The organism is Marinobacter iranensis, from assembly GCF_029207565.1.
GTDB classification, from domain to species: Bacteria; Pseudomonadota; Gammaproteobacteria; order Pseudomonadales; family Oleiphilaceae; genus Marinobacter; species Marinobacter iranensis.
Map to the genome: position 1 here is coordinate 1 of NZ_JANCMW010000007.1, position 54,657 is coordinate 54,657.

Genomic DNA, 54,657 nt, shown 5'->3' on the forward strand with positions numbered 1-54,657 from the left:
GTGTCCACTAAAAAATAAGTGGACACTATCCTGACGGCGACAGCGCCAGGCTCAAGATGGGATTACCGGACGGTTACAATGGTCCTGACAATTGCTTCATCATTGGACAATCGGAGTCGCCAATTACCTGCGCCCGCGGTTTGTCTATCAATCCTCAGGTTTCTTTCGACGCCTGCCCGAAGCTGGACTATTTATTGGTTCCAGGAGGTCAAGGTACGCGAAAGGAAGTCGAAAACCACACTCTTGTGGAGTTTGTTGAGAGCCAGGCACGTGGCTGCCAAGCAGTTTTGTCTGTATGCACAGGTTCTTTCGTTCTCCACGCTGCTGGGCTTTTAGCGAATAAGAGAGCAACAACACACTGGGCGTCACTTGACCGACTCAAGGCTCTAGAACAAGTTGAAGTAGTAGAAGAGCGTTTCGTTAGGGACGGCAACATATGGACGTCTGCTGGCATATCAGCTGGAATTGACCTTATGTTTGCTTTCATAGCGAGCATTGCGGGAGACGAAGTCGCGGGGCAGGTGCAATTCAGCGCTGAGTATTATCCAGCCGCAACGAACTATGGTGGTTTTGAGAAGCACCCAAGTGCACCGATGTACCTAAAACGCAGTTAACCCGTATGAGCCTTCTCGGAATCAACAAGCGATAGTCATTTTTTTGGCCGCGTCAGCGGCCAATCCAAACCCTTCTTGCCGAAAACCTTGAAAAGATCCGTCAGTGACGTAGATTTATCGTCATGTTTACCTTCATCGAACCCCCTACATTTGAAGCGGATGCCAGAAAAAACTGGACGAAGGAGCGTAATGCTTTCTTCACCAGGCTTGCAAATGGTGAGATCTGGTTGTTGGTGATCTACAAAAAAGCCGTCAAGGACAACATGCCCGCGCATATCCTGAAGTCGATTCGTGAGGTATTGGAAAATGAGTAAAGAGACTCTGAGTACCGAGGAGCTTGGCAACAAGCTGCTCCAATCCGTGAAAGAAATGAAAGCGGCAAGGCCGCACGCGTCAGCCGTGTGGAACCTAATGAGGTGGCGGAGGCACGCGGTAAAACCGGCTTGACCCAGAGTGAAATTCGAAGGATAGAGGCCGGTTAGCCAGTTAGTCACGGCCACGCCCCCATTCCACAGCCGAGCTTGCTGGAATGACTGATGTGGTGGGGAAATCTGACACATGGAGTGTGTAATAACTGATTGAAATTACTGTAGCCTCTGCGCTGATCCTCCTGTACTTGGTCTTTAATCGTGAGGATGTCTACGAGGTACAGGTTGCCTTTGCGTCAGCCGTCATGGCGGTTTATCTGACGATCTATTTGTACGTTCCCCCTAAACTGGGGATAACAGCTACGCATTTGGGCCAGATTTTCGGGTTTGTCCCGACGGTGTCCTTTGGAGCCATCCTGTTCCCGGAATTGAATGTTCGGTTTCCGGTCGGCGTTACCCGGTTTTTGGGCTGGCTTGGGTTGGTGGTGGTTTTCTCAATCCTCTGCGTTTTGAAGATCTTCATTTGGTGAGGTGAGGGTGAGGACCTTTTGCGCCGGATGCTAGAATCCCTGCATGTATCGGCCATCACTGGAGAAAAAGTAGTATGAGCACGGATTCCGCACCTTATCCAATCGGTACGCCCGGTGCTCCCTGGGGCGAGTTCGAACGTGCCGAGTGGTTGTCACAACAGACCCGTCAACGCAGTTACGAATCCGAGGTGTTGAGTGTGATCGAGCGCCTGCGCTCGCGCTTCGACGTGGAACAGTATGGCCACCTGGACTATGGCACCGACAGTTATCCGTTGATGGCTATTCGGAGCCGCGACTGGCGTGACGATCTGCCGGTCGTGCTGGTAACGGGCGGGGTACACGGCTACGAAACCAGCGGCGTACATGGCGCACTGCAGTTCGTCGATCAGCATGCGGCGGATTACGCGGGCCGCGTTAACCTGCTGGTCGCACCGTGCGTCAGCCCTTGGGCGTACGAGCGCATCCATCGCTGGAACGCCAATGCGGTCGATCCGAATCGCTCATTCCGCGATGACGGTGCGGCAGAGGAGTCGACGGCACTGATGCGGCTGGTGGCGCCCGTCCGCGATCAGGCATTGATGCATATCGACCTGCACGAGACCACCGATACCGACGAAACGGAGTTTCGTCCCGCCCTGGCTGCCCGGGATGGCAAGCCGTTCGAACCGGGTGGTATTCCCGACGGTTTCTATCTGGTCGATGACAGCGAGAGCCCTCAGCCTGAATTCCAGCAGGCGTTGATCGAGGCGGTGGAGCAGGTCACTCATATCGCTCCGGCTGATGACAATGGAGAGATCTTCGGCTCACCGGTGGCCGCTCGGGGCGTCATTCAGTATCCGCTCAAGCAACTGGGCCTGTGCGCCAGTATCACTAGCGCCCCCTACAAGACCACCACCGAGGTCTATCCCGACAGCCCCCGTGCAACCCCCGAGCAATGCAATGCTGCGCAGGCTGCCGCGGTTTGTGCGGCGATCGATTACGTGCTGGCGCGCCAGTAGGGACGGGCAATTCGTGAGCCTATGGCCCACCCACGCTGGGCCGTTTGTTCCGGGGCAGAAAGCCATCCTCCGCGAGTTTCGAATGTAGTTCCTGAGGCTTAAGGTTTGCGAGATCCTTGTCGACCTGTGTCAGCGTCACCTGGTCGGTCGGAAGGTTGTTGAGCTCCGGTCTCAGGATTCCGAGCAACTGGCTTTCGGCACAGAGTACCAGGCGGCTGACGTTTTTTTCGCGAATGACCTGCTTCAGGTCGGCCACGATATCTTTGGCAAACTGGCGGTTGGCCCGATGTTCGCGTTTGTCGCGGTGTTCGTCGTAATTGTGATGCGGTATAGCTGTGCCCTGGCCTCCCTGGTGCTCACGCTGCGCCCCGCGACGGGTATCGCTCCAGATGTCCTTCTCACTCGCCGTGTGGTCCGGGTTGGATAGGGCCTTACATTCCGTCAGGTAGGGGGACCTTTCCACTTCCGGTGTTTCGGAGCGTTCCAGCGTGAAAATCCGGGCTTTTGCGAGCTCTGCTGTAATGACACAATAATCAGCCATGGTGTGCCTCCAGGTTTGTTCCGTCATAACTGTCCAGCCACTGTTGAACTGCTTTCCGGAAGCTGGCCTATATATCAGGTGTTTGGGTGTGGGGAAGGTATTTCAAGGGGGAGATCAGTACCCGCAAATCGCCAGATCCTGGTATAACCATTGGGGCAATCTGACAACGCTGTTCGACTACTGATCTCGCGCATGGAGCTCTCTGGAAGTGCCCGCGAATACGACTACGGCAATGATGTTCGCACAAACGCTGGCCAAGATCGGCAACGTGTAGCTCTGGCTCAGGTCATAAGCGAACCCTGCCGCGCTGGGCCCGATCAGGGTCCCGAATGCCACGCTGGTGTAAAGAATCCCAATCAGGCTCCCGACGTTCCGTCCGCCGAAGTAGTCCATGACAACGGCTGGAAGTAGCGCCACCCACCCGCCATAAAAAACACCGTAGATGAGCGCGAAGACCATTAAAAGCCAAGGGTCACTTGCGATCAACCAAATCGTCATAGCGAACGCCATACCGACGTACATCGCGAGGAGGGTGAGACGCCGCCCGAACCGGTCGGCGACCCCGCCGAGCAGGAAGCGACCGGCCGTGCTTCCGAAACCGATCACAGCTAGAAGATAAACGGCGACGTTGGGCACGACACCGTGATCCATCGCGTAGGGAACGAGGTGGACGAATGGCACGAATACGCCGAATGAGCAAAACAAGCACGCCACGTAGAGACCGATGAAGCGAGATGATTTAATGGCTGCGGCGACTGCGAAGCCCTTAAGTGGCTGGAATTGGCCGCCGACCTGCACAGGGTCGCCATCGGGCTCGAGGCCTCGATCCCGCGGGTTGTTAACGATCAGGAGAGCCATTCCCGCACCGACGGCCACGGCGAGTCCCCCTAGGCCGAAGTAAGCGCCGCGCCAGCCGAAGGATTCGATGAGCAGAGCAGCGAGCAGCGGCATGGCAAGTGTCCCCACACCGATTCCGCTGACCGCGATGCCAGAGGCGAAGCCCCGGCGGCGGATGAACCAGCGCTGTATAGTGCCAAGCACTGGTACATAGGAAAGGCCGACACCAAGCCCTATGCCGAACCCGTAGGCGATATAGACTTCCGTAAGGCTGCGGGCCATGCCCGCTAATGCCAGCCCAAGCCCCACCAATACCATACCGACCACCGCCAGCGACCGAGAGCCCCAGCGGTCGGCAAGTGGCCCGCTCAAGACTCCAAGGCCGAAGTATAAAAAGCCTGCAAGCGAGAAGACCAGAGAAACCGATCCACGCGAGGCGCCAAACTCGGCCTGTAGGGGAACGAGAAAGGCACTGAACGTATAGGCGCTGCCGAATCCGATGAATGTGATGGCGAACGCGGCTGCAACCACGAACCAACCATAGAAAAGGCCGACAGGCCGCGAGGTGATATTCATGAGGGCTTCCTTTAGATCACAGGATGACGGCGATGCCAGGGTGTGGTGCTCTGGAAGGCGGCACCGGCTCGAATGAGCATCGACTCGTCAAGATGGCCGGCGACAAGTTGGAAGCCGATCGGCAAGCCCTGCTCGGAGAAGCCGCCAGGCAGCGTGATGGTGGGATTGCCAGTCAGATTAAAGGGGCAGGTGTATCGCTGGAGGTTAAGTATCAGGTGAGGCTGTTCGCCCAACGTTTGTATGGCGTCGAGGCTCAGTGGCGCGAAGGGGTGTACTGGAGTGAGCAGCAAATCGACAGTGCTGAAAAAAGTGGCAACACGGCCGCTAAAATTCAGGCGCCGCAGTATCAGCTTCTGATAATCGATGCCCGAAAGAGTGCCACCTGTTTCGATAACGGACGCGAGCACTGCACCGTATTCGTTTTTGCGTGCGGGGTAGGTGGCTTGGTGTGCACAGGCCGCCTCTACGGCGCACGCGGGCGCCCAGTCCGCAACCGCCTGTGTCGCATCGGGGAAAGCGACATCAACGATATGAGCGCCGAGCGAGCGAAAAATTTCAATTGCTTCCGACAGCACCTCTTGGTTACCAGGGTCGACATCGGCGCTGTTCCACTCGGCATCCACGCCAATACGTACTCCCTGGATACCTTGTTTAATCGCCGCTGCGTAGTCGGGAGCAGGGCCGGGTATCGCAGTGGGATCCTTCGGGTCGCCACCTGCAATGATCGCTAATAGCATGGCGGCATCCGCGGCGCTACGGGCCATAGGGCCCACGTGATCCATGCTTGCGGCAAGCTCGAACACGCCGTGGCGACTGACACGACCCCACCCGGGCTTTAATCCCGTCACGCCATTGGCGGCTGCTGGCCAACGGATCGAGCCACCAGTATCGGAGGCAAGCGACCCATAACACAGTCCCGCCGCAGTCGCCGCGCCTGGCCCGCTAGAGGATATACCAGGCCAATAATCGGCGTTCCAGGCGTTTTTGGGCGGCGTGATCAGTGGGTGGTGATCGGAGTAGGCTCCTTCCGTGAGCTGTAGTTTGCCCAGCAAGACCGCGCCAGCTTCCTTGAGGCGTTGCACTACCGTGGCATCTTCTGTCGGGCAGTGCCCCTGGTGGATCGGCATTCCAGCCGCAGTTGGAATACCTTTAGTCCAGCAAAGATCCTTCACAGCGATTGGAACACCATGTAATACGCCGCGGTATCGGCCTGCGGCGATCTCCGCCTCAGCGGCCTCAGCTTGGGCGAGAGCAAGATCCGCAGTCACCAGCGCGTAGCTGTCTAGAGCGCCATCCACAGCGGCAATGCGATCGAGCTGCGCTCGCGTTACCGCAACCGGCGATATCTGGCGTGTTCTGATGAGCGTCGCCAATTCGGTGATGTCAAGGTAATGCAAGTCCGTAGATAGGGGCGTCATGAGGTTATCTCCACAATAAATTAAAGGATATGCGTGAGCACGTGTCTTTCGTAATCGAATCAGTGAGACTAAGCTGAATAAAGACTGCGCCCCTGCAGGGTTTGGCGCAAACGAGAAATTTTGCTTATTTCGCATTAGGTAAACTAAATCATTATGCACAAGCTCCCCCCTCTAAACGCCCTTCGCGCATTTGAGGCCACGGCGCGGCATCTCTCGGTCAAGAATGCCGCTGAAGAGCTTTGCGTCACGCCGGGTGCTGTAAGCCAAATGCTCAAGACGCTCGAACTCAATCTCGGGGTAAAGTTATTTCACCGGGTGAATCGCGGCATCTTCCTGACAGATATCGGGCAAACTTACCTCCCACCCGTAAGCAACGCCTTCAGGCAGTTAACCGAAGCGTCCAATCGCATTGTAAATACCGTGGACACGGGAATACTCACTATCAGTGTTACTTCGTTTTTCGCATCCGCGTGGCTCGTGCCACGCCTCACTCAATTCCAGGATGACAATCCGGAAATCGATCTCCGCGTGGTGACCAGTAATCGGTTAGTGGATTTTTCCCGTGATAGTGTCGACGTAGCTATTCGACATGGGCTCGGTGTTTACCCTGGCCTGTGTAGTGAGCGCGTGCTGGCGGTAGAGGTGGTTCCTGTGGCGGCGCCAGAGTTGGTTGCCAAGCTTGGCGAGCCGGAATTCCCCATCGATCTGACGCGCTGGCCGCACGTGCACGATGCTGAGCGCAAAGCCTGGCACTGTTGGTTTCAAGCGCAAGGTATAGAGGAAGTTGGCCCGCCGCGCGGCCCATCCTTTGACGACTCCGGCCTACTATTGCAGGCTGTGCTCACAGGCCAGGGCGTGGGTTTACTGCCCGCCGCCATGGTAGCGCCCGAGCTTGCAAAAGGGCGACTCGTTAAAGTCGCGGAGGTTACGCTGCTAGAGGATTTCGCCTATTACTTGGTCTACCCGGAGGACAGGAAGGCACGGCCGAAGGTCTCTGCTTTCCGTAACTGGATACTCGAGTCGGCCGCAGAAACCAATTAGAGATTCATCATTTGCCTCAGTCTTTACAGCATCACCTAGCTCATGATTAGAACGAAAAGATTAGTACTTCGGCAATGGAATGATGAAGATCTCCAGCCGTTTGCACAGATGTGTGCGGATAAGGGCGTCATGGAGTTCTTCCCGAAGCTTCTGACGGAGGGGGAAAGCTTCAGCATGGGAAGAACGATCAGGTCTCTCATTGCTGAACGCGGCTGGGGATTTTGGGCTGTAGAGATCCCTGGCAAAAGTAGATTTATCGGATTTGTCGGGTTACATATACCCAAAGACAATATGCCGTTCTCGCCGTGTGTTGAGATCGGCTGGCGCCTGGCGAAAGATTACTGGGGCATGGGTTATGCAGCAGAGGCTGCCAATGAGTCATTGCGGTATGCGTTTACGCATCTGGATTTAGACGAGGTGGTCTCTTTTACAACGGTGCGCAATATTCGCTCCCAGGCGGTCATGAAGAAAATTGGAATGTCCTACGCCAGTAATTTTATGCATCCGGATCTGGAATCTTCAGATCCGCTTTGCGAGCATGTTCTCTATAAGATAAGCAGAAGCCAGTGGGAAATGAACGCTTTGTAGCCGAGCGTCCATAGCTTGATGATAGGAGGCACCATGCCAAATCAGGAAATGGTAATGGGTGATATTGCAGTCACCAGGCTTCTTCCAAACATCTGCACCGACCGTATGGAAGAGACCAGGGACTTTTACACGGAGTTGCTCGGTTTCGTCGTTTGCTTCGAGCATCAGGGCTGGTACACACAAATGGCGTCACCGACAAACCCTCAGCTACAAGTCGGTATTGTGCGGCGCGATCACGAATTCACACCGAAGGCTTTCCAGCAACCGGCACAGGGCGTCATCATTTCCGCACAGGTTGAAGATGTCGATGTGGCGTACTCTGAAGTGCGAAGGCGCGGCATCCGCATTGAGCTCGAACTGCAAGATGAAAGCTTTGGGATGAGGCGCTTTATGGTGGCCGACCCGAATGGTGTGCTCGTTAATGTGTTTTCGTTCCCATGACGCCGTCAACTAAGCTGTGTGGCACTGTCTTCGTCTATTGCCCCCAGATAGCACGCTTTCTATAATCACCTGTTGGTTTGCGGCCTGCTCGCCGCCCAGCGACCTGTACAATCCCAATAAAAAAGGAAAACCACATGTTGAAACGTCGCTCTCTCCTGGCCGCCGCGGCCGCTACTCTGCTGTTCAGTGCCGTTACCCAAGCCGACTACAAGGATGAATACACCGTCTCCACCGTTCTCCCGTCCGCCTTCCCCTGGGGGCAGGCTGCCGACAAGTGGGTGGAGCTGGTGAAAGAGCGCTCCGATGGGCGTATCAACATGAAGATCTACAGCAACTCCCAACTGGTCTCCGGCGACCAGACCAAGGAGTTTTCGGCCATGCGTTCCGGGCTGATCGATATGTCGGTGGGTTCCACCATCAACTGGTCACCGCAGGTGCCTGAACTGAACCTGTTCTCCCTGCCTTTCCTGATGCCGGACTATGCAGCCATCGATGCGATCACCCAGGGGGAGGCCGGTGAGGCTGTTTTCGCGGCCATCAAGAAGCGCGGTGTCACCCCGCTGGCCTGGGGCGAGAACGGCTTCCGTGAGCTCTCCAACTCCAAGCTGACCATTGATGAGCCATCCGATCTGGATGGTCTTAAGATCCGCGTTGTCGGCTCGCCACTGTTCCAGGATACCTTCACGGCTCTGGGCGCCAACCCCACCCAGATGAGCTGGGCCGATGCCAAGCCGGCGCTGACCACCGGTGCTGTTGATGGCCAGGAAAACCCGCTGTCGGTCTTTGATGTGGCGCGTATCGACCAGGTTGGCCAGAAGTACCTGACCCGCTGGCACTATATGGCGGACCCGCTGGTGTTTGCAGTCAGCAACAGCATCTGGGACCAGTTCAGCGAGGAAGACCAGGCGTTGCTGAAGCAGGCGGCGATTGATGCCGGCCAGTGGGAGATTGAGAAATCCCGTAGCGAAATCGATGAGACCCTCGCTGCCATCAAGGATCGAGGCGTGGAAGTCACCGAGCTGACTGATGAACAGCGCGATGCCTTCGTAGAGGCTACGCAGTCGGTCTATGACCAGTGGACTCCGCGCATTGGCGAGGATCTGGTCAAGCAGGCACAGGAAGCGGTCGCAAACCGCAACCAGTAACAGCGACCTGCCCAGGCGCCCGCCACCACTGGCGGGCGTTCTTTTCAAAACGGAGTCACCATGCCGTCCCGTCCCCCCAAGTTCCGCCCCGACGCCTGGCTGGCTACCATCGCCCTGGTTGCGATCTGCGTGATCAGCCTGGGTAATGTGATCGTTCGCTACGCTACCGATGCGTCGTTCGCTTTTACCGAAGAGTTCTCGGTGTTCTGCCTGGTTGTGCTTACCTTCGCGGGTGCAGCGGTGGCAGCGCGCCATAACCAGCACATCCGTATTGAGCTGATCGAGCACTACCTCCCGTCCCGGGCAAGAAAGGTGGTCTTTGTGCTGCAATGGCTGGGTGGCGTGACCGTTCTGGGCATCATGACCTGGTATGGCAGCACGTTTGCCCTGCAGGAATACCGGTGGGAATCACTGTCTCCGGGGCTGGGGTTACCTAACTGGATCTATGTGATTTGGCTGCCGCTGTTGTCTGTCGCCATCATCATTCGCATGACTCAGAACCTCGTCGACCGCCTGCGTGGCAGGGAAGACCCGGAGGTGATCCATGAGTCCTGACCTGCTGATGATTGGCGGCTTCCTGCTGGCCTTGCTGCTTGGAATGCCAGTGGCGATTGCCCTCGGCCTGGGCGGGCTGGTGGGGATTGTGGCGGGGCTGCCCACAACGATGCTGGGTACGTTCGGCACCAACACCTATAACAGTGTGGCCAAGTACCCGCTGATTGCGATTCCGCTGTTTATCCTGACGGGCCTGATTTTCGAGCGTGCGGGTGTTGCCGCCGCTTTGGTGCGTTTTGCCCAGTCCATTATCGGCCCCCGGCATGGCGGGTTGACCGTTGTCGCGGTGCTGGTGTGCCTGATCATGGGTGGCATGAGCGGCTCTGGCCCTGCGGATGCGGCCGCCGTCGCGATGGTGATGCTGCCGAGCATGCAGAAGGCCGGCTACCCGAAGCCGTTTTCAGCGTCACTCATTGCCGCCTCGTCGTCCACTGCGATCCTGATTCCGCCGTCCATTGCGCTGATTCTCTATTCCATCGTGGTGCCCGGCGTGGATCTGCGGGCGCTGTTTGCGGCGGGTATATTTCCGGGCATCCTGGCGGGCGTGTCCCTGCTGGCGCCGGCTCTATACTTCGCCAAAAAATACCGTTGGGAAGATCCGGAAGCGGTCGAGCGCCCACCGTTCTGGCCCAGTTTCAAGGCAGCCCTGCCTGCCTTGTTTGCGCCGGTGATCATTCTTGGCGGGCTCCGTTCAGGCCTGTTCACTCCAACTGAAGCGGCGGTGGTCGCGGTGACCTACGGGGTGCTCGTCGGTTGCGTGCTTTATCGCAATCTCAGCCTCCGGAACCTCTGGGGCCTAATGACGGAGGCCGCCGTTACCTCCGGCGTGGTCATGTTCATCATCGCACTGGCGGGCATCTTCGCCTGGGCGGGCACCACGCTTGGGACCTTCCAGCACCTGGCGGATGTCCTGCTATCCCTTTCCGAAAACGGCTGGGTGCTGTTGGGGCTGGTGATGGTGCTGGTGTTGATCGCCGGCATGCTGCTGGATGCGATTTCCATCTACCTGATCCTGATCCCGATTGTGCTGCCGCTGATGAATCATTTTGGCTGGAACCCGATCTGGTTCGGCATCCTGCTGGCGATGAATATCGCTATCGGCCAGTTCACTCCGCCGGTTGCGGTTAACCTGATGGTCACCACCCGCATTGCCAATATCCGCCTGGAACACACCATCGGCTGGGCAATGGTTTTTGTTGTCGCCATGGCTGCCAGCCTGGTGCTGGTGATGCTGATGCCGGGGATTGCATTGTGGTTACCGGAAAAGCTCGGTTATGTGGTGGGGCCGTGGTAGTCGGGGCATTCCAGGTTGGGGCAGAAGGCTCCCCGCAATACAGCAAGATTCGGGTCGGCACCCGGTAAACGACCTCTTATGATCATCTCTGTTGGTGGGGAATCCCCGCTCATTTTAAACAGAGATTGAGAGGCTTGAGAGATGGGTGCACTTGCAAATAAGGTGGCTATCGTTACGGGTGCCAGCGCAGGTATTGGCGCCGCGACTGCCAGACTTTTCGCCAAGGAAGGCGCTACGGTTGTTGTGGCGGCGAGGAGAGAGTTCGAGCTCGAAGCTTTGGTTGAGGCCATAAAGCAAGAGGGTGGGCAGGCGCTGGCGGTTGCTGGGGATATTGGCGACGAGCATTTTGCCAGGAGGCTCGTTGAAGAAACCCTGGAGCGGTTTGGCAAGCTGGACGTTGCGTTTAATAACGCCGGTATTTTGGGCGCGATGGGGCCGGTGCCCGATATGTCACTGGCTGACTGGAATCAGGTGATCACCACCAACCTGACGGGCGCTTTCCTCGCAGCCAAGTACCAACTGCCTGCCATGCTGTCGGGTGGCGGAGGCTCGTTGATTTTTACGTCTACGTTTGTTGGCCATACCGTGGGGATGCCCGGTATGGGGGCCTATGCCTCCAGCAAAGCGGGGCTGGTCGGCCTGACACAGGTTCTTGCCTCCGAATACGGCTCCCAGAACATTCGGGTGAATGCACTATTGCCGGGCGGCACGGACACGGAAGCGGCCAGGGAGTTTGCGAACACGTCCGAGGCTTTGGAATTCGTGTGTAACCTGCATGCCATGAAGCGAATTGCGAAGCCCGAGGAAATTGCTCAATCTGCACTGTACCTTGCTTCTGATGCCTCCAGCTTTACAACCGGGTCTGCGCTGTTGGTTGATGGTGGTGTGTCGATTAATCGTGTCTGAGGATTCGGGCCATGTCTGACTATAACCGAATTGAAAAGGCCATGACCTACATGTCGGAACACACCTCCAGGCAGCCAACCCTGGAGGAGGTGGCCGCTCATGTTCACCTTAGCCCGTTCCATTTCCAGCGGGTATTCTGTCGGTGGGCAGGAACCACACCCAAGCGTTTCCTGCAGGCGCTGACGCTGGAGCGTGGTAAAAGAATGCTTAAGGAAGAGCAATCGCTGATGGATGTTTCCCACGCCATAGGCCTGAGTGGTGGCGCACGGTTGCATGATCACTTTGTGACACTGGAGGCCGTGACACCCGGTGAGTACAGGAACAACGGCGAAGGCGTTGCTATTCAATACGGGTTCCATGACACGCCTCTGGGCAAGATGTTTGTGGCGGTTACCCGGCGAGGCGTTTGCCGAATGGAGTTTCTGGATTACGGGTCCGCCGATGAAGTGCTCACTGAATTACGCAAAACCTGGCCCAAGGGCGAACTGATACAGAACGAGAGCGCCACAAGCTACGTGATTGATGCACTGTTCAGCGAGCACGCGGGTTGGGGGCATGGCCCTTTGTCCCTGAACGTAGTGGGTACGAATTTCCAGGTGGCAGTGTGGCGGGCACTGCTGAGAATCCCGCCCGGGAGGCTGGCCAGCTACTCTCAGATTGCCAGGGCATTGGGTTATCCCAAGGCATCAAGGGCAGTGGGTAATGCGGTTGGCGCCAATCCCGTTGCGTTGCTGATCCCGTGCCACCGTGTTATCCAGCAAAGCGGCGCTATGGGCGGGTACCGCTGGGGAGCACCGAAGAAACAGATGGTACAGATGTGGGAGCAATTGCGCGAAGAGCCAGTTGAGCTGTATCTTTGAAAGGACAACCGATGCGTAAGATTCTGATTATGAGTGTGATTTTTTCTGTTGCTGGGTGCAGCAGTAAGGCTGTATACGACAATGTCCAGCTCAACAATCGCCAGGAATGCCTGAATGTTCCACCGCCTCAGTATGACGAGTGTATGGACCGCTCAAATAAGACATACGAAGAGTACAAAAGGGAGCGCGAGGTAATTGTCGGGACAGAGTAGGGAGCGTCGTCGGCAGAGTGCGGGGGCCAGATCACTTCGTGTGATCCGGTGTTCATCATTTGCTTTAGGAGAAGCAGTTTGAATATTACGGATTTACCTTTTGGGGTTACGGACTGGTCTGAAGTTGAGAAGACTGAACACGCCGGGGAACAGGGGTCGGCATACTGGCAGACCCGCACCTTTGGGGATATCCGTGTTCGTATGGTGGAGTACAGCCCCGGCTACTTAGCCGATCACTGGTGTGCCAAAGGGCACATTTTGCTCTGCCTGGAAGGTGAGCTCCACACTGAGCTGAAGGACGGGCGCAGCTTTGTTCTCCACCCTGGATCGAGCTACCAGGTAGCAGACAATGCTGAGCTCCATCGGTCTTCGACTGAGCAAGGGGCCAAGTTGTTTGTCGTGGACTGAAACCACGTAAACAGGCGATGTATCGGGGGCTTGCCACAGGAGGCGAAGCTATGATTAAGAGAATCTGGCACGGCTGGACAACGAATGCGAACGCTGACTCGTACGAGTCGCTTCTTAAAGAGGAAATATTTCCGGGGATAGCGGCAAAGGGCCTATCCGGATATCGCGACATTCAACTGCTGCGTCGGCCACATGAAAATGAGGTGGAATTTATTACGATTATGACGTTCGATTCGTGGGATTCCGTGAAAGGGTTTGTTGGTGAGGATCTGTCCGTGTCCTATGTTCCTGCAAAGGCTCAAGAGGTTCTGTCGCGTTGGGATGACCGATCCCAACACTACGAAGTCCGGGAGCATTTATCGTATTGATGAGTGGCTGGCCCCACCATACGGTCAAAGGGAAACTAACCCCCATTCTTTGAATTAAACCGCAAGATTCGGATTGTCGCTCCTTCCAAAGGATTTCATATTGACTGCATTCCCAAGAATATAAGGAAGAAGAGGAATGAAAGCAGTCAATAGTTCCATGGGGCTACTAGAGTGGCTCCTAATAGTAGCTTTGTCAGTTCTCTGGGGTGGCTCATTTTTTTTCGTTGAGGTTGCGGTTGGTGCCCTCGCGCCCTTCACTATAGTCGCGCTACGCGTCGGGCTGGCGGCGCTAGCGCTCAACATCATAGTTCTTGCGATGGGGTTGAGGATGCCAAGAAATCGGCAGTTGTGGTCTGCCTTTCTTGGCATGGGTTTCCTTAATAACATGGTACCGTTTAGCTTAATCGTCTGGGGGCAGGCACATATCAGCAGCGGTCTCGCCTCGATCCTAAATGCTTCAACCCCCTTTTTTACCGTGGTCGCCGCACACTACTTAACCAGTGATGAAAAAATGACCGGGAGACGCCTCGCGGGGGTGGTACTCGGCGTTGCAGGCGTTGTGTTCATGATTGGCTTGGAAGCCCTTGAGGGGCTTGTCATTAACACGCTCGCCCAGCTTGCGGTTATCGGTGCTGCGATCTCCTACGCATTAGCCGGTATTTACGGTCGCCGTTTCCGAAATCTGGATTGCTCGCCATTAATCACGGCTACCGGCCAAGTGACAACCTCTGCAATAGTACTAGTTCCGTTAGCTCTCATGATCGAACAGCCCTGGATCCAGCCTCTGCCCGCCATGGAGGTTTGGTGGGCAGTTCTAGGACTCGCCTTGTTGTCCACTGCGCTCGCCTATATCGTTTATTTTCGCATCCTTGCGACAGCGGGGGCGACGAATCTATTACTCGTAACCTTCCTTATCCCTATCAGCGCCATGCTGCTCGGCACTGCAATTCTCGGTGAACAACTCGAGCCAAAACACTTTGGAGGCATCGGTCTTATTGGGCTAGGACTTGCTGCGATCGACGGACGGCTATTTGGTATCTTGCGGCGCTCGCTTTTTCCCAACCGACGTAAGGCATCGCCCACTCTCAAAGAGCCCCCGGAGAGGGTCGATTGAAAGTTCAGGCGTCCCGAGCTTTTCGGGCCCGATACTCAGGCACCGGCAGGCCGCCCATCCCCCAATCCTCCAATGCAACTTCATCGATCACAACCATGGTCGCGGACGGTTTTTTGTCCAGCACCCTGACAAGCAGATCGGTGGCCCCGGCGATGAGCTCCGCTTTTTGCTCAGCGGACGGGCCTTTGCCCTCCGGCCTACCTTCGCGGGTGACTTTGATATTGACATACGGCATGGTCAGTCTCCTTGGTTTGTCATTTCGTAGTAAAAGATTTTGGCCATGATGGCCCACCGGCCATGGTCGAACACCAGTGTCAGGAAGTCGGTGTATTCGCGGCCCATCATGGTCATTTCCACTTTCGCGAAAGCGAGGGTATTGCCTCCTGTCTCGATGGAGATGATGCGCTCCTTGCGCGTCTCTCCGGTGTTTGCGGGCGGCACCCGTTGATCCAGGACTTGCCGGTATTCGGGAAACGACAGTGCCCGGTAATCCTCTGGCATCGCGCTCACATACTGGGCGTGAGGATGGAACACAGTGGCGAGCATGGCGCTATCGGCCCGGTACAGCCCTTCGAAATAGGTTTCGAGCAGGGCCAGGATGGCTTCATAAGGCTGGGGCGGGTTCATTGTGCGATCAGCCCTTCCGCCTGCATGGCGGCCTTGACGCTCGGCCGCGCCCTCACTCGATCCCACAAGGCTTTCAGGGACGGCTAACCCTTGAGATCGATACCGGCCACGTCGGCCCAACTGCAAACCACAAAGAGATAGGCGTCGGCAACAGTGAAGACGTCACCCAACAGGTAGGCTCGTCCATCGGCATGCAAGCGCCGGGTTTGAAATACAGTTTCATGGGTAGGTCTCCTCTGTGTGACAAGCACCAGGCTTGGACAACGAAGAGATTACGTCTTGAAATGAGAATAATATAATATTGAGTTATTATTAATACGATAATTTAAATGGATCATTAAGGGGCGCTGATGAAGCTGGAGCAATTGCGGGTGCTGGATGCCATCGTCACGCAGGGAAGCTTCCGCAAGGCTTCGGAGGCGCTCTACAAGTCCCAGCCCGCTTTAAGCCAGGCCATCAAGAGCCTGGAAGAGGAAACCGGGCTGAGTCTGTTATCCCGGGAAGGTTACCGCCCTGTACTTACTCCGGCCGGTAAGGCGTTTTACCGTCAGGCGCGGGTTGTGCTGGATCAGGTGCAATCCCTGAAGGAGCTGGCTGGTAAGTTGTCTGCCAGTCAGGAAGCGGAGGTGCGGCTTTCAGTGACCGCCACCTGCCCACTGGGCGAGCTCCTGTCGGTGATTGGCGAGGTCAAAAAGACGTTCCCCGCCACGGATATCCGGTTGATGTCCGATGCCATGGGCGGGAGTGCTGAACGTCTCATGGCGGGAGAAACCGAGCTTATCATTGCCACTCTGGATGGGCTGGCCGCTGAGGCTGTTCTTGCCACTCCCTACACCATGGTGAATATTATACCGGTGGCTCATCCCGACTATGGTCCGGCATGCAGTCGCAAGCGGCTGAGCAATGCCGAAATGCGCCCCTATGTGCAGGTTGTGGTGGCTGGCACCGGCAGGGGAAGGTATGACCAGAGCAGGGACGTAGTGCCGGATGGTTTGCGGTGGACGGTGTCGGATTTTGCCGCTAAAAAGGAGATTGTTGTCGCCGGCATGGGGTGGGGCGGTATACCGGAACATTTGATAACCGAGGAGTTGGAGTCCGGTGTATTGGTCCCGCTGAATTTGGAGAGCTACCCGATTCGCTGTTCCCAACTACACGTGATACGCCGGCGGGAAGGCGCGCTCGGCGTTGTTGCCAATGCACTTTGGGAGGGACTGGCCCAGTAGATGAAATCTTGCCAGAGTGTGTGAACTTAGCGCTGCTACTGTCACGAATACTTAACCATGGGATATAAAGATGACCATTCAGGAAATGCTCGGTATTGATTTCCCCATCATCCAGGCGCCGATGGCCGGCGTGCAGGAACATGAACTTGCCGTGGCGGTGTCCAACGCGGGAGGCCTTGGGTCACTGCCCTGTGCCATGCTCAGCCCTGAAGGTCTGCGCAACGAACTGACGGCACTGACAAGCCAGACCAGCAAGCCGTACAACGTCAATTTCTTCTGTCATGTGCCGCCTGAACCTGATGCTGAGGCAGAGCGCCATTGGCGGCGCGCCCTTGCGCCTTATTTCGACGAGTTTGGTATCGATCCCGACACTATCTCCTCGCAAGCGGGTAGGTCGCCGTTCAGCGCCGAGATGGCTGAGGTGCTGGCGGAGTTCAGGCCGCCGGTAGTGAGCTTTCACTTCGGCCTGCCTGCGCCTGAGTTGATGGATCGCATACGAGGGTGGGGCGGGAAGATACTGTCGACCGCCACAACGGTGGACGAAGCGCTCTGGTTGGAAGCCCGGGGCGTCGACGCCATCATCGCGCAGGGGCTTGAGGCCGGTGGGCATCGTGGGTTTTTCCTGTCCAGGGACATCAGTACCCAGATGGGCACTTTCGCCCTGCTTCCGCAGGTAGTAGAGGCGGTGAAGGTACCCGTTATCGCCGCTGGCGGTATTGCGGACGCTAAAGGCGTGCAGGCTGCGATGACGCTTGGGGCGACTGGAGTGCAGATTGGCACTGCGTATTTATTGTGCCCTGAAGCCCAGACCAAGCCAGTGCACCGCAGTGCCCTGAAATCAGAGGCCAGCCGTGTTACCGCATTGACGAATCTGTTCAGCGGTGGGGCGGCCCGGGGTATCGTGAACCGCATAATGCGTGAACTGGGGCCGATGAGCTCCGATGCCCCGGCTTTCCCCCTGGCGTCAGCCGCTATTGCTCCTTTGCGCGCAAAGGCCGAAGCCAAGGGCAGCGGTGACTTCTCGCCTTTGTGGGCGGGGCAGAATACCAGTGGCTGCCGGGAGGTTTCTGCGGCAATACTTACGCGGGAGCTGGCGGGTGTGGGGAAGTGAGCACGCTCACTTGTCTTCGTAGCTGCATCCAATAGACTGATAATGGCTGTCGGCAAAGCAACTTATCGTTTAGCGGCAGCATAAAGACAGCAAAATTCCCCCATAAACGAGAGGAATGGCCGTGTCCCCTATTTCCCGCTTTCGCCGCGCCGCGGCTTTGACCCTGATGCTGATCGCCGGGCCGGCCATGGCCGCGGACCCGGTGGTGGTTTCGTCCAAGATCGATACGGAAGGTGCCGTGCTGGGTCAGATGATCCTGCAGTCCCTGGAGGAGGCCGGCATTCCGGTGGAGAATCGCCTCCAGTTGGGGGCAACCAGCATCGTGCGCAATGCCATCAAGGCGGGCGAGATCGACATCTATCCGGAATACACCGGCAACGCCGCCTTCTTCCATGACCAGGCCGACCGGGATATCTGGAAGGATGCGGGCAAGGCCTACCAGCAGGCAGCCAGCCTGGATAAGGAGGCACACAATATCATCTGGCTGGAACCGGCCGAGGCCAACAACACCTGGGCCATGAGCGTGCGGGGGGACCTGGCTCGGGACAACAACCTGCAAACACTCGAAGACCTGGCGGCCTATATCAACGAAGGCGGCGCCTTCAAGTTTGCGGCCAGTGCCGAGTTTGTCGAGTCCGACAGTGCCTTGCCCGCGTTCCAGGACGCCTACGGCTTCACGCTGGGGTCCGACCAGTTGCTGGTTCTCTCCGGCGGCAACACCGCCGCGACGCTCCGGGCCGCTGCACTGAATGACAACGATGTGAATGGCGCCATGACCTACGGCACCGATGGCGGCCTCGATGCCCTGGACCTGAAAGTTATGGAAGACACCCTGGGCGTGCAACCGGTCTACCAGCCTGCGCCTATCGTGAGGGCCGAGGTGCTGGAGACCTATCCGAAGATCCGTGAGGTCCTGGCCCCTATCTTCGAATCCCTGAGCCTGGAAACCCTCCAGCGCCTGAACGGCGAGGTCGCGGTGAACGGCGTGCCGGCCGAGAAGGTAGCCCGGGACTACCTGGATTCCCTGGCCCGGGACTGAGGTTTGTCCATCACCGAGCCATTAAGCCAGACGTTGCCGAATCGGGTCATTCCAGTGCTGGGGATACTCGCCCTGGCGCTGGTCTGGCTGCTGGACCTGGGCACCATCCAGCCAAACCGTATTGTCCCGGGCGCCGGCCATGGCCTGCTTGCGGCGGTGGGCTGGACAGGGGCAGGGCTGGTTGCCGGGGTTCTGGCGGCGGCCATTCTGGTGTCGATCCTGCCGCTGCGTCAGCGTTATGGGCTCCTGCTCGGCCTGATTGGGCTGTCACTGGCAATGATGCCGCTGTTGCTGGACGTGTTTGCCACACGTCATCTGCCAGAAGATTCGCCCTATGCCCGCTCGTCCATCGGGGCAGGGTTCTGGTGCCTGTTGTTCCTGCTTTCCCTGATGTTGATCGAGATCCTTGGCCGGCTCCGCGCCAGTCGGTGGTTGCAGCTCCTGCTGCTGGTGATGATGGGTGGCAGTTGGGTGGTGCTGTTGCAAAGCGACGGCCTGGAGAGCCTGTCACTGGTGCGGGAGTTCAATGCACGTTCCGACAAGTTTCAGCAGGCGCTCTGGACTCATTTGGCCCTGGCCTTGGGCGCTGTAACGATCAGTGCCGGCCTGGCGTTCGCCCTGGCGCTCAAAATGATCCGCAGCCCTACCTGGCAACGGCCCCTGCTGGGTGCTGTGAGTTTTCTGCAAACCATTCCCAGCCTTGCGGTGTTTGGTTTGCTGATCGCGCCGCTCAGTGCCCTGTCTTCGGCGTTTCCGATGCTGCAGTCGTTGGGCATCCGAGGTATCGGCTGGGCGCCGGCGCTGCTGGCGTTGATTGCCTACAGTTTGCTGCCCATGGTGCGCAACACCTTTGTGGCTATCACGGACGTTCCCGAAAACCTGGCCGATGCCGCCCGGGGTATGGGCATGAATGAACGGCAGGTGTTTTTTCAGCTCAAGTTACCACTGGCGCTGCCGGTGATTATTGAGGGGGTGCGCATCACCACCATTCAGGCCATCGGCCTGACAGCGGTTGCTGCCCTGATTGGCGCTGGCGGCTTCGGGAGTTTTATCTTCCAGGGGCTGGGGCAGGCGGCGATGGATCTGGTATTGCTCGGCGCCTTACCCACCATCGCGCTCGCCCTGCTGGCTGATGCGTTACTCACAATGCTGGCGGCCAGTCTCAGGCCGACGCCGGCGACGGCTTGATCGGGAAAAGGAAACGTCCGGATGATCGAACTTAAGAATGTAACCCGGCGCTTCGGCGATACCGTCGCGGTGGACAGCATCAACCTGACCATCGAAACCGGCGAGGTTTGCGTGCTGGTGGGCAGTTCCGGCTGCGGCAAGTCCACCACCTTGCGTATGATCAACCGCCTGTTGCCCCTTAGCGCTGGGGAGATTCTGGTGGATGGTGAGGACATTGCCACCATGAACCCGGAACAATTGCGGCTGAACATGGGGTATGTGATCCAGGGTACGGGGCTTTTCCCCCACTGGACAGTGGCGCGCAATATCGCCATGGTGCCCCGGCTATTGAACTGGCCCAAGAAGCGGATCGACGAACGAGTCGACGAGCTGATGACATTGCTGGACCTTGATCCGGTCACCCACGCCCACAAATACCCCCAGCAGTTGTCCGGTGGCCAGGCACAACGGGTGGGAGTTGCCCGAGCACTGGCGGCGGACCCAAATATTCTGCTGATGGATGAACCTTTCGGCGCACTGGATGCGATCACGCGGGATAACCTCCAACTGGAAATGCTGCGGATCCAGAAGCAAGTCCGCAAAACCACCGTTTTCGTGACCCACGATATCGATGAAGCCCTGAAACTGGCCACCCGTATTGCCGTGATGGACCAGGGGCGCATCGTTCAGCATGACACGCCGGAGAATATCCTTCGCCATCCCGCGTCAGACTTTGTTGAAAACCTCGTTGGTAAACAGGATCGCGGCCTGAAACTGATGAGCCTGCGCCCGGTACGGGACCTGATGACGCTCCATGTAGCCCCAAAGCAGATGGCCCCCGGGATGGAGGGGATCAAGGAAGAGGACAGCGTGCGCCTGGCTTTGTCTGTCATGCTCTGGCAGGACCTGCATCAGGTTGCGGTGTTCAATGCGCAGGGGCAGGAGACGGGCGTGATCACCCGTGAACGCATTATTCAGGAAGGCGTGTGATGCGCGCCTGGTTACCTGCCGTTTTGCTGGCCGCGCTCCTGTGCGGCCTGAGTGTCGGCATGCCGGTGTTGGAGCCGTTGTTCCAATGGGTGCAGCCGGACAAGCAGCGGGTGATCTATGAGCGGGAAAGCTTTGTGTTCCTGTTGCAGAACCACCTGCTGTTGGTTGTTGTGTCTGCAGCTGTTGGCACCATCGTCGCGGTGGCAGGCGGTATTTTCGCTACCCGTCCGTTTGGCCGCGATTTCCTGCCCCTGGTCAGCCAGGTGGCATCCATCGGCCAGACTTTTCCTCCCGTGGCGGTGCTTGCGCTGGTGGTGCCGGTACTCGGCTTCGGTGAAGCGCCGATCCTTCTTGCGTTGATCCTCTATGGTTTGCTGCCGATTCTGCGCAATACCCTGGCGGGCCTGGAAGGCATAAACCCGTCGGTAAGGGAGGCCGCGTTGGGCATGGGCATGTCGCCGGTTCAGGTCTTGATACGGGTGGAACTGCCCCTGGCCGGGAGGGTTATTCTCGCCGGCATCCGAACCTCTGTTACCATCAACATAGCCACCGCGGCAATCGGCTCAACCATAGGCGCACGTACACTGGGCGACCCCGTGATTGCCGGGCTGGTGAATGGCAACACAGCTTACGTGCTGCAGGGGGCGGTCCTGATCGGGTTGCTCGCGCTTATGACTGATAGCCTCTTTGAGGCAATTGAGCGAACCTGGGATTCGGCATGGTTCAAAGCAACACAACATCTCAGGACCGAAAAACCAAGATGACCACTGTTCCAACACGCTCCCTGCGACTAACCCTGCCACTGATCGCCATTCTTTTTCTGGCTGCCTGCGATGCCCCACAGCTACTACCGCCCGATGCCCGCCTTCCAGATGGCAGTACCTATTCCGGTGACATCCAGGACGGACTTTTCCACGGCGAGGGCGTTCAGGAATTTGCCAATGGCATGGTTTATTCCGGCCAGTTCCGGGAGGGCTACTGGCATGGCCAGGGCGAACTCGAATCCCCGGCCGGGTGGCGTTACGAGGGTGAGTTCCAGAACGGAACGATGTCGGGGCAGGGCGTATTCGAAGATGACGGTAGCCGTTATGAGGGTGAATTCAGGAATGGTGAGTTTGTCGATCAGGAAGAATACGTCGCAGAAGAACCTGTACCGGAAGAGCCCGCCCCCCTCACCGAGAAAATCCTCGCTGAAGACCGTCAGCGCCTGAATAATCAGATTGAAAGCCTGGCACCTGAACGGTCTGGTGAGACGGACGCCTATTTTCTCGCCGTGGGCGGCGATGGCACCGAGTCCGTTTTCAAGCGCGATATCCAGGTGGCTAAAGCCGGTCTGCAAGCGCAGTTTGATGTGGAGAAACGGTCCATCATGCTGCTCAATCACCGGGATTACGAGACCTTTCCACTGGCCAGCCGGCCCTCCATCGAAACGGCTCTGAAGGCATTGGATGCGCGGATGAATCCGGAGGAGGACCTGTTGGTTGTCCATCTGGTCAGCCACGGAATGCAAGACGGACAACTGTTGCTGCAGCAACCCGGTATCGAGTTGCCGAACCTGTCGCCTGAGGATTTTGCGGAAATGCTGGAGCCGCTGAACGCCCGCCGGAAACTGCTGGTGGTCTCCGCCTGCTACTCCGGCCAGTGGATAGAGCCGCTCAAGGACGAGAACACGCTGATCATGACCTCCGCACGGGAGGACCGTACTTCCTTCGGCTGCGGTGACGACTCGGAGATGACCTGGTTCACCAAGGCGGTCTACCAGAGTGTGGGGCTGTCACTCACTGATCCAGATGCCATGTTCGAACAGATCAACCAGCAAATCCGGACCTGGGAGGAGGAGATCGGCATGGAGGAGGAAAGATGGTCCTATCCCCAGTCGCACCTGGGTGAGAGTTTGCGGGAATGGATTCGCTGATCGCGGCTGCAGGCCGTGCCCTCGCGATGGGGGACCCGTTAGCTGCGTTAAATTACGTCGCCCTGCGTGACGATGCACCGGCGCTCGCGCTGCGTGGCATCGCCATGGCACAACTCGGCGAACTGGATCGCGCCAGGGTGTTGGTAAGCGATGCTGCGCGGGCATTTGGCTCGCAGGAACCATTGGCACGTGCAAAGTGCATTGTTGCCGAGGCGGAGATCGCGATTGCTTCCCGTGATCTTGGCTGGCCCGGCAAGAAGCTCGACGCGGCACGCGCAGTGCTTGAGGCGCATGGCGACCGGGTGAACGCAGCGCACGCGCGTTATATTGATATCCGGCGCCTGCTATTGATCGGTCGGCTCGATGAAGCCGAGCATCAACTCAATGCCATGGAGCTCGCCTCGTTATCGCCGGCATTGAGAGCCGTCCACGAACTCATGGTGGCGGGGATCGCCATGCGTCGACTTGATACCCGGCTGGCACGGGTTGCACTTGAGCATGCCGAACGCGCATCGCGAGACGCACGTATCCCGGCACTTGCAGCCGAGGTTGCAAGTAAAGTTGAACTCCTGGACTTGCCCGCTGCTCGCCTGATCACTCTGGGTACCGAGCGGTTGCTGCTTCTGGAGGAGGTAGAGGCGCTGATGAAATCGAAGGCGTTTGTTGTCGACGCCTGCCGCCATGCCGTGAAGCACGAGGAAAACGTTGTTTTCCTCGCAACGCGCCCCGTGTTGTTCACCTTACTGCGTATCATGGCTGAAGCCTGGCCGAATGAGGCACCACGTGACGAACTGATTGCGCGGGCGTTTCGCACGAAACATGCCGACGAATCGCATCGTGCACGCCTGCGGGTGGAGATCGGACGACTTCGCGGCTTACTGGAAGCGCAGGCAGATGTGAACGCCACATCACGAGGTTTTGTGCTGGTACCGCATGATGGCTGCGAGGTCGTTGTTATGGCCCGGCCGGTAGAGGAAAAGTACGCAGCCTTGCTCGCGCTGCTTTCCGATGGCGAATCCTGGTCGAGTTCCGCACTGTCATTGGCATTGAATATCGGGCAGCGCAGTGTGCAACGGGCACTTGATACGCTGGCGACAGAGGGCAAGGTATACTCCTTTGGGTGTGGGCGCATGCGCCGCTGGACAATGCCGCCTATAGCCGGGTTCGCGACAATCTTGTTACTCCCTGGTTCGCTACCCGTTCATTAGAATGGAACCGTGATTCAGTCAACCAGGAGAGGAAACATGAAACAACTGAACGCGGAAATTCTCAACGAGTATGGCCCCTTTCCCGGGGCGGAACAGGTCCATGGCGTTACCTTCGATGGACAACGCATCTGGTTCGCGTCGGGTGACAAACTGAACGCCCTCGATCCCGATAACGGAAAGCCGGTGGATTCCCTCAATGTCTCTGCACAAGCGGGGACGGCTTTTGACGGCCACCATTTGTTCCAGATTGCGGACAGCCGAATCCAGAAGATCGACCCGAACACCGGCAAGATACTGGCAACGATTCCCGCGCCGGATGGCAGCTCGGGGCTCGCATGGGCCGAAGGTTCACTCTGGGTGGGGCAGTACCAGGAACGTAAAATTCATCAACTGGATCCTCAGACGGGTGACGTATTGCGTAGCATCGAATCCAACCGACATGTAACCGGTGTTACCTGGATAAACGGGGAACTTTGGCACGCCACCTGGGAGGGTGACGACAATGAGATCAGGCACATTGACTCCCAGACCGGTGACGTCGTGAAGAGCATAGCAATGCCGCACGGTATCGGCATATCGGGGCTTGAGTCCGACGGCCGTGACCGCTTCTTCTGTGGGGGAGGCCAGAGCGGGAAGTTGAGAGTTGTACGCTACTCGAAGTAAGTACTCCTTCGTTGAGTTCTGACGGCAGGTAAGGGTGGCAGGCGCCGCTTGACCGGTGATGACTGGATGATCGACGTGTTCGTCATGGCGTATGGGATGATGAGATCAATCACCCGCTCCATATCCGCCACGGACGCAAGGTGGGCACGCGCCAGGAAGCAGTCTTCGCCAGTCACGCGGTTGCACTCAGTGATCTCAGGAATGTCCTGAAGAAGTTCCGCCACCTGCTTCAACTGTCCCGGAACCGGTCGAACCCTCAGCCACACGGAGATCGGAAGCCCTATGGCTTCCGGCGAGATGTTGGCGGAGTAACCGGTGATCACTCCCGCTTCTTCGAGACGTCGCACCCGTTCAGCCACACTGGGCGCCGAAAGATTCACGGCACGAGCAAGCTCGGCGTTCGTTGTCCGTGCATTGGCAACCAGTGCCCTCAGAATTGTCTCATCAATTAGGTCAAGCTCTCCATTTTCGTAATTTAGGCGTTTCATGATTTTGGCCTCGTTTTTAAAAGCATTTAGATAATAATTCCATATTTTAAGCATGTGATCTGTTGATTCTACCCATTATTATGATTCCGGTGAAGGAAGGCTGCTGGTGAGGGGGATATCGCATGTCATCCAAAGTTGCGGGAGCCGTCGGCTTCAATCGCGCCGCCGAGGCCGTGCCGCCTCATGTCTGGTTCGGGGTGAGCGCCACTTTCCACTATCTGGGACCGTCCTTCGCCATTCTGCTCTTTCCGGCGGTCGGTGTACTCGGGGTCGCATGGTTCCGGATTGCGTCGGCCGCTCTCGTCTTTGCATCTTTTACCAGACCTTGGCGCACGATCCGCCAGGCTGACGGGCGCACACGGCTTTTCCTGGTTGGCCTGGGTGTTTGTCTGGCTGTTATGAACACGTCCTTTTATCTCGCGCTCGACAAGCTTCCGATGAGCCTGGTGGCGGCGATGGAATTCGTCGGTACGATCGGAGTAGCACTCTTTGGGTTACGTACGAAGCGCAACGTTCTGGCGCTTGTTCTGGCAGTGGTTGGTGTGTTCATCCTTATTGACGCCAAGTGGGCGTCCGACCCGTTGGGGCTTTTCTGGGCCACGATCAATGCCGCCTTGTTTGTCGGCTACATTGTCCTGGGTCATAAGGCTTCGGAAAGGGGGGCGGGCGGTGGTGTCGAGCAACTCGGCGCGGCCATGGCGATAGCACTCATAATTCTCATGCCGATCGGTTTCGTTGAAGCCGCACGCGCCTTCGGGTCGATCACTCTCATCGCAGCGGGGATCGGGGTTGGTATATCGTCGTCGGTTATACCTTATGTTTGCGATCAGATCGCCATGTCACGGCTCCCGCGGGCTTCCTTTGCGCTGCTTCTCGCGCTTCTTCCAGCGACTGCAACCATTATTGCAGCCATAGTGCTGGCGCAGATCCCGACACTTCGGGACCTCATTGGAGTGGCGCTCGTGATGGTCGGCATTGCCGTTCACAGGCCGGCCAGGTGAGTAGCTGATCTACCTGATGTTATTCACTCACAACTGTAATAGGCCCGGTGGCATGCCTGACGACTTTTTCACTGATACTGCCCAGAGTCAGGCTGCGCACCATCGAATAGCCACGCCTCCCCAAAACAAGGTGAGTGCCGGGATTGGCTTCCAGATATTCAATGATTTCGTGGGCAGGGTCGCCCTTGAGAAGTACCACTTCTGAAGGGTCGGCTTTCCCACTCACCGCTTCTCTTGCGGCATCGAACACCTCCCGCCCATACTGCTCTTCTTTTTCTTCGAGCTCTTCGGGCCTTACCCCGCTGATAACCAGTCTCTCTGCCTTCGAAGCCGGAAACACGGATAGCAGTTTGAGCGGATGGCCAAGGGCTTTCGCCAATTCAGCTGCCATTCTTGCCGCGTGCAAGGACTGCTTTGAACCATCACAAGCGACTACAATGCTCGGAGTAACTTTAGCCATGGCGGCATCTCCGTTTTTGCTGAGTGTGTAATCAGCATAGCATTGATGCGAATGCCTGATGGTTGACCCAGGTCAAGACCATCAGTTCGGATGTGCCGTGTGAATCTTTAAATCTGTGACGGCAGTGGTTAATCGAGAGGCAATCAGTCAATGACCCCGGAGGAATTTGAAACCCTGCTGGAAACCATCCCCGACGCCCGTGATGGCCTGACTCGCACGGAGCGGATCATTCTGTATGTCCTGCAGGAAACCCAACGTGAGCTGAACGGACGTAATGTGCCGACCGTGATGCTCTACGGCCGGGTGGTGGAGTACGTCAATATCAGTGAGGCGGAACTGCACGTTTACCTGGACAGATTGGGTGTCAGGCAGTGATAGATAGTCCGCACTGCCGAACTTCTATGGTTCCAGAAGGAAGCCTGATTGGCCTGATACGTCGTCCTATAAAAAAACCGCGATCAGCGTCGCGGTTTTTTGACATCCTGTCCTGCGGAGATTTAATGCTTACTGGGCAGGCTCGTTCACATCATTGGAGATGAGCGTTACGGCGGTTTGTGCCAGTGCCCGGCCGTTAATCACCGCGCCTGACTTAACCACAATCGCCGTTTGGCCCAGCATAATGCCGTTGAAAGTGGTACCGGCCTGCAAGGTGACTTCACCCGCAACCTGCCAGAACACGTTCTCAGGCAGTGCGCCTCCGGTCAGTACAACGGCCTTGCCATCCTCCAGCTTCAGGTCCTGACCGATCTGGAAAATCCAGACGTCGCTCGCGGAACCGTTCAGCGTCACATCGGAGGTAACCAGCACGCCGGTACCCCATTTGTAAAGGCCTGGATCCAGCGTCAAGCCACCAATCTCGCCAGCACCAAGTTCGGTGAAGTCGGGGTCAAGGCGACCAGCTGCGTCGGAGTAGGCGGTTTCCATGTTACTGACGGCGGTGGTGAGCTGTGTGGGAGTCGGCGAGGTCATATCCGCTGCAAACAGCTTGCCTGTAACCAGGGATGAGGTCGCAAAGGTGCCGTCAGGAGCGAGCGTTTCGCTGAAGCCGGTAATGGCAGTGCGGGCCTCGGGACTGACGGCGATGTCGCCTGTGATCTTGGTGGTGCCGGTGGTGGAGATGCCGGTTTTGGCAAGGATCACGTAGTTTCCTGCGGTACCCAGGTCAACCGTAGCCGGGCTTGAAGACACCTCCGATCCTGTGGTGAAGCCGATACTCGACAGCACCAGGCTATTACCCGCAAGGTCGGTAAGGGTTGTCGTTAGCGTCAGGGTATAGGCTGCCGAATCGTCCAGTACACTTGCTGGGCTAAACACCACGGTAGTGGGGTTTACGTAGCGCAAATTGCCTGACACAACCGAACTGTCTGAGTTCTTGCTCAGCTTGAACGAGGTGCCCGATAGGGTGGCCGGGTCGATCGCTTCGCTGAAAGTGACATTCACTTTGGTGTTGCGAAGTACATCCGTTGCCAGGTCTGCCGGGCTACTGGTGTTGACGGTTGGCGCAGCCGTATCCGTCGTTGCCGCTGTGGTGAAGGACCACTCCACATTGTTCAACAGGTTGGCGCCGGATTCGTCCTCAGCCACCGTGGTGATTGTGGCTGTATAGACAGTGTTGGGTGTCAGTGCGCCGTTTGGCGCCAGTGTGGTGGTTCGGGTGTCGGCGTTGTAGCCGACAGCTCCGACAATCGCAGTTTCACCTGCACCCTGAAGGGTGAAACTGTTCTGGGTGAGGGTTTCCGGCTTCATTGCCTTGTTAAACACCGCGACAACCTTGCTATTGGTACCAACGGCGGTGGCGCCATCGGTTGGAGCGTAGGAGGTCACCGCGAGCGAAGCGATCACATCCGGGTTGTCATCGCCGGTATTGAGGCTGCTACCGCTGCCATTGCCATCAAAACACGCGGTGAGTGATACGAACATGAGGGATACGAAAAAGGCCATTAACGACCGAGAGTATTTTTGAAAAATACCCATAATAGAACCTGCTATTTGGAACCAGCGATACAAGGTGTGTACAACCAGTTGTTGGAAGTGAGCAACACGTACTCATTCTCGGAAGCCTTGCGCATCTACGGGAACCGTTGGAATGCACAGAGGTTTATCTGAATGCGCTTGGTTTGCGCTTTTTGGAGAGACCGTTTCAACACGGCTGGTAACTGTTATACACCCTATCTTGCCGGATAACAGTTTTATATTTGTTGCCGGAAGCCGCAGGCAACCACCATTATTTGCGCAATCGCCATTCCACTGTTAGGTTTTTAGACAAGGCTTCATACTGAAGCACCACCGGTTTTCTCAACGGCAGCCGCAACGCTGCCAGGGAGAGCGCATGGCCGATACTGTCACCGACTTGCTGGCCCGCTACTGGGCCACTGGCTTCTTTATCGTTGCCACGTTGGGTCTTTGTGCCTTTATGGTGGGCGCATCAAGCTTGCTTGGTGGGCGTAGCCAAGGTGTCAGTAAATCCCTTCCATTTGAATCCGGCATCGTCGGTACCGGCGATGCCCGCCAGCGCTTTTCCGTCAAGTTCTATCTGGTCGCGATGCTATTCGTGATCTTTGATATCGAAGCCGTCTTCCTGTTTGCCTGGGCCATTGTCATCCCCGACGTGGGGTGGACCGGGTTCTGGGGCGCGGCGGTTTTTATCCTGATCCTGCTGGCCGGCCTGCTTTATGACAGTCGTACCGGTGCCCTGGACTGGGCGCCGGAATCATCCAGCGGCAGGCACCGTAGTTCGGCAGGCTGATCTAACGCACCTGAGCAACGGCGCGGGCCGGCGGTGATTTCACCGTCGGGACCAGTGCCCATGGAGGCGCAGCATGTCCTACACATTGACCAGGGCAGAGCATTCACCGGAAGGTGACAGCCGGTATCCGGCACGAAAGCAGGAGCCGTCGGAGGACCCGGTGAAACGCCAGCTTGAGCGCAACGTGTTCACTGGCAAGCTCAGCGAGGTTCTCAATAACGCGGTCAACTGGGGCCGCAAGAACTCCCTGTGGCCCTACAACTTCGGGTTGTCCTGCTGTTATGTAGAGATGACCACCGCCTTCACCGCTCCCCACGACATCGCCCGCTTCGGTTCCGAGGTGATCCGGGCCTCGCCCCGGCAGGCGGATTTCATGGTGATTGCCGGTACCTGTTTCATCAAGATGGCGCCGGTGATCCAGCAGCTTTACGACCAGATGCTGGAGCCCAAGTGGGTGATCTCCATGGGCTCCTGTGCCAATTCCGGAGGCATGTACGATATCTATTCGGTGGTGCAGGGGGTGGACAAGTTCCTGCCGGTGGATGTGTATGTGCCCGGTTGTCCGCCCCGGCCAGAGGCTTTCCTGCAGGGTTTGCAGTTGCTGCAGGACTCGATCCAGGAGGAGCGTCGGCCGTTATCCTGGGTGGTGGGTGACCAGGGCGTCTACAGGGCGGAAATGCCTTCCCAGCGGGAAAAGTGGCGGGACCAGCGCATCCAGGCCACGGAACTGCGAACCCCGGACAAACTCTGACGACCAGGACCATGACGACAGACACCGTTGACACATTCCATACCGCCGCTGAAGGCGCTGACACCGAAGACCTGCTGGGTCGGTTCCGGGAGGATGTACTGCATGTGCAGCCCACACTGACCGGCATGCCCGTATTCTGGGTGCGTCGCGAGAGCATCGTGGACATCCTCGCTCACCTGAAGCAGCAACCGGCACCATTTACCATGCTCTACGACCTGTCTGCGGTGGACGAGCGTCTGCGTGGCCATAGGAATGGCCTGCCCGAGGCCGACTTCACGGTGTTCTATCACCTGCTGTCCGTGGAGCGTAATGAAGACCTGATCCTGAAGGTGGCATTGCCGGAGCACGATCTGCAGGTGCCCACCGTAGGCCAGGTGTTCGCCAATGCCAACTGGTACGAGCGGGAGGTTTGGGACATGTTCGGCATTACCTTTGCCGGCCATCCCCACCTGGCGCGCATTCTCATGCCACCGACCTGGTCCGGCCACCCCCTGCGCAAGGACTATCCGGCCCGGGCCACGGAGTTTGATCCCTACACCCTGACCGTTGAGGGCCAGGACGTGGAGCAGGAAGCGATGCGATTCGAGCCGGAAGCCTGGGGCATGCAGCGGGAACGTAACGGCGCTGAGTTCATGTTCCTTAACCTGGGGCCCAATCACCCATCCGCCCATGGCGCTTTCCGCATCGTGTTGCAACTTGACGGGGAGGAGGTCGTCGACTGTGTGCCGGACATCGGCTACCACCACCGTGGCGCCGAGAAAATGGCCGAACGTCAGTCCTGGCACAGTTTCATCCCTTACACCGACCGCATCGATTACACCGGTGGGGTGATGAACAACCTGCCTTATGTGCTGGCAGCGGAAAAGCTGGCGGGCATTGAGGTGCCGGACCGGGTGAAGGTGATCCGGGTAATGATGGCGGAAATGTTCCGCATCACCAGCCACCTGCTGTTCCTGGGCACCTACCTGCAGGACCTCGGGGCCATGTCGCCGGTGTTCTACACCTTCAGCGATCGGCAGCGGGGCTACGAGGTGATTGAGGGGATTACGGGTTTTCGCATGCACCCGGCCTGGTACCGTATCGGCGGTGTCATGCAGGATCTGCCCCAGGGGTGGGAAAAACTGGTTCAGGGCTTCCTAAACTGGATGCCGGCACGCCTGAAGGAGTATGAGCGGGCGATGATGGAAAACGCCATCGTGCGCGAGCGTACCCGCCACGTGGCGGCCTTCAATACCGCCGAGGCGCTGGAATGGGGTGTGACCGGGCCCAACCTGAGGGCCACCGGTTGCAACTTTGATCTGCGCAAGCAGCGGCCCTATTCCGGTTATGAGCAGTTTGATTTCGAGGTGCCCCTGGGCCACAACGGCGATGTCTTCGACCGGGGCCAGTTGCGTATCGAGGAAATGCGCCAGAGCCTGCGGATCATCCAGCAGTGTGTGAACCATATGCCGGCCGGCGACTACAAGGCGGACCATCCGCTGACCACGCCGCCGCCCAGGGAGCGCATGCTGCAGCACATCGAAACCCTGATTACCCACTTCCTGCAGGTGTCCTGGGGGCCGGTGCTGGAGCCCAATGAATCCCTGCAGATGATAGAGGCAACCAAGGGCATCAACAGTTATTACCTGACCAGTGATGGCAACACCATGAGTTACCGCACCCGCATCCGTACCCCGAGTTTTCCGCACTTGCAGCAGATACCGGCGGTGATGCGGGGCGGGTTCGTGCCGGACCTGATTGCCCACCTGGGCAGTATCGACTTCGTGATGGCAGACGTGGACCGCTGATGATGGCAACGACACCACAGACAACCAGGATTATCGGCAGCGACGGCTTCGAACTGCATCCGGCGGACGAGACCGCGATGCGGAAGGAAATGGCGCACTACGAGCAGCCCCAGGCCGCCTGCATCGAGGCCCTGAAGATTGTCCAGCGCCGATACGGCTGGGTACCGGATGGGGCTATTGGTGCCATTGCCCGGGTGTTGGGTATTGGTCCGGCGGCCGTGGAGGGTGTTGCGACCTTCTACAGCCTGATTTTCCGCCAGCCGGTGGGGCGTCACGTGGTGCTGGTCTGCGACAGCAGTTCCTGCTTTCTTACCGGCTTCGATGAACTGAAGCAGGCGTTGGTGAGTCAATTGGGGATTGATTACGGCCAGACCACCGAAGACGCGCGTTTCACACTGTTGCCGGTGTGCTGCTTGGGCGCCTGCGATGGTGCGCCGGCCCTGATGATTGACGACGACACCTATGGCCCGGTGTCACCGGACGACTTGCCGGGCCTGCTGGAGGGTTACCCATGAGCCAGTCCGTTTCCAGCCAGCGTAATTCGCTACGCTATCGCAGCCGGCTGCTGCAGCCGGAGGCGGAGCGTCGCCCGGACACCCATCCGCTGACATGGCGACTGCGTGATGACGGCGAGGTGGTCTGGCTTGAGGAATACCTGCGCAAGGACGGTTACCAGTCGGTTCGCAAGGCCCTGGATGAGGGTGATCCGCAGGCCATTATCGCCACTATGAAAGAGGCCAATGTTCGGGGACGCGGCGGTGCCGGTTTCTCCGCAGGGCTCAAGTGGAGCCTGACCCTGCAGGGGGGCGAGATGCCTCGGGGCTATATGATCTGCAATGCTGACGAGATGGAGCCGGGTACCTTCAAGGATCGCCTGCTGATGGAGCAACAGCCGCATCTGCTGATCGAAGGCATGATTCTGGGAGCATTGGCCAACAATTCTTTTTATGGCTACGTCTTTCTCCGTGGCGAGTACGTGGAGTCGGCCCGGGTGCTGAACCGGGCTCTTGAGGAAGCCCGGAAGGCAGGTTGGCTGGGTGCCGACATCAACGGCAGCGGCTTTGATTTCGACATCGCCGTACACACGGGCGCTGGGCGCTATATCTGCGGTGAGGAAACCGCATTGATCAACTCCCTGGAGGGCAGGCGTGCCAACCCCCGGGCCAAGCCGCCGTTTCCCGGCCAGTCCGGGGCCTGGGGTAAGCCCTCGGTGGTGAACAACGTGGAAACCCTGTGCAACGTGCCGGCGGTAATCCTCAACGGCGCCGACTGGTACCAGGCCCTTTCCGGCGATCGCACCGACGATGGCGGCAGCAAGCTTTACGGCATTTCCGGCCCAGTGGAAAAGCCGGGTCTGTGGGAACTGCCCATGGGCACCACTGGCGGTGAAATCCTCGATCGGGCAGGGGGAATGCGCGGCAACCGGCAGCTCAAGGCCTGGCTGCCCGGCGGCGCCAGTACCGGGTTCCTGTTGCCAGAGCATCTGGATCTGCCACTGGATTTCGACACCGTCGGCAAGGAGGGCAGTCGCCTGGGCACCGGCCTGTTGGCGATGGCACCGCAGGAGCAGAGCATGGTGGCGCTGATGCGCAACCTGGAGGAATTTTTTGCGCGCGAATCCTGCGGCTGGTGCACTCCCTGTCGCGACGGCCTGCCCTGGACCGTGAAACTGTTGCGGGCGCTGGAACTGGGGCAGGGGGAAACCGGCGATATTGAACTGCTGGACAAGCTGGCGGCGGATTGCGGCCCAGGGCTGACCTTCTGTGCCCATGCGCCTGGTGCCGCCATGCCCCTGCAGACGGCACTGAAACACTTCCGGCACGAGTTTGAGCAGGGCGTCAGCAAGCCCAGGGGTAAGGCCCACCAGGATCCGATCCCGGTGGGGGAAGTCTAAAAGAGGATAGGCGGGATCATGGCAACGATTCATGTGGATGGACAAAGCTATACGGTCAACGGAGCCCATAATCTGCTCCAGGCCTGTCTGTCCCTGGGCCTGGATATTCCCTATTTCTGCTGGCACCCAGCCATGGGCAGTGTCGGCGCCTGCCGCCAGTGCGCCGTCAAACAGTACAAGAACAAGGACGACGACAAGGGCATGCTGGTCATGTCTTGCATGACACCTGCGGCGGACCAGACCCGCATCGATATTAACGATGAGGAAGCAAAAGCCTTCCGCGCGAGTGTGGTGGAGTGGCTGATGATCAACCACCCCCACGACTGCCCGGTGTGTGAGGAGGGCGGCCACTGCCACCTGCAGGACATGACGGTAATGACCGGCCACGACCGCCGCCGTTACCGGTTCCGCAAACGCACCCGCCGCAACCAGTACCTGGGCCCGTTCATTGCCCACGAGATGAACCGCTGTATTACCTGCTATCGCTGCGTGCGCTTCTACAACGACTACGCTGGTGGAACCGACCTGGGCGCCTTTGGTGCCAAGGACAACGTCTATTTCGGCCGCTATGAGGAAGGCGTACTGGAAAGCCCCTTCGCCGGCAACCTCACCGAAGTATGCCCGACCGGTGTGTTCACGGATCAGAGCCATTCAGAGCGCTACACCCGCAAGTGGGACCTGCAGTTCGCACCCGGCATCTGCCACCAGTGCTCGATGGGCTGCAACACCAGCCCGGGGGAACGCTACGGCGAGATACGCCGGATTGAGAACCGCTACCATGGCGAGGTGAATGGCTATTTTCTCTGTGATCGTGGTCGTTTTGGGTACGGTTATGTGAACCGCTCCGACCGGCCCCGCCTGCCAGAGTGGCGGGAATCGCCAGACAGCGAACCTGTCAGTTTTGATGTGGATGATGCCCTGGCCCGGATCAGCGATGCACTGCATCACGCCCGCCGGGTTATCGGCATTGGCTCGCCCAGGGCCAGCCTTGAGAGTAATCACCAATTGGAGGCGCTGGTCGGCAAGGACAATTTCTCCAACGGCATTGAGGCCCGGGAACAGGCCTGCCTTGCGCTGATGAATAACCTCCAGCGCCATGCCGGCCTGCCAGCCCCCACCCCGCGGGAGATCGAGAGCCACGACGCCGTGCTGGTACTGGGGGAAGACCCGGTTCAGAGCGCCGGCCGTCTGGGCCTGAGTCTGCGCCAGGCGGCTCTTGCCCGGGCCGAAGCACTGGGAGAATCCATCGGTATCCCCCAGTGGAACGCTGAGGCCCTCAAAACCCTGGCGCAGGACCGTTACCATCCATTGTTTATCGCCTGGCCGGCCTCGACGGACCTGGACGATGTGGCCGAGGCCCGCTATCCCATGGGCCCCGCGCAAATAGCCCGGCTGGGCTTTGCCGTGGCCCACAGGATTGATCCCGCCGCCCCGGCGGCGGAAGGCCTTTCCGCTGAAGACGAACAGGCGGCTGGTCGCATCGCCGAAGCATTGATGAACGCGGAGCGCCCGCTGGTGGTCAGCGGTGGTTCACTGGCCTCGGAAGCGGTGCTCGAGGCCGCCGGCAATGTCGCCCGGGCTCTGTCCCGGCGCGCGAAACGAGGCGGGCTGGTGTTGATCCGGCGCGAGGCCAATAGCACCGGGCTTGCCCTGATGGGCGGCCAGCCCCTGGACTGGGCCCTGGACGAACTGGCCCAGGGCAATGCCGATGTCCTGGTGGTACTGGAAAATGACCTCTACCAGCGCATGCCCGCCCAACGGGTGGATGCCGCCCTGGCGCGGACGGACACCTGTATTGTCCTCGACCACCAGCGCACACCAACAGCCGCCCGGGCAAACTTCCTGCTGTCCGCCGCCAGTTTTGCCGAGTCCGATGGCACCCTGGTGAACCTGGAAGGCCGGGCGCAGCGTTTCTTCCAGGTGTACGACCCGGTCTACATGCGGCCGGAAACCCGTATCCACGAAAGCTGGCGCTGGTTGCACGCCCTGACCGTGAACCAGCGCGGCGAGAAAGCTGGCGATATAACCCTGGATACCGTGATAGCGGCCTGTGCCGACGCCCATCCAGTGCTGGCCGGCATGACCGGCGCGGCGCCAGGATCGCACTACCGCATTGATGGTCTGCGGCTGGCCCGGGAACCACACCGCTATAGCGGCCGCACCTCTATGCGAGCCAACCAGGATGTCAGTGAGCCACGGGTACCCCAGGATCCGGATTCGGCCTTTGCCTATTCCATGGAGGGCTACAGCGGTTACCACGAGCCCCGGCAACAGGTGCCCTTTGCCTGGGCGCCGGGCTGGAATTCGCCCCAGGCCTGGAACAAGTTCACCGATGAAGTGGGTGGGCACCTTCGCGGCGGTGACCCCGGCGTGCGCCTGATTCACCCGGTGCCCGGGCAGGGCAGCTACAGCCAACCGATTCCAGGCGCCGAAGGCACGGATGGCCTGCGGGCACTGATCCTGCCCCGATTGTTCGGGGGTGAGGAAACCTCCGCCCGGGCAACGCCCATCCAGCAGCGGACAGAAGCGCCCAGTGTCATCCTGAGCACTGACGATGCCCATCGCCTGGAAATAAAGGCCGGAGACACGGTAATGCTCGGTGAAGGGCTGACGTTGCTGGTATTGGAGCAGGCAGACTGGCCCACTGGCTGGGCAGGCCTGCCGGCCGGACTGGTTGCGGGATTGCTGCAGGGGGAATCCATAACGCTGCACAAGCCAGTGGGAGGTGAGCCATGAGCTGGTGGACTCCGCAACTGGCCGCCATCCTCTGGGGCATGTTCCAGGCCCTTGTGATCCTTCTGGGTGCTGTGTTGCTGGGCGCCGTGCTGACGATTGTTGAGCGCCGCCTGCTGGGGCTGTGGCAGGACCGTTACGGGCCCAATCGGGTAGGGCCTTTCGGTACCCTGCAACTGGTGGCCGACATGATCAAGATCTTCTTCAAGGAGGACTGGATACCGCCCTTTGCCGACCGGCCGCTGTTCGTGCTGGCGCCGGTTATTGCCTTCGCCTCTCTGCTGCTGTCGTTTGTGATTATTCCCATCACACCGGGCTGGGGCGTGGCGGACATGCACATCGGGCTGCTGTTCTTCCTGGCCATGGCGGGCATCAACGTGTATGCGGTGTTGCTGGGGGGCTGGGCCAGCGGCAATAAGTACGCGTTGCTGGGTGCCATGCGGGCCTCGGCCCAGACCCTGTCCTACGAAGTGTTCATGGGGTTGTCGCTGATGGGTGTGGTGGCCCTGACCGGGTCGTTCAACCTGCGGGACATCGTCAACGCCCAGGAAGGCTTCTGGTTTATTATTCCCCAGTTCTTTGGCTTCGCCACTTTCCTGATCGCCGGTATCGCCGTCACCCATCGCCACCCATTCGACCAGCCGGAGGCGGAACAGGAGCTGGCGGACGGCTACCACATCGAGTACTCGGGCATGAAGTTCGGCCTGTTCTTCATTGGCGAATATGTCGGCATGGTGCTGGTGTCGGCACTGATCGTGACGTTGTTCTTCGGCGGTTGGCACGGGCCGTGGCTGCCACCGATCCTGTGGTTTGCCCTCAAGACCGGCTTCTTCCTGATGCTGTTCATTCTGCTGCGGGCATCGCTGCCCCGGCCCCGCTATGACCGGGTGATGAGTTTCGGCTGGAAAGTGTGCCTGCCGCTGACGTTAATCAACTTACTGGCCACCGGGGCGGTGATGCTCCTGGTTGGCGCCTGAAGAGTGCGTATAGGAGGACTTATGGAAAGAGAAAAGGTCCCGATCATCAAATCCATGCTCTGGCTGGTACCGGCCACCTGGTCCCAACTGCGTACCCTGGGCATGGTGTTTATGCACAGCTTTCGCAAGCGGGAGACGGTGAACTACCCGGAGCAGGAAGTCTATCTGCCTCCCCGCTACCGGGGTCGCATCGTGCTGACCCGCGACCCGGACGGCGAGGAGCGCTGCGTGGCCTGCAACCTGTGCGCGGTGGCCTGCCCGGTGGATTGCATCTCCCTGCAGAAAGGCGAGCAGGAAGACGGTCGCTGGTACCCGGAGTTCTTCCGCATCAACTTTTCCCGCTGCATCTTCTGCGGCATGTGCGAGGAAGCCTGCCCGACCTCCGCCATCCAGCTGACGCCGGATTTCGAGATGGGAGAGTACGACCGGCAGCAACTGGTCTACGAAAAAGAGGACCTGCTGATCAATGGCCCCGGCAAGGACCATGACTATCACTTCTACAAGGTGGCGGGCATGGCCATTGGTGGTAAGGACAAGGGCGAGGCGAGCAACGAGGAGGCACCGGAAGATGTGCGCACCCTGCTGCCTTGACCGGACAAGGAGATCCTGATGGAACTGGCTTTCTACCTCAGTGGACTGGTGGCGGTGTTGGCCACCGTTGGCGTAATTACCGGTACCAGTCCGGTCCATGCGGTAGTGTACCTGATCGTTTCGCTGATTGCCGTGGCGCTGGTGTTCTTTGCCCTGGGTGCGCCGTTTGCCGGTGCCCTGGAGATCATCGTCTACGCCGGGGCGATCATGGTGCTGTTTGTGTTCGTGGTGATGATGCTCAATCTCAGGTCGGAGGCGGAACGGGACCAGGTCCTAAACCACCCCCGCTACTGGATAGGGCCGACCCTGCTGGCGCTGATACTGCTGGGCGCATTGGTGGCGTTGATGAGCCAGGGCGGTGTGGCCAAAGTCATTGACGGCGAACTGCTGACTGCCCGGGCCGTGGCACTGACCCTGTTCGGGCCCTGGCTGATGGTGGTGGAACTGGCAGCCATCCTGCTGTTGGCGGCACTGGTGACCGCTTCCCACGTGGGCCGGCGCGGCAACCCGCTTCGTAACCTTCACAACCGGGGAGGCAACGGATGACAGGTATACCCATGGAGCACGGACTGATCCTGGCGGCCATCCTGTTCAGCCTCGGGCTGTTGGGGCTGATGCTGCGCCGCAACATGTTGTTTGTGCTGATGAGCCTGGAAGTGATGCTCAACTCGGCAGCGTTGGCCTTCGTGGTAGGCGCCACCGCCTGGAACCAGCCAGACGGGCAGGCCATGTTCCTGCTGGTGATCACCCTGGCGGCGGCGGAAGCCAGTGTTGGGCTGGCGCTGATGATCCAGCTCTACCAGCGGTTCCGCTCCCTTAATCTCGATGCAGCCAGCAGGATGCGTGGATGATGGCATTGGCGGTGATACTCTCGTTCCTGTTTCCCCTGGCGGGCACACTGATACTGGCCTTTTCCGCCGGCCGCCTGGGTGCCCGTGCCAGCTCGCTTATCGGGGTGGGCAGTGTCGGGCTGGCGGCGCTGGCGACCGCGTGGTTGGTGATAACGCACTCCGGCGGTAGCGAAACCGTCACCCTGTGGACCTGGATTGCGGTGGGGGACTTCCAACCTACTATTGGTCTGGCGGTGGATGGTCTGGCGCTGGTGATGATGTCGGTGATCACCGGCGTGGGCTTCCTGATTCACCTGTTCGCGGCCTGGTACATGACCGGGGAGGAAGGCATTATCCGCTTCTATGCCTGGATGAACCTGTTTGTGTTCAGCATGATGCTGCTGGTACTGGGGGATAACCTGCTGTTGCTGTTCCTGGGCTGGGAGGGCGTTGGCTTGTGCAGCTACGGGCTTATCGGCTACTACTACCAGAACAGCGCCAACGGCCGGGCCGCCTTCAAGGCTTTTGTGGTGACCCGCATCGGCGACGTGTTCCTGGCCCTGGGGCTGTTCGTGATCTTCATGGAACTGGGCACCCTGGATATCGCCACGGTTTTGGCCCGGGCGCCGGAACTCTGGGAACGGGGCAGCACCACTGCCAACATGGCGGCATTGCTGGTGCTAGGCGGCGCCCTGGGTAAATCCGCACAGGTACCGCTGCATACCTGGCTACCCGACGCCATGGCCGGGCCTACCCCGGTGTCAGCGCTGATTCATGCAGCCACCATGGTTACAGCGGGTGTTTACCTGATCGCCCGGCTCAATGGCTTGTTCCTCCTGGCGCCGGATGTGCTCTTGCTGGTGGGCATCATTGGTGCCGTCTCGTTGCTGCTGGCGGCCTTTGCGGCCCTGGCCCAGACCGATATCAAGCGGGTACTGGCGTATTCCACCATGAGCCAGATTGGTTACATGTTCGTGGCCCTGGGCGTGGGCGCGTTCGATGCCGCCATCTTCCACCTGGTAACCCACGCCTTTTTCAAGGCCCTGTTGTTCCTGTCTGCCGGGGCGGTGATTATCAGCTGCCACCATGAGCAGGATATGGGCAAGCTGGGTGGCCTGTGGCGGAAATTGCCGGTGGCCTACGGTGGCTTCCTGGTTGGGGGTGCGGCGTTGGTGGCGTTGCCGCTGGTTTCCGCCGGCTTCTTCAGTAAGGACGAGATCCTGTGGCAGGCCATGGCGGCGGACCAGACCGGGCTGTTGATCGTCGGCTTGTTGGGTGCTGTGCTTACCGGTCTCTACACGGTGCGTCTGATCCTCGGTACCTTCCATGGCGAGCCGGGCAGCGACCATGCCCGCCACCCGGAGCCAGGGACCAACCCCGTGACCCACCACCTGCCGCTGATCGTGCTGGCGATCCTGTCCACCTTTATTGGCGCCTGGGTCTATCCGGGCCTTGGCGAGCTTTTCCCGGAAGCTCCCGGCGAGACCATCGAGACCGGCCATACCCTGCTGCAAGTGCTGGCCATGGGTGCGGCCATCGCTGGCCTGTTACTGGCGGCGTGGCTGTTCCTGTGGCAACGGGACTGGCTGGCGACCAAGGCCAGCTACGGAATCGGCGCGCGCCTGTGGACGATCTGGCACCACGCCTGGGGCTTCGACGCCCTGTTTGACCGGCTTCTGGTACGGCCCTGGCAGTTAATGGTGAGGTTCCTGCGGGTCGATCTGGTGAACCTGGTGATGAACCTGCCCGCCGTCATGGCACGGGCGCTGAATGCCGGCCTGGTACGAAGCCAGAATGGCCGGGTACGCAGTTACGCCCTGGTGATGGTATTCGGGGCCACGGCGATTCTTCTTGCGCTGGCGCTGCTGCCGGGAGGCCCGGCATGATCCTTGTGTGGCTGATCCTGATTCCGTTCGTTGGTGGCCTGTTGTGCTGGCAGGCGGACCTCTGGGGCGACCGGGCACCGCGCTGGATTGCGTTGGCCACCATGCTGTTCGTACTGGTGATCAGCGTCGTGCTCTGGATAACCGGCGACTTCGCTCTTCCGGGAGAGAGCAGCCGGCACTGGCTTCTGGAATGGCGAGCACCCTGGATACCCCGTTTCGGTATCGAGATTCACCTTGCGATGGATGGCCTGTCGTTGATCCTGGTGGCGCTGACCGGCTTTCTTGGTGCCCTGGCGGTACTTTGTTCCTGGCATGAGATTGACCACCGTGTGGGTTTCTTCCACCTGAACCTGCTGTTTATTCTTGGCGGCGTAGTAGGTGTGTTCCTGGCTCTGGACCTGTTCCTGTTCTTCCTGTTCTGGGAAATGATGCTGGTGCCGATGTATTTCCTGATTGCCCTGTGGGGACACAGCGGCTCGGCAGGCCAGACCCGTATTCGCGCGGCCACCCGTTTCTTCATCTACACCCAGGCCAGCGGCCTGCTGATGCTGGTGTCGATTATTGCGCTGGTGTTCGTGCACTACTCGAACACCGGGGAGTTGTCATTCAGCTACGATACCCTGCTGGGTACCGACATTCCGGACGCGCTGGCACCGTGGCTGATGCTGGGCTTTTTCATCGCGTTTGCCGTGAAGCTACCGGTGGTGCCGTTCCATGGCTGGCTGCCGGATGCCCACGCCCAGGCACCCACGGCTGGTAGCGTCGACCTGGCCGGCATCCTGTTGAAAACCGCGGCCTACGGCATCCTGCGGTTTGCGTTGCCGCTGTTTCCGGAAGAGTCCCAGGCTTTCGCGCCGGTGGCCATGACCCTGGGGCTGGTGGGTATTATCTATGGAGCCGTGCTGGCTTGCGGGCAGCAGGACATCAAACGCCTGATTGCCTACACCAGTATCTCCCACATGGGCTTTGTGCTGATTGCCTTGTACTCGGGGTCGGAGTTGGCGATACAGGGCGCCATCATTCTCATGGTGGCTCACGCCTTCTCCAGTGCCGGGCTGTTTATCCTTAGCGGCCAGCTCTATGAGCGTATCCACACCCGTGACATGCGCATCATGGGCGGCTTGTGGGGGCGTATACCGGTGATCCCCGGATTTACCCTGTGCTTCGTCGCTGCATCCCTGGGTATGCCCGCCACCGCCAACTTCGTGGGGGAATTCATGGTGCTGTTTGGCACCTTCCCCAGCGCGCCGGTGGTGGTGGTTATTGCCAGTGTCGGGCTGGTCTTGGCGGCGATCTATTCCCTGCTGCTGATGCAGCGGGTGCACCATGGCCCTGAATACCGCCACGGTGCCCTGGCCGGGCCGGATGCGAGGGAGTACGGCATGATGCTGGTGCTACTGGTACTGACCCTGGTGGTCGGGCTTTATCCGCAGCCCCTGCTGGACATCACTTTGCCCATTGCCGGCCCGGCGGCGGAACTGTTTCAGGAAGCGGCGACCGAACTGGCCCATCGGGCAGGGGAGGTGAACTGATGCTGACCCTGGTGAACCTGGTCGCTCTGCTACCGCTGGTCGTTGTTGGTACCACGGCCGTGGTGGTTATGCTGGGAGTGGCCTGGCAACGACACCACGGTATCACCGCGTGGCTATCGGCGGCGGGTCTGGTTCTGGCATTGGCCTGCCTGCCGGTGGCGTCCACTGCGCTGTCATCGCCGCCGCTGATGACTATGGACGGGCTGGCCATTATGGGCAGTGTACTGGTGTTGTTGTGCGCGCTGGTGACGGTGGCCCTGAGCCATCATTACCTGACCGGCTATATTGGCCCCCGGGAGGAGTTCTACCTGTTGCTCCTGTGTGCCGTCACCGGGGCACTGGGGCTGGTGGCCAGTAACCACCTGGCGACCCTGTTCATCAGCCTGGAACTGCTGTCGATGCCGCTCTACGGCATGCTGGCCTACAGTTTCCGGGCGGAACGGTCGCTGGAGGCGGGTATCAAGTACCTGATCCTGTCTGCTGCCGCCACCGCCTTCCTGCTGTTTGGCATGGCGCTGATCTATGCCCGCACCGGGCGCCTGGACCTGGCGGGCCTGGTTGCGGGGCTGGCGACCAGCCCGGACGTGTGGAGCCTGGCCGGGGCCGTGCTGATGCTGGTTGGTCTCGGTTTCAAACTTTCCATTGTACCCTTCCACTTGTGGACTCCGGACGTCTACCAGGGCGGCCCCGCACCGGCCACCATTTTCCTGGCCACGGTCAGCAAGTTGGCGGTGTTCGTACTCTTGCTGCGCCTGGTGATGACGGCGCCGGCCTTTGATAGTGACTGGCTGGGTACCCTGGTTACCGTGCTGGCGTTGCTTACCATGCTGGGGGGGAATCTGCTGGCCTTGTTCCAGCCCAACCTGAAGCGCCTGCTGGGGTACTCCTCCATTGCCCACTTTGGCTACCTGATGGTGGCCATCGTCGTGGGAGGGGCTCTGGCGGTGGAAACCGTTGGGGTTTACCTGATTACCTACCTGGTCACCACCCTGGCGGCCTTTGGCGTGGTTACCCAGCTTTCCAGTCCGTTCAGTGGTGAGGACGCAGCCGGGCTGCACCATTACCGTGGCCTGTTCTGGCGCCGCCCCTGGCTGGCGGCGGTAATGACGGTGAGTTTCCTGTCCCTGGCGGGTATTCCACTCACCGCTGGCTTTATTGGCAAATTCTACGTGCTGGCGCTTGGTGTTGCCGATAGCCGCTGGTGGTTGGTGGGCGGTATCGTGGCCGGTAGCGCCATTGGTTTGTTTTACTACCTGCGGGTGATGGTCACACTTTACCTGCCGGAACCCGGCATGCGCCGGATGGACGCCACCAATGACTGGGGCAGCCGGATTGGCGGGCTGACGCTACTGGTCGTAGCCGTGTTGATCCTGATTTTGGGGATCTACCCGACGCCAATGATTGACTGGGTGGCAGGGCTGTCCACAGCAGCCCTGTAGAACCCGGCCACTAACGTTGTGTCTGTGTCCCGGTTATCCCTGTTTGTTTCGAGGTTGCCGAAACCGACGAACCGGGACGGGGAAACAGCATGGGAACCCGCGCCCGGTACTGGCGATATTGTTCACCGAATGTCTTGATCAGGTCTTGTTCCTCAAAGCGTGTTCCCACCAGGATGTAAGCGCTCAGTGCCACGGAGAGAACCAGATGGCCCCAGCTCATAATCGGAACAACCCAAAGGCCGATTATCAGGCCGGTCATCATCGGGTGACGCACAAAACGATAAGCGAAGGCAGTGACAAACGCTGGCGGCTCAGGTGTGCGGCGCCGCAGGTTGTTCCAGGCCTGGCGCAGGCCAATAAAATCGAAGTGATCGACCATAAAGGTTGAACTCACAAGTATCAGCCAACCAGCCAGGTTCACGGCCAGCACGATGGCGTACAACATACCCTCTGCATGCCAGATTGCCCCCGGTAAAGGTTGCCAGCAGACAATGATCATGGCCAGCATCAGATTCGAGATCCAAACAAACGTGGCCCGCTCAGCGGCTTGCGGGACAACCCGGGTGAGCATGGACTTGAAGGATTGCCTGGCCATTATCGAGTGCTGTAACCCGAACAGCACGATTAACCCAGTGTTCACGGCAACCGCGGCAAACGGTGTGGGTGTCTGGAACCAAAGCGCCGGGCCGTCGATGGTCCAGGGCAGAATGATCCCGACCGACCAGCCAATGAAGAACATAAAGACGGCCAGGAAGGCGAGATAGGCACTGATGGAGTACAGTAAAACCAGCACTCGTGACTGAGTAGACGATTGTTGGACGGATTGGCTCATGGCTGCCTCCTTGTGATTCTGGCGATCCGTGCAGTCAGTCTCTCTATCGGCTATCTTGGTTATAAGAGGCATTTTGGAGGAAAAGCGGGACAAACTGGCCACATTATTCATGCTACGTGTCTTTCTTCTCACATTGCCGCAGTCTTTCGCTTCCGGGGTGATCGGTGCCCAGGACCTCCTCACTGTGGACGACAACTTATTGAGCCTGTTGGATGGGCGCACCGACCAGGTAGGTGGCTTATGCTTCGAAACCTTCATGGTGGGCCTGGAGGAAAGGGTGAATACCACCTATGGTCCCTCCCTCGAGATGGATTTTCGGCTGTCTGACAGTGGTCAGGCTGATATCGTCTATGTTCCACCACTTGCTGTGGTACCCACCGAGCCTTTCACCCTGGATGCGCAGGTGATTGCCTGGCTGAAGCAACAGTATGAAGGCGGTGCGCTGATCTGCGCTGCTTGTACCGGGACACTGGCCCTGGGAGCCAGCGGGCTGCTCGATGGCCAGCCCGCTACAACCCACTGGGCCTTCGCGGATTTGTTCTCGCGCCTGTATCCCGGTGTGGATCTTCGGGCGGAACGTACGCTGATTGCCGGCGGCCGTGATATGCGCCTGGTGACGGCGGGCGCCCATGCGTCCTGGCATGATCTTATGCTCTATCTGATCCACCGCTACGCTGGTGCTGCGTCGGCCCGACGGGTGGCCAAGTTGTTTCTCCTGGACTGGCATGAACTTGACCAGAACGCCTACAGTTGCTTCCGGGAGAACTTCCAGCATGAGGATGCGGTGATCCGTTCGGCCCAGCAGTGGTTTGCGGACAATCTCTCCCACCCGGAACCGGTAAAGGCGATGCTGGAGCGCGTGCAAATTCCCCAGCGCAGCTTTCAGCGCCGGTTTCGCCAGGCAACCGGTCACACGCCGGTGGGCTACATCCAACACCTGCGGGTGGAAGAGGCCAAGAACCTTCTTGAGAGCACAGAGTTGAGCGTGGAGGATTCGGCCTGGCGCATTGGCTATGAAGACCCTGCCTATTTCAGGCAGATTTTCCGGCGTATCACCGGTATGACACCTGCCCGATATCGCAAGGCTTTTCGCACGCCGCCGGATGTGTTGCAACTGCTGCCTGCCCAGGAGTCTCAATAACCTGTTTCAACGCGCTGCAATCGAGAGCGGGTCCAACCGGTAGAAGCCACACAGTGCCTCGTAAACGTCCGGTTGTTCCTGCTTGAGATGATGGGGCTGCTGGAAGAATGTCTCCGTCAGCACGGCGAAAAACTCGGCGGGTTCGCTGGCACCGTAAGGATCAAGCCAGGGTTTCTGATGATGGCGGAGTGAGTCCTGCAGATGCTCGTAGGCCCGTGTCATGGTGTCTTGCCAGTGCCGAGCCTGTTCGCCGCTGAGTGGGGGCGCGCCGTCGGCGGTGCCGTCCAGGTAGTCCAGTTGGTGGGCGAACTCATGGAGGATCACGTTGTGGTGCCCGTCCGGATTGACGGCACCTTCCTCGCACTCCGCCCATGACAAAACGACCTGGCCGCGGCTGGAGGCTTCACCGGCGCGGATTTCGTTGCTTTCACTGACCACCACCCCGTCGCTTTCAACATCCCTGACGTGGTAGGCATCCGGATAGACCAGGATGCTGCGCACCTCATCGAAATCCGAGTAGCTGCGGGCAACGATTAACAGGCAGGCGTGGCTGGCAATAGTCAGTCGCACGGTGTCGTCCACCTCAAAACCGTCGCAGCCATAAAAGGATTTCTCAGCCAGGAATAGCTGAACGTGGTGTTCCAGTTGCTCCTGGAGTTTTGGGGGCAGTGTGCGGTACATGGGCAGCTGTGAACGGAGCAATCCCCGCCAGTGTTCCGGGAAAGGTTGTTGCAGTTGCCTTGCCCGCCGCCAGTTGCGGTAGAAAAACAGGTAGAAAACGGAGAAGGCAATGACAGCCAACGCACAGAGGGTGTAGATCAGCATTGGCGAGATTCCGGTGCCTTTTGATGGTTTGACATTTTAGTTCGGTTTGCTAATTAAATAAGGAGCGGGTGGATACTCATCCCGCATCACGCATCACGCATCACGCATCTGAATTCTGATGCCGTTTATCATAAGGGTTTGGAAAGCGGTCGTCAGGATACTTTTTGTTCACTTCCTCTCAGTGGTAGCCACCAGGTTGTTCCGTGGCATGGAAGCACCAAGGGACATGCTCCATGTATATAGTGACCAATCGAACCGTCGATGAAAGCAAACACAGCGAAAGCGAGGCCTTTGGCAGCAAGCCAATTGAGGGACCCAACGAGCTACGGCTGGCCGAGGTGTCCCGCAGGGGGGACCGTTGGCACGTTGACGTTCTCCCTGACCAGATAACGCCGGAAATGGCGAAAAGTGTTGGCCTGAACCCAGACAATACCTACCCCGCAAGCGCCTATGTGGCGCGCAAGTTGATCGAAAAGGGAGGGCATGGCCCGGGTTCCCGGGAATCGGGGAAAAACCTGCTGCTGTTTGTTCACGGTTTCAACAACGATATGACGGATGTACTTGATCGGGCTGAAAGGCTGGAAGAAAACTACGACGTTGAAGTCATCGTTTTTAGCTGGCCCGCCAACGGCGGCGGACTGCGCGGAGTACTGAGCTACAAGAGCGACAAGCGGGATGCGCTCGCCTCGGTAGGTGCCTTCAATCGCGTGCTTGAGAAGCTGGAGGTGCTGGTCAGCGAGTTCCATGCACGGTATGTAATGGAACTGGAAGTGCGGGCTGAAAAGCGATTCAAGGACAATGCCGCTGCGTGGGATAGCTACTTTGCGAAGGAGGTCCAGAAGCACTGCCCGTTTACCGTGAACATGATGCTCCACAGTATGGGGAATTATCTTTACAAGCATCTGTTGAAAAGTTCGGTCTACAACGGCGACCGCCTGCTATTCGACAACATTGTGATGGTTGCGGCGGACACCAATAACGAAAACCACGCTGAGTGGGTTGACCGGATCCAGTATCGAAACAGGCTGTATATCACCCTCAACGAGAACGATGGCGCCCTGAAGGCGTCCCGGTTGAAAATGGGTGAACAGCAGAAGGCACGGCTGGGGCATTACCTGCGCAGGCTGGATTCCAGGGTTGCGACTTACATGGACTTTACCGGCCAGCCCCATGTCGGAGATGCCCACGCCTACTTTGAGGAAACACCCCTCAGAAACAGGAAGGTGCTTGATTTCTTTACGGCGGCCTTGAACGGAAAAGTGGCCGAAAAAAGAACGCGCTTCGATCCGTCACGGAACATTCACCTGCTGTGAGTCGGGCCCGAGGTATTCCTGAGATGCTACTATTAGCCTGACCTGAAACTGGCTAAATACTGCGTTGCTAAAGAGGTTGCATGGAAACTGAAATTCCTCCCCTGGATATGCTACTCCGGCTCTCTGTTGCTGCGGGCCTTGCTTTGTTCCTCGGCCTTGAGCGCGAACTGCGTGGCAAGCCCGCCGGGCTGCGTTCCCACATGCTGGTATCGTTGGGGTCGGCAACCTTCATTATCATCGGGATGAGCGTACTGTATTCCACGGCGGAGGGTGATCCGTCTGCCCGCATCGATCCTACCCGCGTAGTCCAGGGCGTGGTTGGCGGCATCGGCTTCCTGGGTGCCGGCAGCATCATCCGCAGCGGCGGGCAAATTCAGGGCATCACCACTGGAGCCTCAATCTGGCTTGCGGGTGCCATTGGGGTCTCCGCGGGTATTAACAATTTCTACCTGGCGGGGATGGTGACGGTCATGGCACTGGTGATTATGGTGGTTCTTGGCCGCTTCGAGAGGGAACTGGTTTCCGAAGAGAACGATCAGTGACTTCGGCCAGCAATTCGCTGGCCCCTTTGGTGTCGTCGGACGATTGTCTGGTTTCAGATACGTTGTGGCCCCTGGCCCGGATGAATAAACCACCGTGGTTGCATTGCCCGCAGCGTCAGATAGGCGAGCGGGGCTATCACGCCCAGCATGGGTGTGACGATCAGGAAGGGCACAAAACTCCTGAAATGCCCGCCCTGGGCCACATGATCACGGTAGAGAAAATACATCAGTAGCAGCACGGCTATGCCCAGGTCGAGCACGACCTGCAGGGACTCCTTTTGAGTAAACAGGCTGAAAAACCATTGCCAGAAGCCTTCACCTGAGGTGGCGAGTACCCACAGTGTGAAACTGGTGAAGAGTATGAAAACCAGTGGAACGATTCGGGTCAGTATCATTGTCCATTGCCTCCGTGTGCGCATTGCCAGAATTGGTTATGCTTTCAGTCAAGAGCATGCACCGGCGGCGACCCCGGCGCACTTCCCGAATAGGTAAAGGCCAGGCACCATGACTATCAATGAAACGTCGATTTCCCGGAATGGTGAGCGCAGCGCATTTGGGCACAAACTGCGTTATTGGCGGCGTCATCGGGGTATGAGCCAGCTTGATCTGGCCCTTGAGGCGGAAATTTCTCCACGCCATCTTTCGTTTATAGAAACCGGTCGTTCCCGCCCGAAGCGGGAGCTGATCCTGAAGCTGGCTGAAACCCTCGATATTCCCTTGCGAGAGCGCAATGAATTGTTGATGGCAGCGGGTTTGCCGGCGGCCTATTTCGAGGAGGATTACCACAGCAGCGAGCTGGTGGTATATCGCAAGGCCATTCACGAGCTAATCACCAACCACCAACCGTATCCCGCCCTGGTGCTTAACCGCTGGGGCGATGTGGTGGATGGCAACGCCACAACCTACCTGATGTTTCCGGAATTCAGGGCGGATAACCCCGTCAACCTTTACCAGACCTATCTGTCGTCGCCAAAATGGAAGGAACTGGTAGTAAACTGGGATGAAGTGGCCTGGGCAGCCTATGAGCACCTAGTCAGTGATGCTTCGCGTTACCGGGGCGATGAGCGCATGCAGGCGCTGATCCTGGAGATCCAGGACCTTTTGCGGGATACCCCCAGGCCGGACATGATGCCCGATAGCCCCTCCATTCGCACGCGCCTGAATATGGGCGGGGAAATTCTGGAAACCACCACAATGATCGCCCGTTTCGGGCCGGTGAATGACGTTTTTCTCTCTGAGTTGAGAGTTGAGATGATTTTTCCCGCCAATGAGGGAGCGCGTCGGTTCTTCTCACAGTTTGCGGGTTGAACTCCGCGGCCGTTAGTCCGTATAAGTGAACCTTTCCCACAGACCAGGAGGTTTCCATGCCTGATAACAGAACCGTTGTCATTACCGGTGCCAATCGTGGCATCGGCCTTGAACTTGCTCGCCATTACGCCCGTGAGGGCAGCGATGTGATTGGTGTTTGTCGGGAGGCGTCCGCAGAGCTCAGGGAAGTGGCTGCTCGTGTCATTGAAGGGGTGGATGTAACCACCGACAGTGGCATCGGGAAACTGACGGACGAGCTGAAAGGGCAATCGATCGACTTGCTGATCAACAATGCCGGACTGCTACAGGATGAAAATCTGGGCAGCATCGATTTCGATTCCATCCGCACCCAGATGGAAATCAATGCCTACGCGCCGCTGCGAGTGGCGGAGGCGCTGGTGCCGCAGATTCCGCAGGGCGGCAGGATCGCCAACATCACAAGCCGCATGGGCTCCATTGCCGACAACGATTCCGGTGGCCGCTATGGTTACCGTGCCTCCAAGGCGGCATTGAATGCCTTTGGAAAATCGCTGGCCATGGACCTGAAACCGAAAGGCATCGCCGTGGCCCAGCTCCATCCCGGCTATGTGCAAACCCGCATGGTGAACTTTGGCGGGCTGATCACTCCCGAGGAATCAGCAAAAGGCCTTGCCGCCAGGATCGAAGGATTGAATCTGGAGAACACCGGTTCGTTCTGGCACAGCAACGGCGAGGAGCTGCCCTGGTAACGAATGGCCAGGAGTGCCGGTCAGTGGCACAAGTGGCTGACAAAGGTGGACACGGGTGGATGCCGGGCGATAGCTTCGGGGCAGATGACCATCAGTTCCTTTGCCAGCCCGGGGTCGCTGACCGGGATCGCCCGTAAGGTGCCGGTGTGGACTTCCTCACTGACAGCGGCCGCCAGCACCAGCGAAATGCCCAGCCCTGCCTTGACCGCCTGTTTCACTGCCTCCGTGCTGCCGAGTTGCATGGACACTTCCGGGAACGGCCCGCTTCCGCCGAAAAAGTTCGCCAGCAGCCGGCCTGTGCCGGTGCCCGGCTCCCCTCCAAGCAATGTCATACCGGCGAGGGTTTCCCGGTCTATCTGGTTCAGTCCCGCACAGGGATGATCCGGCGGCACGATCAGTACCACGGGCTCCTGTTTCCAGTCATGCGCCTGGAAGCCAGGTTTGGGGTGCCACCATTCCATAACGGCGATATCCAGTTCACCACTGGTCAGTTGCCGGGCGATGGCCGGGTTGTTGTCGATCACCAGCTCAACGTCGGGCACTGCCTGCCTGTCGATAAACGTGCGGACGTGAGGCTGCAGCATATAGATGCCAATATTGGAGCTGGCGCCCACCCGCAGGCTTGTGCCTGTTACCGCTTCCCGTGCCCGTTCGTCGAGCCGCAACATACTGAGTGCGAAAGGCATCAGTGCCAGCGCGGCTCTCGTGGGTTCACAGCCCGCTTTACCGCGCCGGATAAGCAACACCTCCAGTTGTTCTTCCAGCTTCTGGATGTGCTGGGAAATGGTGGGCTGGGCGATTCCGAGGTGGTTGGCGGCGGCCTGGAAACTCCGATGCTGAACGAGGGTGATAAAGCTCTTCAGCCAGACCAGGTTCAACATGTCGCAGCCTTCGGTGTAACCGGTGAGTTGACGGCATCCCGGGGCCGCTCGCCTGTCAGGGCCTGGAGTATGTTGTCCGCGGCGCGCTGTTCGATGGCGAGTCTCACGTCCCTGACGGCAGAGCCGGTATGGGCGGTGAACAGCGTGTTCGAGTGCGCCAGAAGCGCCGGGTCAATTCGCTGGGGGCGATCCTCCCTGGCCCAATCCTCCATTTCAAACACGTCCGCGGCGTAGCCCCCCAGATGCCCGGACATCAGTGATTGCAACACCGCCGCCTCGTCCACGACCGATCCGCGGCAGGGGTTCACCAGGAACGCACCTCGCTTCATCTTGCGAAGGCGTTCCGGGTTGATGGTGTGCAGGGTCTGCTCGTTCAGGGCAAGCGCCAGTATCACGATGTCGGAGGTGGTGAGCAGATCTTCGAGATCTGACCTGGAAACACCCAGGGCCTTTTCCTCAGTAGCGTTCAAGGCTTCCGGTTGGGAGTACTGAATCCGGGCCCCCCAGCCCTGGAATCGCGCTGCAACCGCTTTGCCGATTGCGCCCATGCCTACAATGCCGATGGTCGAGCCTTCAATGCCAAGACCATAGAACCGGGGCTGCCAGCCCTGGAAGTTCCCGGAACGGACGAACTGGTCCGCTGGCCGTATCTGGCGAACCAGGCCGATGGTCAATCCGATCGTGAGCTCGGCGGTGGGCACTGTCAGCAAATCAGGAACGAAGGTCAGCCAGACCCCGTGACGGCTACAAGCGTCTACGTCAAAGTTATCGAATCCTTTCAGGGCGGCGCCGATGACCTTCAGGTCAGGGCAGGCCGCCAGAAATTCCTCGCTGATGCGGTCGGGCATAAACGCCATCATGGCATCGGCCGTTGCCGTGCGGGCCCTGACCGAATCCGCGGGCAGGGTGGTGGCGGACTGATTGGTGATCAGTTCACAATGGGGTTCCAGACTGGCCAGTACACTGTCGTGAACCCGGTGGGTGATGACAACTCTCGGTTTCATTCGGTGTCCTTATTTGAATTTCTTGCGGAGGTGGCCGCTCAGGCTATCCACCAATGTCACCATCAACAGAATGACAATAAGAATGGCGCTGACTTCCTGATACTGCATGATGCGCAACGACCCCATGAGCTCGAAGCCGATACCGCCGGCACCGACCATGCCCATCACCGTTGAGGCGCGGAAGTTATATTCCCAGCGATAGATGGACACATCGGCAAACTGGGGTAACACCTGCGGCAGGACAGCGTGCCAGAGTACCTGCAACCGGGTGGCGCCGGAGGCATCGGCAGCCTCTACCGGAGCCTCGTCCACATGTTCGATGGCCTCGGCGAAGAACTTGCCCACCATGCCGATGGAATGCAGGCCCAGGGCAAGCACACCCGGTAGCGCGCCAAAGCCCACCGCCGCCACGAAAATGATGCCCATGATGAGCTCCGGCACCGAGCGCAGGCCATTCAGAATGGTGCGGGTGACGTGGAATACCACCGGATGTGGCGTGGTGTTGCGGGCCGCCAGAAAGGCCAGGGGCACGGACGCTGACACTGCTATGGCGGTGCCGGCAATGCTCATTGCGAGGGTGTCCAAAAGGGGCGAAACCCAGTCCATTACGTTGGTAAAGTCGGGTGGTAGCGACTCTCCCAGCAGGGTGGCGATCGCTGGGACCCCGTTGGCAAGGGTGCGGAAATTGAGCAGGTCCACGTACCAGCTGGCAAAGAAAACCACCACCAGTACCAGGGCCGACTGCCAGAGCTTGCTCCGCCAGCCCCGTGCGTGTTCATCCAGCACGGAAGCCGACGGGGCCGGCGACAGGGTCGCCGGTTCCGTCGTAGTGTGATTCATAACGCCCCTTACATCTTCGCGAAATCAAGGTTGAGCAGGCCGCCCATCTTGCGGATGACGTCGTAGTCTGCGTCCGTGACGGCGGCGAAGCCTTCGGCCTTGAGGTTGTTCAGGATTTCTTTGTCATCGATGCTGATGAAGGCGTCGCGAATATTCTGTTTGAGTTCCGGATTCAGGTTGGACCGCATCGCCCATGGATACTGGGGAAATTCATCGCTGTGTCCCAGGACCCTGACTTTGTTGCGATCAATCAAGCCCCGGTCCATCACGTGCTGGAAAATCACCTCCGAAAGCCCACCGGCATCGGCATTGCCGTTGGCCACATTCACTGCAACAGCGTCATGTGTACCAACGAAATGGGCTTCATAGTCCCTGTCCGCTTCCAGGCCTGCCGATTCCAGCAGCACGGTTTTGGGAATCAGGTGGCTTGAAGTGGAAGCCCGGTCGCCGTAGGCCATCTTCTTGCCTTTGATATCGGCGTAGGACTCCACGCCTGAGTCCGCGTTGGCAATGAGGATGGAACGGTAGGTTGGCTTGCCATCCACGATCATGGCAGCAAAAGGCTCAATGTCGCTTTTGCTTTTGGCCATCACGTAGGAGAGTGGGCCGAAGTAGGCTAGGTCGATACGGCCGAAGCGCATGGCTTCGATCATGGAGGAATAATCCGTGGTAACGATCAGCTCCACTTCCTTGCCAAGCGTATTTTCAAGGTAGTCCTTCAATGGCTGGTTGCGTTTGATCAGTTCGGAGGCATTTTCATCAGGGAGCAGGGCGACTTTCAACAGATCCGGGTCGGGATCCGCAGCGTTCGCCTGCATGTTTATTCCCATCATCAGGCTGAGCGCAAACAAAAAGCTGAATAGAGGTTTCATTGGGCTATCTCCAGTTGCTTGGGTGAGCGGCTTTCGGGTTGGGGTTTGGGTACGGCAGGTTCGGCGGGGGCGGAAACAGCTCCGGCCGCGCCATGGTAGATTTCGTCCAGATGGCATTGTTCAAGCTTTGCCGGGGAGGCGTCGAACACGATCCGGGCATTCGCCAGCCCGATGATGCGGTCAGCAAACCGCTGGGCGTACTCCAGTTGGTGCAGGGAAATAACGGCGGTAATGCCGTCTTCCCGGCAAATATCCCGCAGGAGTGTGAGCACCCGTTCAGAGGTTGCCGGGTCCAGGCTGGCGACGGGCTCGTCCGCCAGGATCATGGACGGCTGTTGGGCCAGGGCGCGGGCGATACCAACCCGCTGTTGCTGGCCTCCGGATAGTTGATCAACCCTGGCAAGGGCCTTTTCGGCCAGGCCCACCCGCTCCAGGCAGTGCAGGGCGAGCTCCAGTTCCGGCCGCGGCAATGGAAACAGGCTGCGCCAGGTGCTGTGGT

The 54,657-nt window shown here is 58.8% G+C and carries 60 protein-coding genes (1 of these 60 only partly in view); 43 read left to right on the forward strand and 17 right to left on the reverse strand.

Annotation, left to right across the window (positions count from 1 at the left end):
- Positions 1-56: 56 nt before the first annotated feature.
- The 3 genes from NLU14_RS11910 to NLU14_RS11920 all read left to right on the forward strand — a co-directional run bounded on the left by NLU14_RS11910 (position 57) and on the right by NLU14_RS11920 (position 2,510).
- Complete coding sequence (locus NLU14_RS11910) at positions 57-614, forward strand: DJ-1/PfpI family protein (RefSeq protein WP_275706769.1); 558 nt, start codon at positions 57-59, stop codon at positions 612-614.
- 122 nt (positions 615-736) lie between these two features.
- A complete protein-coding gene (locus NLU14_RS11915) occupies positions 737-928 on the forward strand; it encodes a hypothetical protein (protein ID WP_275706771.1) in 192 nt (63 codons plus the stop codon).
- Between the two features lie 658 nt (positions 929-1,586).
- Entirely contained in the window at positions 1,587-2,510 is a 924-nt protein-coding gene (locus NLU14_RS11920) for a M14 family metallopeptidase (protein WP_275706773.1), read from the forward strand.
- A gap of 19 nt (positions 2,511-2,529) precedes the next feature.
- On the opposite strand, the gene NLU14_RS11925 is transcribed toward NLU14_RS11920, so the two are convergent.
- From NLU14_RS11925 to NLU14_RS11935, 3 genes are all read right to left on the reverse strand, one after another.
- Positions 2,530-3,051 carry a host attachment protein gene (locus NLU14_RS11925; protein ID WP_275706774.1) on the reverse strand — a complete coding sequence of 174 codons (522 nt, stop codon included), beginning with the start codon at positions 3,049-3,051 and terminating at the stop codon, positions 2,530-2,532.
- A gap of 177 nt (positions 3,052-3,228) precedes the next feature.
- Entirely contained in the window at positions 3,229-4,464 is a 1,236-nt protein-coding gene (locus tag NLU14_RS11930; RefSeq protein ID WP_275706776.1) for an MFS transporter, read from the reverse strand.
- Positions 4,465-4,475: 11 nt separating this feature from the next.
- Positions 4,476-5,882, reverse strand: coding sequence for an amidase (locus NLU14_RS11935; RefSeq protein ID WP_275706779.1), 1,407 nt, complete (start codon positions 5,880-5,882; stop codon positions 4,476-4,478).
- Positions 5,883-6,035: 153 nt separating this feature from the next.
- Between NLU14_RS11935 and gcvA the strand changes: the two genes are divergently transcribed.
- The 11 genes from gcvA (at position 6,036) to NLU14_RS11990 (ending at position 14,814) form a co-directional block, all read left to right on the forward strand.
- Entirely contained in the window at positions 6,036-6,923 is an 888-nt protein-coding gene (gene gcvA / locus NLU14_RS11940; protein WP_275706781.1) for a transcriptional regulator GcvA, read from the forward strand.
- A gap of 42 nt (positions 6,924-6,965) precedes the next feature.
- The gene (locus NLU14_RS11945; protein WP_275706784.1) at positions 6,966-7,511 is read left to right on the forward strand and encodes a GNAT family N-acetyltransferase; all 546 of its coding nucleotides are present in this window, start codon (positions 6,966-6,968) and stop codon (positions 7,509-7,511) included.
- 54 nt (positions 7,512-7,565) lie between these two features.
- Positions 7,566-7,952, forward strand: coding sequence for a VOC family protein (locus NLU14_RS11950; RefSeq protein ID WP_275706786.1), 387 nt, complete (start codon positions 7,566-7,568; stop codon positions 7,950-7,952).
- A gap of 134 nt (positions 7,953-8,086) precedes the next feature.
- Positions 8,087-9,097: a DctP family TRAP transporter solute-binding subunit gene (locus NLU14_RS11955; protein WP_275706788.1), complete on the forward strand. Its 1,011-nt coding sequence runs from the start codon at positions 8,087-8,089 to the stop codon at positions 9,095-9,097.
- 60 nt (positions 9,098-9,157) lie between these two features.
- On the forward strand, positions 9,158-9,652 hold the full coding sequence (locus NLU14_RS11960) for a TRAP transporter small permease (RefSeq protein WP_275706791.1): 495 nt from the start codon (positions 9,158-9,160) through the stop codon (positions 9,650-9,652).
- Positions 9,642-10,946: a TRAP transporter large permease gene (locus tag NLU14_RS11965; RefSeq protein WP_275706793.1), complete on the forward strand. Its 1,305-nt coding sequence runs from the start codon at positions 9,642-9,644 to the stop codon at positions 10,944-10,946. Before NLU14_RS11960 ends, NLU14_RS11965 begins: the two co-directional genes overlap by 11 nt.
- Before the next feature lie 141 nt (positions 10,947-11,087).
- Positions 11,088-11,852 carry an SDR family oxidoreductase gene (locus NLU14_RS11970; RefSeq protein WP_275706795.1) on the forward strand — a complete coding sequence of 255 codons (765 nt, stop codon included), beginning with the start codon at positions 11,088-11,090 and terminating at the stop codon, positions 11,850-11,852.
- Between the two features lie 11 nt (positions 11,853-11,863).
- Entirely contained in the window at positions 11,864-12,712 is an 849-nt protein-coding gene (locus tag NLU14_RS11975) for a bifunctional transcriptional activator/DNA repair enzyme AdaA (protein WP_275706796.1), read from the forward strand.
- A 290-nt stretch (positions 12,713-13,002) separates the two neighbouring features.
- Positions 13,003-13,332, forward strand: a complete 330-nt coding sequence (locus tag NLU14_RS11980) for a DHCW motif cupin fold protein (protein ID WP_275706798.1) — start codon at positions 13,003-13,005, stop codon at positions 13,330-13,332.
- 50 nt (positions 13,333-13,382) lie between these two features.
- Positions 13,383-13,700 (forward strand): antibiotic biosynthesis monooxygenase, encoded by a 318-nt coding sequence (locus NLU14_RS11985; protein ID WP_275706800.1) that lies wholly within the window; start codon positions 13,383-13,385, stop codon positions 13,698-13,700.
- Between the two features lie 136 nt (positions 13,701-13,836).
- On the forward strand, positions 13,837-14,814 hold the full coding sequence (locus tag NLU14_RS11990; RefSeq protein ID WP_275706802.1) for a DMT family transporter: 978 nt from the start codon (positions 13,837-13,839) through the stop codon (positions 14,812-14,814).
- Between the two features lie 4 nt (positions 14,815-14,818).
- Here NLU14_RS11990 and NLU14_RS11995 read toward each other — a convergent pair whose 3' ends face one another.
- The 3 genes from NLU14_RS11995 to NLU14_RS23130 all read right to left on the reverse strand — a co-directional run bounded on the left by NLU14_RS11995 (position 14,819) and on the right by NLU14_RS23130 (position 15,692).
- Entirely contained in the window at positions 14,819-15,049 is a 231-nt protein-coding gene (locus NLU14_RS11995) for a tautomerase family protein (protein WP_275706804.1), read from the reverse strand.
- Between the two features lie 2 nt (positions 15,050-15,051).
- A complete protein-coding gene (locus NLU14_RS12000) occupies positions 15,052-15,441 on the reverse strand; it encodes a nuclear transport factor 2 family protein (protein ID WP_275706806.1) in 390 nt (129 codons plus the stop codon).
- 83 nt (positions 15,442-15,524) lie between these two features.
- The gene (locus NLU14_RS23130; RefSeq protein WP_420845063.1) at positions 15,525-15,692 is read right to left on the reverse strand and encodes a glutathione S-transferase C-terminal domain-containing protein; all 168 of its coding nucleotides are present in this window, start codon (positions 15,690-15,692) and stop codon (positions 15,525-15,527) included.
- Between the two features lie 99 nt (positions 15,693-15,791).
- Here NLU14_RS23130 and NLU14_RS12005 point away from each other — a divergent pair, with 99 nt between their 5' ends.
- From NLU14_RS12005 to NLU14_RS12045, 9 genes are all read left to right on the forward strand, one after another.
- Positions 15,792-16,664 carry a LysR family transcriptional regulator gene (locus tag NLU14_RS12005; RefSeq protein WP_275706808.1) on the forward strand — a complete coding sequence of 291 codons (873 nt, stop codon included), beginning with the start codon at positions 15,792-15,794 and terminating at the stop codon, positions 16,662-16,664.
- A gap of 70 nt (positions 16,665-16,734) precedes the next feature.
- Positions 16,735-17,775, forward strand: a complete 1,041-nt coding sequence (locus tag NLU14_RS12010; RefSeq protein WP_275706810.1) for an NAD(P)H-dependent flavin oxidoreductase — start codon at positions 16,735-16,737, stop codon at positions 17,773-17,775.
- Between the two features lie 115 nt (positions 17,776-17,890).
- A complete protein-coding gene (gene osmF / locus NLU14_RS12015) occupies positions 17,891-18,814 on the forward strand; it encodes a glycine betaine ABC transporter substrate-binding protein OsmF (RefSeq protein WP_275706812.1) in 924 nt (307 codons plus the stop codon).
- 3 nt (positions 18,815-18,817) lie between these two features.
- Positions 18,818-20,002 carry an ABC transporter permease gene (locus NLU14_RS12020; protein ID WP_275706814.1) on the forward strand — a complete coding sequence of 395 codons (1,185 nt, stop codon included), beginning with the start codon at positions 18,818-18,820 and terminating at the stop codon, positions 20,000-20,002.
- A 21-nt stretch (positions 20,003-20,023) separates the two neighbouring features.
- Positions 20,024-20,971: an ABC transporter ATP-binding protein gene (locus NLU14_RS12025; RefSeq protein WP_275706816.1), complete on the forward strand. Its 948-nt coding sequence runs from the start codon at positions 20,024-20,026 to the stop codon at positions 20,969-20,971.
- A complete protein-coding gene (locus tag NLU14_RS12030) occupies positions 20,971-21,735 on the forward strand; it encodes an ABC transporter permease (RefSeq protein WP_275706819.1) in 765 nt (254 codons plus the stop codon). Before NLU14_RS12025 ends, NLU14_RS12030 begins: the two co-directional genes overlap by 1 nt.
- Complete coding sequence (locus NLU14_RS12035; RefSeq protein ID WP_275706821.1) at positions 21,732-22,886, forward strand: C13 family peptidase; 1,155 nt, start codon at positions 21,732-21,734, stop codon at positions 22,884-22,886. The genes NLU14_RS12030 and NLU14_RS12035 overlap by 4 nt, the downstream gene beginning before the upstream one ends.
- Complete coding sequence (locus NLU14_RS12040) at positions 22,874-24,094, forward strand: helix-turn-helix domain-containing protein (RefSeq protein ID WP_275706823.1); 1,221 nt, start codon at positions 22,874-22,876, stop codon at positions 24,092-24,094. The genes NLU14_RS12035 and NLU14_RS12040 overlap by 13 nt, the downstream gene beginning before the upstream one ends.
- Positions 24,095-24,130: 36 nt before the next feature.
- A complete protein-coding gene (locus tag NLU14_RS12045) occupies positions 24,131-24,757 on the forward strand; it encodes a Vgb family protein (protein ID WP_275706825.1) in 627 nt (208 codons plus the stop codon).
- On the opposite strand, the gene NLU14_RS12050 is transcribed toward NLU14_RS12045, so the two are convergent.
- On the reverse strand, positions 24,745-25,245 hold the full coding sequence (locus tag NLU14_RS12050) for an Lrp/AsnC family transcriptional regulator (RefSeq protein WP_275706827.1): 501 nt from the start codon (positions 25,243-25,245) through the stop codon (positions 24,745-24,747). The genes NLU14_RS12045 and NLU14_RS12050 overlap by 13 nt on opposite strands.
- Positions 25,246-25,367: 122 nt before the next feature.
- Between NLU14_RS12050 and NLU14_RS12055 the strand changes: the two genes are divergently transcribed.
- Complete coding sequence (locus NLU14_RS12055; RefSeq protein ID WP_275706829.1) at positions 25,368-26,246, forward strand: EamA family transporter; 879 nt, start codon at positions 25,368-25,370, stop codon at positions 26,244-26,246.
- Between the two features lie 19 nt (positions 26,247-26,265).
- Here the strand turns inward: NLU14_RS12055 and NLU14_RS12060 are convergent, their stop codons facing one another.
- The gene (locus NLU14_RS12060; RefSeq protein WP_275706831.1) at positions 26,266-26,706 is read right to left on the reverse strand and encodes a universal stress protein; all 441 of its coding nucleotides are present in this window, start codon (positions 26,704-26,706) and stop codon (positions 26,266-26,268) included.
- 150 nt (positions 26,707-26,856) lie between these two features.
- Here NLU14_RS12060 and NLU14_RS12065 point away from each other — a divergent pair, with 150 nt between their 5' ends.
- A complete protein-coding gene (locus tag NLU14_RS12065) occupies positions 26,857-27,081 on the forward strand; it encodes a hypothetical protein (protein ID WP_275706833.1) in 225 nt (74 codons plus the stop codon).
- Positions 27,082-27,210: 129 nt separating this feature from the next.
- Here the strand turns inward: NLU14_RS12065 and NLU14_RS12070 are convergent, their stop codons facing one another.
- A complete protein-coding gene (locus tag NLU14_RS12070; protein WP_275706835.1) occupies positions 27,211-28,626 on the reverse strand; it encodes an ice-binding family protein in 1,416 nt (471 codons plus the stop codon).
- A 409-nt stretch (positions 28,627-29,035) separates the two neighbouring features.
- Here NLU14_RS12070 and ndhC point away from each other — a divergent pair, with 409 nt between their 5' ends.
- From ndhC to nuoN, 13 genes are all read left to right on the forward strand, one after another.
- Complete coding sequence (ndhC, locus tag NLU14_RS12075) at positions 29,036-29,452, forward strand: NADH-quinone oxidoreductase subunit A (RefSeq protein ID WP_275706837.1); 417 nt, start codon at positions 29,036-29,038, stop codon at positions 29,450-29,452.
- Positions 29,453-29,525: 73 nt separating this feature from the next.
- Positions 29,526-30,203: a NuoB/complex I 20 kDa subunit family protein gene (locus NLU14_RS12080; RefSeq protein ID WP_275706839.1), complete on the forward strand. Its 678-nt coding sequence runs from the start codon at positions 29,526-29,528 to the stop codon at positions 30,201-30,203.
- A gap of 11 nt (positions 30,204-30,214) precedes the next feature.
- Positions 30,215-31,990 carry an NADH-quinone oxidoreductase subunit C/D gene (gene nuoC, locus NLU14_RS12085; RefSeq protein ID WP_275706840.1) on the forward strand — a complete coding sequence of 592 codons (1,776 nt, stop codon included), beginning with the start codon at positions 30,215-30,217 and terminating at the stop codon, positions 31,988-31,990.
- Positions 31,990-32,505: an NADH-quinone oxidoreductase subunit NuoE gene (gene nuoE / locus NLU14_RS12090; RefSeq protein WP_275706842.1), complete on the forward strand. Its 516-nt coding sequence runs from the start codon at positions 31,990-31,992 to the stop codon at positions 32,503-32,505. Before nuoC ends, nuoE begins: the two co-directional genes overlap by 1 nt.
- Positions 32,502-33,884 (forward strand): NADH-quinone oxidoreductase subunit NuoF, encoded by a 1,383-nt coding sequence (gene nuoF, locus NLU14_RS12095; RefSeq protein ID WP_275706844.1) that lies wholly within the window; start codon positions 32,502-32,504, stop codon positions 33,882-33,884. Before nuoE ends, nuoF begins: the two co-directional genes overlap by 4 nt.
- Positions 33,885-33,902: 18 nt before the next feature.
- Positions 33,903-36,620: an NADH-quinone oxidoreductase subunit NuoG gene (nuoG, locus tag NLU14_RS12100; protein ID WP_275706846.1), complete on the forward strand. Its 2,718-nt coding sequence runs from the start codon at positions 33,903-33,905 to the stop codon at positions 36,618-36,620.
- Positions 36,617-37,594: an NADH-quinone oxidoreductase subunit NuoH gene (gene nuoH / locus NLU14_RS12105; RefSeq protein WP_275706848.1), complete on the forward strand. Its 978-nt coding sequence runs from the start codon at positions 36,617-36,619 to the stop codon at positions 37,592-37,594. Before nuoG ends, nuoH begins: the two co-directional genes overlap by 4 nt.
- A gap of 42 nt (positions 37,595-37,636) precedes the next feature.
- Positions 37,637-38,185 carry an NADH-quinone oxidoreductase subunit NuoI gene (nuoI, locus tag NLU14_RS12110; protein WP_275707212.1) on the forward strand — a complete coding sequence of 183 codons (549 nt, stop codon included), beginning with the start codon at positions 37,637-37,639 and terminating at the stop codon, positions 38,183-38,185.
- Between the two features lie 18 nt (positions 38,186-38,203).
- Entirely contained in the window at positions 38,204-38,731 is a 528-nt protein-coding gene (nuoJ, locus tag NLU14_RS12115) for an NADH-quinone oxidoreductase subunit J (RefSeq protein WP_275706849.1), read from the forward strand.
- Complete coding sequence (gene nuoK, locus NLU14_RS12120; RefSeq protein WP_275706851.1) at positions 38,728-39,036, forward strand: NADH-quinone oxidoreductase subunit NuoK; 309 nt, start codon at positions 38,728-38,730, stop codon at positions 39,034-39,036. The genes nuoJ and nuoK overlap by 4 nt, the downstream gene beginning before the upstream one ends.
- A complete protein-coding gene (nuoL, locus tag NLU14_RS12125) occupies positions 39,033-40,901 on the forward strand; it encodes an NADH-quinone oxidoreductase subunit L (RefSeq protein ID WP_420845064.1) in 1,869 nt (622 codons plus the stop codon). The genes nuoK and nuoL overlap by 4 nt, the downstream gene beginning before the upstream one ends.
- Positions 40,898-42,433 (forward strand): NADH-quinone oxidoreductase subunit M, encoded by a 1,536-nt coding sequence (gene nuoM / locus NLU14_RS12130; protein WP_275706853.1) that lies wholly within the window; start codon positions 40,898-40,900, stop codon positions 42,431-42,433. The genes nuoL and nuoM overlap by 4 nt, the downstream gene beginning before the upstream one ends.
- Positions 42,430-43,872, forward strand: a complete 1,443-nt coding sequence (gene nuoN / locus NLU14_RS12135; protein ID WP_275707216.1) for an NADH-quinone oxidoreductase subunit NuoN — start codon at positions 42,430-42,432, stop codon at positions 43,870-43,872. Before nuoM ends, nuoN begins: the two co-directional genes overlap by 4 nt.
- A gap of 10 nt (positions 43,873-43,882) precedes the next feature.
- Here the strand turns inward: nuoN and NLU14_RS12140 are convergent, their stop codons facing one another.
- Positions 43,883-44,704, reverse strand: coding sequence for a methyltransferase family protein (locus NLU14_RS12140; protein ID WP_275706855.1), 822 nt, complete (start codon positions 44,702-44,704; stop codon positions 43,883-43,885).
- Positions 44,705-44,888: 184 nt separating this feature from the next.
- Here NLU14_RS12140 and NLU14_RS12145 point away from each other — a divergent pair, with 184 nt between their 5' ends.
- Positions 44,889-45,845, forward strand: a complete 957-nt coding sequence (locus NLU14_RS12145; protein ID WP_275706857.1) for a GlxA family transcriptional regulator — start codon at positions 44,889-44,891, stop codon at positions 45,843-45,845.
- Between the two features lie 6 nt (positions 45,846-45,851).
- Here the strand turns inward: NLU14_RS12145 and NLU14_RS12150 are convergent, their stop codons facing one another.
- Positions 45,852-46,670 (reverse strand): M90 family metallopeptidase, encoded by an 819-nt coding sequence (locus NLU14_RS12150; RefSeq protein ID WP_420845065.1) that lies wholly within the window; start codon positions 46,668-46,670, stop codon positions 45,852-45,854.
- A gap of 233 nt (positions 46,671-46,903) precedes the next feature.
- Here NLU14_RS12150 and NLU14_RS12155 point away from each other — a divergent pair, with 233 nt between their 5' ends.
- A complete protein-coding gene (locus tag NLU14_RS12155; protein ID WP_275706859.1) occupies positions 46,904-47,983 on the forward strand; it encodes an alpha/beta hydrolase in 1,080 nt (359 codons plus the stop codon).
- Between the two features lie 80 nt (positions 47,984-48,063).
- Positions 48,064-48,525, forward strand: coding sequence for an MgtC/SapB family protein (locus tag NLU14_RS12160; protein WP_275706861.1), 462 nt, complete (start codon positions 48,064-48,066; stop codon positions 48,523-48,525).
- Positions 48,526-48,578: 53 nt separating this feature from the next.
- Here the strand turns inward: NLU14_RS12160 and NLU14_RS12165 are convergent, their stop codons facing one another.
- Entirely contained in the window at positions 48,579-48,920 is a 342-nt protein-coding gene (locus NLU14_RS12165) for a hypothetical protein (RefSeq protein ID WP_275706863.1), read from the reverse strand.
- A gap of 109 nt (positions 48,921-49,029) precedes the next feature.
- Here NLU14_RS12165 and NLU14_RS12170 point away from each other — a divergent pair, with 109 nt between their 5' ends.
- Together NLU14_RS12170 and NLU14_RS12175 are read left to right on the forward strand one after the other, a co-directional pair.
- Positions 49,030-49,833 carry a helix-turn-helix domain-containing protein gene (locus tag NLU14_RS12170; RefSeq protein ID WP_275706864.1) on the forward strand — a complete coding sequence of 268 codons (804 nt, stop codon included), beginning with the start codon at positions 49,030-49,032 and terminating at the stop codon, positions 49,831-49,833.
- 56 nt (positions 49,834-49,889) lie between these two features.
- Entirely contained in the window at positions 49,890-50,561 is a 672-nt protein-coding gene (locus NLU14_RS12175) for an SDR family oxidoreductase (RefSeq protein WP_275706866.1), read from the forward strand.
- Positions 50,562-50,581: 20 nt separating this feature from the next.
- Here the strand turns inward: NLU14_RS12175 and NLU14_RS12180 are convergent, their stop codons facing one another.
- The 5 genes in view from NLU14_RS12180 to phnC are tightly spaced (at most 9 nt apart) and all read right to left on the reverse strand, a layout consistent with a single transcriptional unit that may run on beyond the window.
- Positions 50,582-51,442, reverse strand: coding sequence for a LysR family transcriptional regulator (locus tag NLU14_RS12180; protein WP_275706868.1), 861 nt, complete (start codon positions 51,440-51,442; stop codon positions 50,582-50,584).
- Positions 51,436-52,446, reverse strand: coding sequence for a phosphonate dehydrogenase (locus tag NLU14_RS12185; RefSeq protein ID WP_275706870.1), 1,011 nt, complete (start codon positions 52,444-52,446; stop codon positions 51,436-51,438). Before NLU14_RS12185 ends, NLU14_RS12180 begins: the two co-directional genes overlap by 7 nt.
- Positions 52,447-52,455: 9 nt before the next feature.
- Positions 52,456-53,286: a phosphonate ABC transporter, permease protein PhnE gene (phnE, locus tag NLU14_RS12190; RefSeq protein WP_275706873.1), complete on the reverse strand. Its 831-nt coding sequence runs from the start codon at positions 53,284-53,286 to the stop codon at positions 52,456-52,458.
- 8 nt (positions 53,287-53,294) lie between these two features.
- Entirely contained in the window at positions 53,295-54,158 is an 864-nt protein-coding gene (phnD, locus tag NLU14_RS12195; RefSeq protein WP_275706875.1) for a phosphate/phosphite/phosphonate ABC transporter substrate-binding protein, read from the reverse strand.
- On the reverse strand, positions 54,155-54,657 hold the 3' portion of the coding sequence (gene phnC, locus NLU14_RS12200; RefSeq protein WP_275706877.1) for a phosphonate ABC transporter ATP-binding protein. It continues 343 nt past the right edge of the window; only the last 503 of its 846 coding nucleotides appear in the window; the start codon falls outside the window, past its right edge; it ends in the stop codon at positions 54,155-54,157. Before phnC ends, phnD begins: the two co-directional genes overlap by 4 nt.

Bases quoted from the DNA above. Each gene is read 5' to 3' on its own strand.
- nuoG (WP_275706846.1), top strand. From the start codon at position 33,903: ATGGCAACGATTCATGTGGATGGACAAAGCTATACGGTCAACGGAGCC.
- nuoJ (WP_275706849.1), top strand. From the start codon at position 38,204: ATGGAACTGGCTTTCTACCTCAGTGGACTGGTGGCGGTGTTGGCCACC.
- NLU14_RS11960 (WP_275706791.1), top strand. From the start codon at position 9,158: ATGCCGTCCCGTCCCCCCAAGTTCCGCCCCGACGCCTGGCTGGCTACC.
- NLU14_RS12155 (WP_275706859.1), top strand. From the start codon at position 46,904: ATGTATATAGTGACCAATCGAACCGTCGATGAAAGCAAACACAGCGAA.
- NLU14_RS11995 (WP_275706804.1), bottom strand. From the start codon at position 15,049: ATGCCGTATGTCAATATCAAAGTCACCCGCGAAGGTAGGCCGGAGGGC.
- NLU14_RS11985 (WP_275706800.1), top strand. From the start codon at position 13,383: ATGATTAAGAGAATCTGGCACGGCTGGACAACGAATGCGAACGCTGAC.
- NLU14_RS12170 (WP_275706864.1), top strand. From the start codon at position 49,030: ATGACTATCAATGAAACGTCGATTTCCCGGAATGGTGAGCGCAGCGCA.
- NLU14_RS12065 (WP_275706833.1), top strand. From the start codon at position 26,857: ATGACCCCGGAGGAATTTGAAACCCTGCTGGAAACCATCCCCGACGCC.
- ndhC (WP_275706837.1), top strand. From the start codon at position 29,036: ATGGCCGATACTGTCACCGACTTGCTGGCCCGCTACTGGGCCACTGGC.
- NLU14_RS12050 (WP_275706827.1), bottom strand. From the start codon at position 25,245: ATGAAACGCCTAAATTACGAAAATGGAGAGCTTGACCTAATTGATGAG.
- NLU14_RS12150 (WP_420845065.1), bottom strand. From the start codon at position 46,670: ATGCTGATCTACACCCTCTGTGCGTTGGCTGTCATTGCCTTCTCCGTT.
- NLU14_RS11930 (WP_275706776.1), bottom strand. From the start codon at position 4,464: ATGAATATCACCTCGCGGCCTGTCGGCCTTTTCTATGGTTGGTTCGTG.
- NLU14_RS12035 (WP_275706821.1), top strand. From the start codon at position 21,732: ATGACCACTGTTCCAACACGCTCCCTGCGACTAACCCTGCCACTGATC.
- osmF (WP_275706812.1), top strand. From the start codon at position 17,891: ATGGCCGTGTCCCCTATTTCCCGCTTTCGCCGCGCCGCGGCTTTGACC.
- NLU14_RS12060 (WP_275706831.1), bottom strand. From the start codon at position 26,706: ATGGCTAAAGTTACTCCGAGCATTGTAGTCGCTTGTGATGGTTCAAAG.
- nuoK (WP_275706851.1), top strand. From the start codon at position 38,728: ATGACAGGTATACCCATGGAGCACGGACTGATCCTGGCGGCCATCCTG.
- nuoL (WP_420845064.1), top strand. From the start codon at position 39,033: ATGATGGCATTGGCGGTGATACTCTCGTTCCTGTTTCCCCTGGCGGGC.
- NLU14_RS11965 (WP_275706793.1), top strand. From the start codon at position 9,642: ATGAGTCCTGACCTGCTGATGATTGGCGGCTTCCTGCTGGCCTTGCTG.
- NLU14_RS12010 (WP_275706810.1), top strand. From the start codon at position 16,735: ATGACCATTCAGGAAATGCTCGGTATTGATTTCCCCATCATCCAGGCG.
- nuoF (WP_275706844.1), top strand. From the start codon at position 32,502: ATGAGCCAGTCCGTTTCCAGCCAGCGTAATTCGCTACGCTATCGCAGC.
- NLU14_RS12030 (WP_275706819.1), top strand. From the start codon at position 20,971: ATGCGCGCCTGGTTACCTGCCGTTTTGCTGGCCGCGCTCCTGTGCGGC.
- NLU14_RS11915 (WP_275706771.1), top strand. From the start codon at position 737: ATGTTTACCTTCATCGAACCCCCTACATTTGAAGCGGATGCCAGAAAA.
- nuoC (WP_275706840.1), top strand. From the start codon at position 30,215: ATGACGACAGACACCGTTGACACATTCCATACCGCCGCTGAAGGCGCT.
- NLU14_RS12080 (WP_275706839.1), top strand. From the start codon at position 29,526: ATGTCCTACACATTGACCAGGGCAGAGCATTCACCGGAAGGTGACAGC.
- phnE (WP_275706873.1), bottom strand. From the start codon at position 53,286: ATGAATCACACTACGACGGAACCGGCGACCCTGTCGCCGGCCCCGTCG.
- NLU14_RS11975 (WP_275706796.1), top strand. From the start codon at position 11,864: ATGTCTGACTATAACCGAATTGAAAAGGCCATGACCTACATGTCGGAA.
- NLU14_RS12045 (WP_275706825.1), top strand. From the start codon at position 24,131: ATGAAACAACTGAACGCGGAAATTCTCAACGAGTATGGCCCCTTTCCC.
- phnD (WP_275706875.1), bottom strand. From the start codon at position 54,158: ATGAAACCTCTATTCAGCTTTTTGTTTGCGCTCAGCCTGATGATGGGA.
- NLU14_RS11945 (WP_275706784.1), top strand. From the start codon at position 6,966: ATGATTAGAACGAAAAGATTAGTACTTCGGCAATGGAATGATGAAGAT.
- NLU14_RS12165 (WP_275706863.1), bottom strand. From the start codon at position 48,920: ATGATACTGACCCGAATCGTTCCACTGGTTTTCATACTCTTCACCAGT.
- NLU14_RS12140 (WP_275706855.1), bottom strand. From the start codon at position 44,704: ATGAGCCAATCCGTCCAACAATCGTCTACTCAGTCACGAGTGCTGGTT.
- NLU14_RS12040 (WP_275706823.1), top strand. From the start codon at position 22,874: ATGGATTCGCTGATCGCGGCTGCAGGCCGTGCCCTCGCGATGGGGGAC.
- NLU14_RS12175 (WP_275706866.1), top strand. From the start codon at position 49,890: ATGCCTGATAACAGAACCGTTGTCATTACCGGTGCCAATCGTGGCATC.
- NLU14_RS11955 (WP_275706788.1), top strand. From the start codon at position 8,087: ATGTTGAAACGTCGCTCTCTCCTGGCCGCCGCGGCCGCTACTCTGCTG.
- NLU14_RS12185 (WP_275706870.1), bottom strand. From the start codon at position 52,446: ATGAAACCGAGAGTTGTCATCACCCACCGGGTTCACGACAGTGTACTG.
- NLU14_RS12025 (WP_275706816.1), top strand. From the start codon at position 20,024: ATGATCGAACTTAAGAATGTAACCCGGCGCTTCGGCGATACCGTCGCG.
- NLU14_RS11920 (WP_275706773.1), top strand. From the start codon at position 1,587: ATGAGCACGGATTCCGCACCTTATCCAATCGGTACGCCCGGTGCTCCC.
- NLU14_RS11910 (WP_275706769.1), top strand. From the start codon at position 57: ATGGGATTACCGGACGGTTACAATGGTCCTGACAATTGCTTCATCATT.
- NLU14_RS12180 (WP_275706868.1), bottom strand. From the start codon at position 51,442: ATGTTGAACCTGGTCTGGCTGAAGAGCTTTATCACCCTCGTTCAGCAT.
- gcvA (WP_275706781.1), top strand. From the start codon at position 6,036: ATGCACAAGCTCCCCCCTCTAAACGCCCTTCGCGCATTTGAGGCCACG.
- NLU14_RS11970 (WP_275706795.1), top strand. From the start codon at position 11,088: ATGGGTGCACTTGCAAATAAGGTGGCTATCGTTACGGGTGCCAGCGCA.
- nuoM (WP_275706853.1), top strand. From the start codon at position 40,898: ATGATCCTTGTGTGGCTGATCCTGATTCCGTTCGTTGGTGGCCTGTTG.
- NLU14_RS11935 (WP_275706779.1), bottom strand. From the start codon at position 5,882: ATGACGCCCCTATCTACGGACTTGCATTACCTTGACATCACCGAATTG.
- NLU14_RS12070 (WP_275706835.1), bottom strand. From the start codon at position 28,626: ATGTTCGTATCACTCACCGCGTGTTTTGATGGCAATGGCAGCGGTAGC.
- NLU14_RS12005 (WP_275706808.1), top strand. From the start codon at position 15,792: ATGAAGCTGGAGCAATTGCGGGTGCTGGATGCCATCGTCACGCAGGGA.
- NLU14_RS12160 (WP_275706861.1), top strand. From the start codon at position 48,064: ATGGAAACTGAAATTCCTCCCCTGGATATGCTACTCCGGCTCTCTGTT.
- NLU14_RS12055 (WP_275706829.1), top strand. From the start codon at position 25,368: ATGTCATCCAAAGTTGCGGGAGCCGTCGGCTTCAATCGCGCCGCCGAG.
- NLU14_RS11990 (WP_275706802.1), top strand. From the start codon at position 13,837: ATGAAAGCAGTCAATAGTTCCATGGGGCTACTAGAGTGGCTCCTAATA.
- NLU14_RS12000 (WP_275706806.1), bottom strand. From the start codon at position 15,441: ATGAACCCGCCCCAGCCTTATGAAGCCATCCTGGCCCTGCTCGAAACC.
- NLU14_RS11950 (WP_275706786.1), top strand. From the start codon at position 7,566: ATGGGTGATATTGCAGTCACCAGGCTTCTTCCAAACATCTGCACCGAC.
- nuoH (WP_275706848.1), top strand. From the start codon at position 36,617: ATGAGCTGGTGGACTCCGCAACTGGCCGCCATCCTCTGGGGCATGTTC.
- nuoE (WP_275706842.1), top strand. From the start codon at position 31,990: ATGATGGCAACGACACCACAGACAACCAGGATTATCGGCAGCGACGGC.
- NLU14_RS11925 (WP_275706774.1), bottom strand. From the start codon at position 3,051: ATGGCTGATTATTGTGTCATTACAGCAGAGCTCGCAAAAGCCCGGATT.